Here is a 52,501-nt window from a genome sequence, read left to right on the forward strand (position 1 = left end):
ACCCTCTTCGGTTATGTGCCAGGGGAAGTCTTCGCCGTCGATGGTGATCGCGAATGCTGGAACGGTGACTGCGTTCGGGTCTCTCTGCGCACGGGTGAGCCAGTGCGCCTCGACGTTGATGTGTCCTGCGAACTCCGGCATCAGGTTGCCTCCGGTCGTAGGTTGGTTCCGTCCTGGGCCCGACTATGGGTGAACGTTGGGGCTGGTCCGGTCACGCTTGATGCCGTGCGCACGAACGGCATGCTTGGTGAGGATGCTCGGCCCTGTTCTGTGTTGGGGGTTGAGTCGGGTCCAGGAACGGAAGCAATGTGATTACGAGCGATCGTTGTTGCGGCGCTCCAGCATGTCGATCCGTCGCGCGTCAGCCACGTAAACATCGTCGAGTACGAAGCGCGCGATCGTGAGCGCGTCGTTCGCGTCCTCTTGGTTCGGGACCTGGTCGATGTCTCCGTGCGCCATGTCGTTACCCAGGATCCGGAGCGCATGCGCCATGTCTTTGGTGCCGCGTCGAATGTGTCCTTCGTCGTTCAGGTTGTTGATCTTCTGAACGAGGGAGCCTGTCGTGATGCCTTTGTCTTTCGCGGTGGCTTCGATGATGCTACGCACCAGAAGGAGAACAGCACGATGTGCGCCGACCGAATAGGCGTCAGATGCTTCTCGAAGGTACCCTCCGACCGATTCGGGCAGGAATTCGGTATCCACCGGCCGCAGCGGTGGAGGCGACCAACTCTCTATCGTCATCGCTTCCCCCTCGGTAACGGCTTGGGATCCCGCCAGGATTTCGCCGACTGTCAGTGACCGAGGCCGTGAAGCCGTCGCACCGTAGGCGGTGTTGAATCGTTGGCAGGCGTCGCACGTTGCGGCCACTTCGGCTCGATACGCATATCGGCCGGAAGCTTGACCGGAAATGCTTTTCCCAATTCGGGCCGTGCGAGCCGTGAAGTGCGTTTGATTTCCGCAGAATGCGCAGGTGCCAGCCAACATGCTGGCTATTATGCCCGCTTGGCATCGGCGAGTAGGTGCCGGGTGTGGGTCGACCCCCTGTGGTTGATGTCACACCCGGACGATGTTCAGGTTTGGTTGCCTGATGGAGGGTGGATCAGGTCTGTGACCCTGAAGTGGGTGCCGCCAGATACGCGAAATCGCCGCTTGTCCCAATGTGTGTGGGAGGCGGCGATTCGCTTGCGCAGCGCCAGTCTAACAGGCAATTCCGACATCGTGCATGTCACTCCTTCGGGTGTGTCCTGGCTGGGTTAGATGTGAGCTTGGCCCGGTAGAACACCATGAGGTCGTTGTGTCCGATGTGGATGCGGCCTCGGATGAGGATGTGGGGTAGGCCTTCACCGATCCACCGTTCGATGGTGCGTGGGTTGCGTTGGACGCGGGTGGCGGCTTCGGTGATTGTGTAGGAGGTTCGGTTCACTCGATCACCTGGCGGAGGATCTTCGCGTACTCCTGTTTCGGGATCTCGTGTTCGCATTCGGTGCACTTTACCTCGACGTCGCCGGGGTTCTCGGACCACCAGTCCGCCCGGATCGCGTACTCGCCGCAGACAGGGCATGGGCGTGGGTAGGTGGGCTTCTCCCGTCCTCGCTCGATCGGGTACTTCTTGCGGAGTTCCCAGAGGAGCGTGGTGACGTCGTCGCGGTAGTCGGCGAGGTAGGCCGGGTGTGTGCTGGTCTGCTCTTGGTGGATGAGCAGCCATGACGTGAGGAGCCCGGTGAGGAGGCCGGCGCCTTCTGCGGTGACGTTTGCGTGAAAGCCTTGCATGTCGCCTCTGCGGATGCGCTGTGCGGCGATGTGAGCGACGGGTGGGGCGATGTTGAGCCAGTCGGAGAAGTTCTCCACCCATTCACCCAGTCGGGCGTACACGTCGGATGCGTCGTCTTCTGCGGTGATCCGCATGGGCGCGTTCCACTCGGTGAGGGTTTCTCCTCGCTCGGGGTTGGAGAGTGCGATGGCTCTGACGTGGGTGAGGATCTCGGGTGCGTCCGTTAGGGCTCGGGTGAGGCGCCAGTGAGCGATGCGTTCTGCCCGCTGTTCCTCGGTCTCGAAGTCTCGGACGTCGATCATGTCGGTCATCGGATCTCCTTGGGTTCGTTCAGTCGGGTGGCTACACGATCGGCGATCTCGTCAATGACGATGTCGAGCTGCGCGATCTGGGCTGCCGTTTGCGGGGAGGACCACAGCGCTTGACCGGGTGGCATCGGCACATTGATGAGCGATTCCTCTAGGCGCCGCCGGCGTGCTTCGACTGCTGCCAGGAGCGGATCAGTGTCGGTCATCAGGGCTCCTGTCGGTAGGGGTTGGGCCGGTGGATGGGGTAGGTCGGGTCTTCGCGTTGCTTCATGTGCTCATGGGCGCAGGCGGTGAATCCGTCATCCCAGAGATCAGCGGGATCCTGTCCGTCAGGAATGATCTGTCCACCCATCTCAAGTTGCACGCCGCGGGCCATGTCGTTGATCAGGCTGCTGTCGATACGGACGTTCCACAGGGCGAGGGATTGGAGCCGTTTTGCGAGCATCGAGGCCCCGGTGGCTGCACCGTCTCGGAAGTCGTCTGATGCGATCCCGCTCACTGTCCTTCTCCTTCCGCGAGAGCACGGATCGCGACGAGAGCAGCCTCCCGGCCACACGAGTCATCGTGACCGCCCATGCCGAAAGCGTGGTAGCAGTCAGGGTCCGAGTCCTCAACCGCATCCACAGCTTCTCGGAGTGTTTCCTTCCGTGCCCACTCAGCGATCGGTTGTGCTGCTGCCTCAACTTGGGTCATCAGGGACGCCCTGAACGACGTAGCGAGGTCATCCCACGCCTTGTCAGGACCAGTCGACTCGATGTCCCAGAGCTGCTGCGCGGCCACCATCAGCACTTCGTCCGGGATGTTCACCGCTACCCCTCTCCTCGCACGGGCTGATACAGACGGTCGAGCTGTGTGACGGTCGTGCTGCCGATGCGGCCCGCCGAATCAGAAGCCTTCACACCACCGTCGGCGTCAACCCTCTCAAGCGTGATGATCGACCCGTTGTACTTCGATTCCAGACGTTGCCCCGCTTGGTACCCGCTCATGCCTGTTCCTCCTTGTGCTCGGCATTGGCATATGCAGTCGCCCCAGAACTCGTTGGGACCGTCGCACGGCGCGTGCTGGCCTCGCGAGCACGGACCACAGATGCGACCGCTCATGCCTGTTCCCCCTCAACCGGAGTCCACGGGCCAACAAGGCGGCGGACGGCCTCAACCTCGGTAGGGAATCGAGAGGAAATACTTCGGGCGCGGACCTCATCTGCCGGAGTTGCGTAGTTTCCCGGGGTGAGCCGACCGGGTTCGATATCTCGATATCCCCATTCGGTGTTCATGCTGTCGAGTTGTGCCCGCAGCCCGTCACGCTCAGCCCGAATCGCACCGATCTCGCGATGATCGGTCGCCTGCTGAATGATGCGCTCAAGGAACTCCGCCGCCTGATCGAGGCTCATCGTCGTTGACTGTGATAAGGCGAGAGCGTCCATCGCGAGCAGGTTCTCCGCGTTCCGCAGTTTCTCGTTCTCGACCGTCAGAGCCTCAACAGCATCCGCCAGGGCGAAGAGCACACGCCGCGCGTCCTCGCTCGAACCACCAACGACGCCGATGGTGCGCGCTTCCTTGATCAGCTTCGTGTAGTCGTCGCTCATGCGATGTCCACCTCCCATTCTGTCGAACCCTGTCGTCGCCGCACGATCACGGGTGCACCCCATGTGGACTTTCTTCCCGTGTGCTCTGCATCCTCAGCCGTCGTGAACGGAAGACCGAAGACGTACCACCAGATCGGGTTCGGGCCGGTCTCGGAGTCATAGAAGCCGTACTCCCACGGCTCGGTGGTGGTGTCGCTCATGTCTGGTTCTCCTTCGTGGGTTCGGGGTGTTCTGCGTGGTCGCATTTCGGGTTCGGGCAGCGACGGTTGTACCCGCATGGGAGGTCACCAAAACCGGGGACACCGCGCCGGCACTTCGCGCAGCAACGTTCACCACGCTCTGTGATGCGTTCCCTTGGGGTTGGTGCCCACTCAGCACGAGGAGATAGGTCGATGCGGCCCTTCATCATTCGCTCCCGTTCTCGTGGTCTGGTGTCCCGGAATTGTGCGATTGCGGGCCGCGTGAGCCGAGACACCACTCAGGGCACGGCACTCCGCGAGGGTGCGCCTCCATCCCGTACGGCACCTCGGGCGACTGACACCGGTTGAGGTAGCTGCCAGCGCCGCGGCGGTGTGCCCAGTGGCGCGGTCCGCCGTCCTTCCCGCCGAACTCCTCGATCTTCGCTCCGCAGTGCACGCACGTCAGGGGCAGCACGAGGTCGAGCTCTGCGAGCGTCAGCGGCGTTTTGCGCATTCTCGGGTCGTCCATCATGCCTCCGTCCCGGAATCGACCGACTCTGTGTTTCGGTGCTGCCAGCAGCGCTCGCCCGCGACTCGCACGCGACGGTTGCAGTGCCACATGTGACCCAGGTCCGACCTGCTGTACTTCCGGGCCGCGCTCATTCCGCCGTAATGACACGGCGCATCGCAGATCGTGCTCATGATGCAGACCCGGAATCGACCGATTGCGGCTTGACGTACCCTGCGCCGTCGCAGACGGGGCAGGTGGCGAAGTTGAATCGCGGGGACGTATTGGGTCCGCGGTCAGTTCGGATATAGCCGTGGTCGCACGCGCCGCAGTCCACGTTGCCCGGCGCGTGCCGTGGGCAGAACGTGCGACCGTCGGCCACGACCGTCCAGGCGTCATCCGCTCGCCCCGTCGGCTCCGAGAGCGCCTCGTCCAGCGTGCCCCGGTCCCAGTGGGTCATCTCCTCCCCGTCGGGCAATGTGACCGAGCACGGTTCGTGGTCGCACTCGGCGCGGTAGAACGTCTCACTCGTGATCATCGCTGTTCTCCTGTCTCAGAATCCGAAGTTGTTCGGTCCGCGTCTGCGAATGTGTCTGCCCCGTTCTCGAACTCGAGCACGGGTCATGTACTCGGCCGGGGACAGTTCAGGTGCCGGCGGACGGGTCGTGGTCTGGTCGAACATCAGATGGTCTCCTTGGCTGCGTACTGGTCCCGAAGTGTCTGGGGCATTCCCGGGCCCCGCCATGACCCGTCACGGAGGACCAGAAACACGCCAGATACCTTCACAGTTCGGGGATCGAGGCAGGTTACGGACCCGTCCTCGCTGATGCGCTGGTGACCATCGAAGGCGGTGACGCCCTCGAACGTTTCGTGGCACTTCGCGCAATGGCCTGTGCGGTTGCCGTGCTGTGTCCACGACTTCCCGCACTTCGGGTGAGTGACTGTCGCGCTCATGCGGCGTTCTCCTGATTCGGGTTGGTGTTGAAGTGGGCTCGGAGTGCGATGCGCACATGCTCCGGGGTGAGGTTGTTCTCAAAACGGCGATCCCATGAACGGATCTCGGCCAACATGAGGTCGAGTTCGTAGTCACGGATCACGGGTGGGATGCGGTAGTACGCAAACCGGTACGCGTCGTGGTCAGCGACCATGCGCCGCCACTCAGCCGACCCAGGACGCTCAGACGGGCCGGGGTGACCGAATCGTTCCTGCTCGAGTTGTTCGGGATCGAGAGAGGCGATGAACGCCTCCCACTCCTCCGTGGCGCCAGTGATCGGGTCAACCTGTTCCATCACGCCACCCCCAGGTCGCAGGTGTCGTACCAGTGCTGCACATCAGCAGGGGATTTCCGGCATGCGGTGGCCACGTACGCGTCCACGTCCTTCACGGGATGCTGAGACCGGTCCGCGATCACCTGCGCTAACTCGACCGCTGCGGACGCGGTGAGGGGGCCGTCGACAGTTCGGGCGAGGATCGGGTACAGCTTCCGAATGTCCTTCACGCCAGCGTTTCGGGCTTTCTGGATGACGATTTCGCTGACCTCGTCAAGTCCTCTCGTTCCCGCGTTAGGGTCTGGACTTGACTGTGTTTCGTAAGTCATGTCAGTCAAGTCATCTATCTCTGACTCTTGACTCTGACTCTGGTTTTTAGTGGGTTTCGGTTCGCTACCCGACCCGGTAACCGAGTCGGTAACCGACTGGGTTTCGGTTGGGTTTTTGCGGGGACGCCCACCACGCTTCCCATTCGCCGTGTTCGTCGCCTGCCGTGCCTCCCGTGCAGCCCTCGTCTCCTGGTGCTCGTCGTAGTTCCAGATCACGTACTCGTCACCCTCGATCGACAGCGACGGCCGCTCAGGATGGTTCGCCAGCAATTCGGCCAGCGCTTTCGGTCTCCACTGCACGTTCGCCAGAGCAACAGGAACACGCCCGTCGAGGTCTTCCATGCGGGAGTACCCGTTGATCTCCACGAACACACGGAACGCGGCATCCGACAGCGGCCGGATCTTCGGGTGCATCCAGAAGTTGATCGGGAACGTCATCCAGATCCGTTGATCCTTAGGCATCAGGTCTCCATCCTTTCGTTGTGTATCCGCCGGCCGCGGTGATCAGTTCGATCGCTTCCGCCGCCTTCATCGCGTGCGCCCTGCCTTCCGTGTCAGGGAGGAAGTAGCCGCCAAGGTTGCGGTCATAGAACGGCACCTGGTCTGCGGTCATGAGAATGTGGCGTCGCAGCTTCCAGCCGTTGTGAAGGGCGAGCTCCTGCAGGTCGGATTCGAACCGCCCGTTGCAGGGAATGCATGCCGTCAACCCGTCAGCCGGGGTCAGGGCGGGTGCTTTCTTCCCCCGCCCCCCATGCCCAGACGCGGACCGGTGCTGCCACGACAACGGCCACTGAGCACCACACGACACACACCGGTACCCGTCACGCTTATAGGTCTGCTCACGAACCTGCTTCGACGGGGCGGTCATGCGGCCACCTCCTCACGGAGAAGCGTCGAGACCGCCAGAGCAGCCTGCTGAGGCACCACACCATTCCCGAGGGCCTTCAACTGCTGTGCCCGCGTCAGACCAACCTCAGGGGCGGTGAGCCACCCCTCGGGTAGGCCCATCATCCATTCGACGAAGACGGGGTTGAGGCGATGGGCACCCTTCTTGCCATCCGGTCGCGTCGGAGACGGCGCACGACGCCCCAGGACTCGTTCCCACCGTTCGACGGCTGCGGCGTACGCACCCCACCGGGAAGCAGCCTCCGTTCGAGTTCCTGCACTCCATCCGCCGTCGTTGTCAGCGGTGTCGGCAGAAGGGTTAACGCCTCCGCGACCCCCGGTAGCAGCAACTCGTTCGAGCGTTTTCCCGATCTCGTCTTGTGGCCACCAGTCACGTCCGCTACCTGCGGTGTCGGCAATAGAACCGTCTGTAGATTCGGGCCACCCGTGCCATGCACGCCCGGTCCCGTACCCGCTGAGGTGTTCGGGGGCGGAAGCAGTGCCCCGACGAGGGTCGGATTCCCGCGGGTGAAAGTCGCTGACGACCGCTCCCCGTCCGATGCCATCGGCGTGGGCAGCACCACCTCGCCCTGCGGACGATTCGAGTCTGACCATTCGCCGCCCAGCCTGTACATCGTCTCGGTGCCCGATGCTCCACGGCTGGCCCGCGGGGTGGGCAATGACGAAGACGCGGAATCGTCCGTGGGGAGCGCCGGCGTCGGCAGCTCGCACGCCACACCAGCGCGCGTCATACCCGAGGTCGGCCAGGTCTCCGAGTACAGCTCCGAGAGCCCGGAGAGCAGGTCCAGTTGCGCCGTCTCCCACACCCCACGGGTCGGATTCCACTGGGCCAGCCGCCACGGCAGAAAGGAGTCCACGGACATTCTCAATAACCACCAGACCCGGCCGTAGGTGGCCGATCGCTCGTGCGAACTCGGACCACAGCCCGGAACGCGTTCCTTCTTTCAACCCACGGCGCAGGCCGGCAAGGGAGACGTCCTGGCAGGGGAACCCACCAGTGAGAACATCGACCGGTTCCACGGCCGCCCAGTGGACCTTCGTGATGTCGCCGTAGTTCGGTACGCCCGGGTACCAGTGCTCGAGGATCTTCGACGGTGCCGGATCGAACTCGACATGCCAGGCGACTTCACCGCTTATGACGGACTGCACACCCATGTCGAGCCCGCCGTATCCAGAGAACAGGGAGCCGATCTTCACGACGTCTCACCGCCTAGCAGGGCGATGAGGTCGCGGACGGTCATGGTGACGTACTGGTCGAGCGCCTGACCTTTCCCTCGACGTTTGTGGACGACAACACCAGCAATCGCGTCAGCGTTGCCCTTCTCCAGTTGCGCCTCATCACACCACTGCGACAGTTCGAGCCGGTTGTGGTTCTTGCATTCGATGACGACACGGCCGAAGGGTGAGCGGACACCGCGGATGTCGCCTTCGTCTTTCGCCCCGCGGAGTGGTGCACGGTCAATTCGGTCGTCATCAGGGAATGCGTTTTGGAGTGCCCGGGTGATGAGCGTTTCGAACGCTGTTCCGCGCCGCTTGTTCCGGTTCATGCTGCCGCCCCTGCCGCGAGTCGGAGTTTCCGCAGTTCGCGGGCGTTGAGCCCGCCCCATGTGCCCCAGGTTTCCCCGTTGTCGAGGGCGTACTGCAAGCATTGGGCCCGTACTTCGCAGGTGGTGCAGATCTTCTTCGCGTCAGTAGACCCACCGATCTCCGGGAAGAACAGGTCGCCGCCGATCTCTGCGCATCGCGCATCGGCCATCCATTCCTCGATCATGCGACATCCCTCCACGTGGAGTAGGCGAGGACTTTCTTGATTGAACTGAGGCTCACGCCGTACCGCTGCGCCAGGAGTGTCCTAGTGCCGAATCCGATGGGCTCGGAGCGGATCGCGCGTACGTCGTCCGGGGTGAGTTTGGCGCTGCGGTGGGCGACGCCATGAGACCGGTTGCCTCGGCCCTTCTCGACGCAGTCGAAGGTGTTCGCACGTTGCGTACCTGCGAACAGGTGGCTCGGATTCACGCACGGTGGGTTGTCGCATTTGTGGCAAGCGACTACACCGGGTTCGAGCACGACGCCAGAGAGCGCCAGGGACACGCGTGACGCGGTGAGGAACACCCCTTTCCGAAGGGTGAACTGACCGTACCCGGTCACCTTTCGGTGCGCCGTCCATTCCCAGCACTCGTCGGGGTCGCCGATGTTGACCTTGGACCAGAACCGATCCTTTAGCGGCTCGGGAGCGTTGCGCAGGTCCAGGCGGCGCGCAAACTCGTGCTTACGGACAGCAGTCATGAGGTTGCCCCCTTCGCGTCCATGAACGCTCCTCGGATGACGTCTAGGGTTTCCGCGTCCGCACCGGCGTTCTTCGCGGCGACTCCGAGGGCGGCGATCGCTTCTGGGTTTCCTTCGACCTGTTCGAGCTCGGTGATCCAGTCGCGTCCGGGTCCGATGGGTTGGACGACGAATGGGGCGCGTTTGCCGCGGGTGACGGTGAGGGCGATCTTTAGGGGGCCGTCGATGTGTGAGAGGTGGCTGATTTGGATGCCGCCGACTTCTTCCTTCCCGAACCGGATGGTTGGGTTGCGGAAGAGGGTGAGTTGCCGGCCGGCGTAGGTGTCGGAGTCGGTGCCCCAGGCTGCTACGAGGACGCGTCTCATAGACTTGGACGGCTTGTACGGGCGACCGTTGCCGAACTCTTCGGTGACGACGTGTACGGGCTGCTCAGCGTTCCCCTGACGCACTTCGGTGACGGTGACGGTGACTGGTCCGGCGATGAGGTCGTCCGCGTTGAGCTGGTCCGAGCGTGGGGCGATGCTCTCGGTGAGGTTCATTCGTCTCTCCCATCAAGGATCGCGATCGCCTTTTCCAGGCGGTCGACGTTGCGACTGTTGCGGGCGCGTGCGTCATAGGCCCGGCTAGATGCTCCCTGGGCAACCCGCAGCTGGTACTCGGCATCGTCGTAGACCTCCTGCGCGCCTGACAGCGCAGCCTTCGCCGACTCAAGTTCTCTCGACAGCGCCTCCCGAGCTGAGATGTATGCGGTCATGCGATTGCTCCTTCTTGGAACAGCAGCCACATCGGTGGCTGGATCGGGTCAGGGTGGGTCGGATACCCCGGCCACATGTTGGTTTCGAGGCATGCGGCGTACGTGTTGATGCCTTTCCGCATCGCCATCCGCCCGACCTCCGCGTACTCCTCAGAGAGGGTGTGAACACCGACCAGGTAAGGGGCCGTTTTCTCGACGACCACGAACTTCATACGGGCGGCGAACTCACCGGTCGCGACCCCGTACGTGTGCAGGTAGAACTCCTGGCGGACGTCGTACCGGAGCTCGGGCTTCGCGACGGTGCGTGAGAACCCTTCCTCGGACGCATCCCCAGCACTGGTTTTGAGGTCGACGCAGATGTCAGCGAGGTAGTCGAACCGGCACCGAATCTGCACACCCGTTTCTGGGTCGGTAGCGAATACGGATGCTTCCGCCTGCCCTTCTTGCTCGAACAGGGACCGGGCCAACGGGTGGGCGAGGACGGATTCGGCGATGGCGTTGATCTCGTCGTACTCGGCTTGCTTGACGGGGATCTTCCCCGCATCCCGGGCACCCTGGATGAACGCTTTCGCTTCCTTCGTGGATGCTGCACCGTTGATCGCGAGATACCCGGCAGGGATTGCTGTGACGGGTGCACCAACACCGAGGACTTTCCCGTGGACCGCGCTGCCGACGTCGTACGCCTTCTTCGCGGGTTCGGGGTTGTCGCGGTAGTGCTTGTACTTCGCCGGCGCCTGCAACAGCTTCACCAGACCGGTGCTGCTCAGTGCAGGGTGGGCGTGATACGACGACTCGTCGAGGTTCGGGATGATGCCCTGGAAGGTGTCAGTCAACGAAGTACACCCCCATGAACGCTCCTCGTGCGGCACGACCGACGGGGTTGCCGTCTTCGTCCATCCCGACTTCGCCGAGGTCGAAGGTGTGGTTGTCGCCACATGCGCAGGGGTTCTTTCGGAAGTAGCCCACGTGCGCCTCCCCGCCCCTGGAGTGGAGAGCAGTTGCGGGGTCGGATTCGACCCAGTGCCACCGGAGTTCCGACTGTGTTTCCGGGTGAGCGAGGATGTCGAGCAGCAGGTCGTCAAGGTCGGGCAGGTTGTGCTTGTCGATGCGGACCAGAGGCCCTGAGTATTCGATGGACCAGACGTTCAGCGCAGTGCTCATTCGTGGTCCTCCTGTTCGTGGTCGTCTTCGTCCCATTCATCACGGTCCATCCAGGGTTCGGCGGGGTCATGGTCAGGGTCAGGGCAGGTATGGTCGTCCCACTCGTTGACGGGGACGGATTCGTCGCACTCGAAACAGGTGGTCAGCTCGATCACTCGGTCACCTCCCGCGGCTGGATGATGAAGATCCGCTTGCTGAGGACGTCGTGCAGGTACTCCATGTCCTTGTCGCTGATGAACCTGGCGAGGGCGACGAACGTGCTGCCCTCCTGGATGCCGAGGTACGGGTTCTTGTGACCCGGGACATGGCAGGCGCGGAGTGTGACCCCTTCGCGGAGGTCGAGTTCGAAGCCAGCCATCAGCAGAGCTCGCTCTCATCGGGTGTCCACTGGTCTCGTCGTTCGTCTCCTGCTGCTTGCAGGTCATCCCCATGCGGGTCCGCGGCGATGAACGCGGGCTTCGTAGGACACGACGGGGCAGGTGTTCTCGGGGGAAGATCACGGTGAGAGAACTCAGGACCGTAGAGAATGTCCGCCAGGTTCCGGGTCAGGTCGTTCATGGACGGCTCCCGTCGTGCATCTGGAGCAGAGCTTCGCCGCGCTCGTACTGGACGAGGAACTGTCCGGGCTTTCCGCTGGTGTTTGGCTGCACGACTTTGAACTTCCCGGCCTCCCACTTGTCCCGGGCAATCCGCTTGGTGTCAGCGAGGAGGTCCATGCGGATTGCCCCAGCGGCGGCCACGGGCTCGAGGCTCTCGGCCTTGTCGAACAGCTCGTGCAGTGGAGGGAACCCACCCTTGATGAGAGGGAGCGTGTAGGTGATGCTCGCCGCGTCGGTGGCCACGGGCTCGCTGATGGTGATGGTCACCGTTCCCCTGGGGCAGTGGATCATGGTTCCCGTGAGCCCTGCGGAGATGGGTTCGAAGCGGAAGTCGATTCGAGCCCATGGCTGGAGCAGGTCTGAGATCCGCCGGCGGCCGAAGAATGCAGCGTTCTTGGTCAGCCACTTGAGCGCCGCCTGCGGGACAATGAATGTTCCCGACGGACTTCCCTTGTAGTCGCCGCGCACCCGGTGTACCCGGTATCGGTCGGTACCCATGAGGGTGATCCGCCCCTTGTCGAGGGTGAACAGTGCACCGGTGATGACGGGGGTGATGAAGTCGTTCGAGACGGCAGGTGCTACGGCCGTGACCAGGTCGAGAAGGTCGGCGAGCGGCATGGACAGATTCGCCTTGCTCAGGGCTTTCGTCGGCGCGCTCATCGGGCACCTGCCAGAACATCGACTGCCAACGTGAGGCCCGGCGTGGTCTCGGTTTCCCGGGTGATGCCGGTTCTCCTGTCGTTCAGGTCCGCGTTCAACACGGCACGCTGAGCATCCACGAACGGGTGTGCTTTCGCGGTGGAGGGGATGCCTGCGAGGGTGGTCTCTACCCGCTCCTTCGCCGCACGGACACGATCCAGGTTGGTCTTGAGCTTGTTCATCAGTGCTTGCCCTTCGTGATGGTGTTTCCGTCGATATCGACCTCGGCGAGCACCCGCACACGCTTCGCCTTCAGCTTCGGGACGCCACTGCCATTGCCGTCGATCACGGTGAGCTCGTCGAGCTTGACCGCGCAGCGCAGGAACCGGGACGCGGACTCGAAGTAGTAGCGGGCGTGGTGCGGGCGCGGGGACAGGTGCAGACCGTTGCCGCAGGCATCGCGCGGATCCCAGTCGGGGCAGGTGACAGTCTCGCCGATCGGGTAGGCGAATCCGCGCCCGGACTTCAGGTCGTCGTTGACGGCCTTGTAGACGATCACCTCACCGTCCTGGATCTCTGTGCCGTGGTAGCCGGCCCACTGGGTGACGTCGCAGCGGTCGATCTTGGTGACGTCGATGACGACCCCGCCCTCGACGGTCACCCAGGAGGAGTGGAGGTGGACGGCGACGTAGGTCGAGGCGCTGACCGTCGCCGAGCCGTAGGCGCTGACCGTCGCCGAGCCGTAGGCGCGGACCGTCGCCGAGTCGTAGGCGCTGACCGTCGCCGAGCCGTAGGCGCGGACCGTCGCCGAGTCGTAGGCGCTGACCGTCGCCGAGTCGTAGGCGCGGACCGTCGCCGAGTCGTAGGCGCTGACCGTCGCCGAGTCGTAGGCGCGGACCGTCGCCGAGCCGGAGGCGCTGACCGTCGCCGAGTCGTAGGCGCGGACCGTCGCCGAGTCGGAGGCGCTGACCGTCGCCGAGCCGTAGGCGCGGACCGTCGCCGAGTCGTAGGCGCTGACCGTCGCCGAGTCGTAGGCGCTGACCGTCGCCGAGTCGTAGGCGCGGACCGTCGCCGAGTCGTAGGCGCGGACCGTCGCCGAGTCGTAGGCGCTGACCGTCGCCGAGCCGTAGGCGCGGACCGTCGCCGAGCCGGAGGCGCGGACCGTCGCCGAGCCGTAGGCGCTCACGTCCTTGCCGTCCGTGCTCGTGACCATCAGCCACACGCCGCTCGGCGAGTCGATGATGATGTCCTGATACCCGGTCTTCGCGAGTGCTTTGTCGAGTTCCTGCTGCGTTTTGACAGTTATGCTCATTGGTCTTGTTCTCCTTCGATGAAGTTGTTCAGTTCGGTTGCTGTGATCCCCAGAAGGGCGCCACCACCAGCGATCAGGGAGCCGACCATCACGAGAGTCGGCAGGACGGCCAGAACGGCCAGGACGACGACGGCACAACCGCCGACGATGACGAGGATGAGGAACGCGTTCGCCCGGTTCATGAGCGGCCACCGAACGCGTAGATGATCCACATGGACACGGCGATAGCGGCCAGAACGAGGCCGGTGAGAGCGACGACTTTCGGCATCCAGTCAGGGCCGAACTTCTTGTACCCGTTCCTCACCATGGCGAGATCACCCAAATGAGCCCAACCCAGACAGCCGCACCAACCAGGCCGAGGGCGATAGACGCGAGCACGATTGCGCCAACCAGGGCACCCACAACCGCACCATTCACACGACCAGGGGCGTAGTCTCTCCGCACATCCGAGGAGGACGCCTCCCCGAGGATCGAACGGGCCAAGAGGAGGCCATGCTCATGACCCGGCTTCGAGGGGAACTCCTCCTCGGACCAGCCGGCGGTTTCAGCGATGTGCAGCAACTCCTTGAGAAGTGCGAGCTGCGCGTCGATGGTGCGATGCAAAGTCACGATCAGGTCGGCGTCAGGGATGAAGAAATCGATCGCGATTGACTCGCCTTCACCGCTCACGAGACCGGTCAGCCCGTAGTCTTCGCGGCGCTCCCACGGTCCTTGGCAGGCAGCGTCACGAAGCCCTTCGAGCTTCTCGATTGCTGCGGTGATCGTCTCCTGCGCGTTCAACACGTCACCTCCATGACTTCGGGTTCCTCCACCGGTTCAGGGGCCACAGGAACAACCGACGACCGCGCAACAGGCGGATGAATCGGAAGCGCGTGCCGGCTCATCGGTTGCCCGCCTCTGCTCGTCGGATCGCATCACGAGCTATCGCAATCGCGTCACCGTTGATAGGCATCGGAAGTTCGGCAGGCCGGGCCCGAGAGGAGTCCCGGCCTGCCGTGTCCTCTAGGGTTCGATCAGAAGAGCCAGCGGTCGCACCCGCAGACTCACGAACCCGAGAGGAACCCTTATGAGCAACGCCGTAGACGCAATCCAGGCCATAAAGGACGACACCGCTGCCAAGCTCACTGCCCTGGTCAATGAGGCAGACGGTCTTAGCGCTGAGGAAGTCGGAAGCCAGTACGGACTTATCCAGGGACACGGAGTCTGGGAAGCGCTTTTCGAACTCGCGCGACGCGTTGACCATGCCCCGGATGTAGCCGTTGACCTCGTTGGCAAGGAGATCGCGAAGAGGCTGGCTGGCGGGATCTGACGACGCGTGAGCGGTCGGGTCCATCTGGCCGCTCACGACGCCACCGCCTCATCCGAAACGAGAAAATTTCGCAGCCCCTCCGGTACCGACTCGATAAGCGCGGCCTCGTGAGCCGCCGTGAAGTCCGTCAGTGCTCGCTGATACTCATCCCAGTGAGCCGCGAGAACCTTTTCGGACGCTTCCTTCTCCGCGTGGTAGACGAGTGACTGCGGATTCGCCTTCCCCGTGGCATCGCCGATGTACTGCCGAAGCACCTCTCCCACGTGGCGGCCACAAAGTACTCGCGTTCGAACCTGGAGCCTCGACCTTCGAGAGCCGTAACCCGGCTCATCCCAGATAGTTCGAAAGACTGCGCTCGGTGCTCCACAGGGGTGCTTCTGCTGGCTTGAAGCGTTGCTACAGGTGAGGCCATCACCGGGGGTCCAGTCACGAATCGCCAGTTCGTACTCGCTTCCACGACCCATGACGCGCTGGTTTTCGATAGGGATCCAAGCGGCCATCACGACGTAACCGCCTCAGAGAGCGCTGCCTGCGCGTGTTCGACTGCCGCCAGTGCCGCTTGGATCTTCTGCCACCTATCCGGGTCAACACGGGGATCGATGTATGCGGGCTGAACTTCGAGTGCCTGCGCGAAGGCGACCAGTTCAGACACTGTGATGTCGTTCCGGCGGCCTGTCTCGAGGTTGGTAATGGTCGAACGCGTAATGCCGGAACGCTTGGCCAGGTCTTCGCCGCTCATCTTCTTTTCGCGGCGGATGGTTTGAAGTCGCTCGCCGAAGAGCCAGGACTTGGCGCTCATGCGGTCACCGCCTTCAACGCGCGGTCGATGTTGCGGTTCGCGCGAAGGCCGGCGCCTTCGAGGAACCGGATCAGATCAACCTCAGGCGTTCCGGGGCGAACCTTCGTTTGGTAGTGACGTTCCCCGGTTTCGCGGTCAACCGTCGGGTCCAGGTAGAAGTACGGTTTACCGATCCACGTCGGGTGCCGGTGCTCTTTGCCGTTCTTCAGACGGCCATGAGCGTCACGACCGCGTGTACCACGCTGGTCAATGAGCAGACGCTTCCGGTAGAGCAGGTCGTTGAAGTCCCGCTCGGATGTTTCGGAGAAGTACTGCTTGTGGAACTCCCGCACGGAGAGCCCCTCGGATCCCTCAATGATGTCGATCGTCGCCTCAGCCTGCACCGCGCGGACAGTCAGCGACTCGTTTTCGTCCAGCAGGATCCCGATGGACTCGTGCTGCTCCCGGATGATCTCCATCGGAGACTTCTGCACCGTCGTGTACGTGCCCGTCTTGCGAATCGACGGGAGCACGTCATGGGTGATCCAGCGACGGAACCTTGCCGCCTCGGGCTTGTCCGAGCGGATGACGAGCTCGTAGAGAGCGGACTCGTTGATGATGGTGACCGACTGCCGCCGACCGAGAGCATCGATGATGTCTGTCTGACAGACACCATCCTGATCAAGCCGCCCGGTGGCCTGTCGACCGTTCGAGATTCTCAACGCGTTCGTCACATCGGCTGCGACCCACCACGGCTCACCGTCGATGATCACGGTTCGGACGCTGACGTCCTCGAAATCGAAAGGTACGATGTCGTTGGAACTCATTTGGTTTTGATTCCTTTCTGATTCGCCTCGGTTGCCCCCGAGGCGTTTCTTTTTGCGCGCTTTCACGCGCCTGGAAGGAGGAGCTTGGCTTCGATCTGTGCACGTGCTTCCCGGACGGCGTCTGGCCCGTACTCCTGCTCAAGCTCGGCGAGCTCTGCCAGCTCTCGTCGGAGCTCGCTAGTCACCTCGAGGTCGTGTCCCTTCAAGCGCTCTCGCATCGGGTCGAACTTGATTCCGTCCCCGCGGACGTAGCCGGAGAGGGAGCCGTTCACCGTGGACGGCTGCTCCGGTTCATCTCGATTCGCACGCCTTGCGACTAGTTCGTGCCGGCGCTTCGCACGAACTTCTTCTTCGATGCGGGCGCGCTCCCGAGCCGATGCCTGCCGTTCCTTGATCGCCTGAGCGTCTCGCTTCTTCGCGCGATCGACGGTCATCTCCCCCGCTGCCTCGCGGATCTGGCGGATCAGACTTGCCGAGGCGTGCGGTGGAAGTGTCACCGAAACCTTGAGAGGCCGGTCTTCGTTCCAGCGCAGCCCTGCCCACCGCTCTTGATGAGTTCGCGAAATCCCCAGCAGGCGAAATCCGTACTCGTCCATCACCTTCCGCAGTTCCTTGTACGGCTTCTGCGAGATACCCATGTCCTTCTCCCTTCCTTTGTGCTGCCAGTGGCTGTGGCGTCACGGGAGTCGAACCCGAGCGAAGACCGTCACGCCGCGCAGATCACCGGGACATACCGGGCCTGCAATGCATTTCGATTCGTGGTCTTCGGGGTTTCCGGCGCCTCACCCGCTGTGCGGGCCCTTACTGTCCACCTCCCTGTTCGTCGGGGGCGTGTTCAGGTCACGAACCGTATGTAGTTGTGTGCGCACCCCTGTTTTTGGGTGCAGTGATCTACCCCGGGTGCGATCCGGGCTTGTCCGCTTGGCGTAGATCTGCAGTGTTAGGCGGAGCGGCGTACGCGTCGGAGTGACGCGTCAGTGAGGCCCCAGGGATTCCCTTGCACTGCGGTGGTGGTGTTCGCTTCTACGTAGGCTTCGATCGCCGGTCGCGGAAAGGTCCAGGTGCGGCCTTCCTTGATGCCTGCCAGTCGATGCGTACGCGCGAGTTCGGCAACTTTCGTTTCGGTGAGCTTCAGGTACGCAGCCGTCTGCTCGATCGTGTTGATGTCTTCCAGCTCGGTCATGCCGCAACAGCTCCGAGGTCGGCCGAGGCGAGAAGGATTGTCATGTCGATCCCGAGGAATCGCACGATCTTCTCGAGCTCAGCGGTGTCGAATGGGCGCTCATGCCGGAGGCGGGCGTAAACGGCGTTACGTCCGAGTCCGAGAGGAGCGACCAGGTCGTGCCCGGAGAGGTCCCGGCGTGCAAGCTCTGCTTTGACCGCATCCGTGATGCGAATGCTGAGGTCGTGGAGTTCGTTCGCCATAACCCAACTGTACCTAGTTGGGTACACGATTGCAACCTAGTTGAGTACAAAATTGCGTTGTTATGCCTAAATGGGTACTCTGTACCTGTGATGATGGTTAAGCGAGGAATGGGCGAGTCGAACACCTTCAGCCAGCGCATAGCTGACGAGATCGACCACGCGATCAACATGTCTGGCAGATCAGTAAGTGATGTGATCACCGAGGCTGGCATGTCACGCAACTACTACTACAAGCGCCTCCGCGGCGAGATGCCTTTCAACACCAATGACATCAGCGAGCTTTCCGACGTCGTGGGTGTGAACCCGCTGGACATCATGCGCGCGGCAGCGAGACCGCGCCTCAGTGTCGTAGGCGACACGCACAATGAGGATCTGTACAAGGACAAGATCGAGAACGATGTAGCCGCATCAGAGGACGATACGGCGCCGCGCGAAAGTGAGTAGCGCAAGAGGGGGTCACAATGACTATCGACGCATTCGACTGGCAGCAATACGACCAGCGCCGGCCGATACCAGGAAGCACCAGCTACATGTATGGCGTCGATAGTTACCTGGACGGAGTCTGCGCAATGGACTATGACCCTTGGGTGCATGCCGAAGACCTAGGCGTACCGGTGATCTTCCGGCCAGATCTGCCAACGCCGAAGATGGTTGCCTGTTACTCGCGTCGGAAGCAGGCGATCTTCGTAAGACCTAACCAGCACTTCATCGTCGAGCGCTGCGCGATCGCCCATGAAATCGTGCACTTTGAGAACGACGATGTCGGCACCACAAGGACCCAGGAGGATCGAGCGAATCGAATCGCTGCTCGGCGGCTCATTCGCGCATCGAGGATCGCCGAGCTCTACGGAATCACCGACGACCCAGACCGAATTGCGCTTCACCTTGAAGTGACCGAGCGTATGCTCCGCGTCTACTTCGAGAATCACCGCGACCGTCTTTAGGTGTTCCGCTTCACGTACGCACGAAGCTCCGGGAGGGACGGCAAGTCGACCCACAACCGGATGCTGGTGTCCGAGGTTGAAGCGCCCTTGACGACGAAGCCGTCGCAGTCCGTGAACTCATCCAGTAGTGGCGCCATCGATGCAGCTTTCGCGGCTGAGACGTAACCGACTTTGCGTTGTCGGCCGTAGATCGCGATTGCCGATGCGTCGTGACGGTTCCGCGGCTCCCTGATGAGCAGATACTCGGTCGCGCCATACATCTCTCTGCTGTTGCTAGTCAGGTAGGCGTAGCTCCCCCGAATCCTCAGGCGCTTCGCAGGGAGGTGAGTCAGGTCCCTCACCCGCAGTTGGCTGTAATCAACCGTCTCCACCTTGACCATGCCGAGATCCTAACGAAGGGGCCATTTTGTGTGGCACGCTGCCACACATTTGATCGATTGAGCCGGTTTCAAAGGGTCTGGATCAGCCCGGAAACCCCGGAATCATGCGGATGACACGCCCGGGTTGCTGGGTTCGAGTCCCACTGGGGGTACTCGCCTGATTGGCCTGTATCGCTTGTAAACACTGGGATCACATCAGGCCTGAGCTTGTCCCTTACCCCGTTTGCCCAGTTCTTGCCCAGGTCTGGTTTCGCAAAAGCGTCATGGAGGGCCTGGGGAAACGGCGTCCAGGTCGTCGTCGAACAGGTGCCCATAAACTTCGAGTGTCATCGCGGCTGAGACACGACCAAGTATGCGCTGGATCGCCTTCACATTCCCTCCGGCCGCGATAGCCAGTGATTCCGCTGTCCGTACAACTTTCGTTTACTCATGGGGAGCGGTTCGCGTCGGAGTTCGGTTGGGGACAGACAAGTCAGTACGATCGTGGCTCATGTGGGCGAAAATAGTCTGGTGGCTGCGTCACCAGATTGGCACCTCTCTGAGAGTGCTCACACCCACAGAAGGCGGGTATTGCAACCGTCTGGATCGTGTCCGATTCTGGAGCAGCCGTGGGGGTCACGGTCTTTAGTACATGGGGGTTCCTTTTGGAAACTAGAACTCGTCGCGCCGTCTTCACCGCTGTGGCAGCAGCGGTTTTCGGGGGGATCTCTTTTCTAGCGGTATCGCCCGCTTCAGCCGCCGGCCAGCCGACACCGTCCTCGGCTGGAGGCACCATCTCGATCTGCGCGGGGACTGACGTGAACTTGAACGATCCGACAACCGGTGCTCCGCTCTCTCTGGACGAACAGCAGGAGCTCATCGACCACTTCGCTTAGAAGTGCGCCCACCCTGCCGCAGCTGAGGCAGCGGACGGGTCAACCCAAGTATCTGGGCGCGGGGTGAGCCCGAACAAGGTCATCAACGGCGTTGGCGACGTGGCTGCTCATCTGACGATCACAGTGGGGAGCGTTGTGTGGTCGACCACTGCGAGCTCCCTAGCCTCGGGCTACAAGAAGCTTGACTGCACTTCGAGGCAGAACAATGGTCCGTGGTCGGCCTGTGGTTCCGCCGCGGGGAGCGGAACTTCGCTCTCGACCCGCACGAACTACATCTGCCCGCCGAAGGGACAAGAATTCGAAGTGGAGGCGTGGCTGCGTTACAACGGAGCCGATTACTGGGATGACGCATGGGGTATCACGAAGTAGTGTGAGCGCCATGTTCTACGGCACAATCACAACTCTGGCGGGGGACGAGACGCTCGAACTGCAATCGGTCGAGATCGTGGAAGATCGCATACTTCTCAGGCTGCGCGACTTTGCATCAGCTCCGGGCCCGCGCGGGACAAAGCAGCCCCTTGCAGTCGGCACCCAGTGGACACTGGCCGACCACAATGGGACGTCCGAAACACTGGCCGAACAGGCGGCGTCGGGAAGCGGACCGTTCGCCGGACAAGTCGATATAGCCTTTCGGATTGGACGTGCGCTAGCACCAGCAGAAGAGCTACAGCTTCGCAGCGCCGACAGAAGTATCCGGTTCAGCTTCTAGCGTCCCGAAGCACTCAGCCCCATCGCCTAGGTGAGTGCGATGGGGCTGATCTCTGCGGGAAAGAACTCGTCCTCACGGCCTATGAGATCGTCCGAATGTTTCGCGCCACCCGCGCACTGGACATCCGGCACGCCTCGCCACCCTTACCGCTGTCCACAATTGCGTTGGCTCGAAGTTGGTATCGATCCTTCGGGCACGTCACTAGCTCAGGCGGAATACGACGTCAGCAGCGGCGGAGTCGTTCTCGACGCCCTACTCGTGTACTGCCGCCAGCGCTCTTCCTTCTCGATGAGCGGCACCCTGTCAGCCCAGAGCACCCTCAGCTTCGAAGGAGGAACCCATTGGCGCCGGCCCTCGATTGGATCGCCTGTGTTTTCCCGGTAAGCCCGGAACTCGCCTACGTTCGTGGGGCAATCGAGCCAGGGGCGGCTGCCATCGCGCCGGGCGTTCTACCGATCGCGCTCAAACCGCCCGCCTCTGAGTAATTCAAGTATCACGCTGGTTAGTGGAGTGACGCGGAATTCCGCCAGGGCCGATAGTGCGCGAGGCGTTAATTGGGCGGGAGCTCAGGTTCGAGTCCCACTGGGGGTACTCGCCCGCTCCTCTCGCGCGGTCTGCCGTCACGCCGGAGTGTCGGGAAGATCCGACCCGGTGAACGGGTCAGGACGCCCCGGACCTCCCGCCAGCCTCGACGCGCGTCGGTGCAGCGTGCGGACGAACTCGGCGTCCTCGATCTCCGGGCCGGAGAACGCCAGCGGCTCGCTGACGAGCTGGCTCGCGGGGCCGAGGAGGAACTCGACGGAGCCGGTCCCGCCCTCGACCCCACGACCCGGGACGAGGACGGTGTCCGCGGTCTCGCTGCGTGCCAGCTGACGGGCGTACTCCAGCACCGCCGCGGCGATGTCGTCGCCGGTGTCGAGAGAACCGCCCGGATAGAGAATTCTGCGCATGTCCGCAGAGAACCACGATCCCGGCGCGGGATACAGGGGTTCGCCTCCGGCGAGTACGGTTGTACGGGAGGTGATGGCCAGTGGGCTATCTGGTCTACGACGGTACGACCCGGATCCAGTTGGACGACCGGGTTCTCGCGCATCTGGAGATCATCATGATCATCAAGTTCCGGCGGCGAGAGGGCTTCCCGTTGCGGTGGCGGGACAGCGCGAACGACGGCCAGGGACGGAACATGGTGTGGCTGGACCCGTCCATGCCGTTGCGGGTCCACCTCGACTCGCCGAAGGCCGCTCCGACGAACCGGGAGTGGATCGAGCAGATGGCCGAGGCCGCGTCCACCAACCACGGTCTCGAGCTGCTCGACGAGCAGGGCAACCCGGTGATCGGGACGCTCTCCCTCCACCCCTAGGAACTATCCGCCGGGGTTCTCCACGGGCGTCCCGTCCGGCTCGGTGCCCTCGTCGGGGTCGACCTCGGCAGGGTCGGGGACGTCGTCGTGTCGCGGATCAGCGGTCATCGGCTCCGCCTCCCGACGCCGTGTCCGCGCCATCGTCGGGCTGTTCCTCGCCCGTCCCGGAGCCGTCGGGGAGGTCATCGGGGTCCGGCCGTGCGGTGTCGTCGATCATGAGTGCTCCTTCCGTCGCGGCGTGTGACGTCGCGACCCGGCGACCGTACCCCCGGCCTCGTCGGAGCGCGAGGGAGCCGGGACATCCCGAGCTACGCCCGCTCCCCCGCCGTCGCGCGCGGGATCCGCCGGTCGGCCGCTGTGATGACGAGCAGCGCGACTCCGATCGCCGCCATGACCCAGGCCAGAGTGTGCAGACCGGCGTCGCTGGCGGCCTCGCCGAAGGTGATGCCGATCAGGCTGGAGGAGAAGATCGCGCCCATGTACGCGAAGGTGCGGTAGAGGCCGGAAGCGACGGCGATCTCGTCCGGCGGGGATTGGACGTAGAGGCTGGCCTGGTTGGCGAAGCCGGTGAGGCCGTTCGCGACCCCGAGGAGCGCGGCCATCAGGAGCAGCAGCCAGACGCTGGTGTGTGCGTCCATCAGGAGCAGCAGGGCGGCGGCGGCCGCGATGGCGAGGGCGCCGAGCAGGAGGGGGCTGCGCACCCAGCCGCGATTCGAGACGATGCGGGCGAGGACGATGCTCACCCCCGACAACGGGAGGAGGATGAGGCCCACCTGGGTGGCCGAGTAGCCGGCGGACTGCTCCATCCACTGGCTGACGCCGTAGAGCGTCGCGTAGCTGACGAGTGCCGACAGGGTCTGCCGCAGGTAGGTGCGCTGCAGCGGGCCGTTGCGGCCGAGCATGCGCACGTCGATCAGGGGACGGCTGGCTCGGCGCTCCCACAGCAGCAGCGCGGCGGCGAACGCGACGACCACCGGGATGAGCCACCAGATCGGCGTGGCGAGGGTCGAGAGGAAGACCAGGAGCGCGACGACGGTCGCGGCGAAGAGGCCGATCCCCGGGAGGTCGACCGACGCGAGCAGCGAGCGGACGCCGCCGCGTTCGCGCGGTGGGTCCTTCTCCACGCCGAGGAGGGTGAAGGTCAGGACGACGAGGGCGAGCGGCACGTTGACGAGGAAGAGCGCACGCCAGCCGAACGCGCCCGCCAGGATGCCGCCGAGCGGGAGGCCGATGACGGCGGTGATCTGGGCGGCGATCGAGAAGTTGCCGAGCACGCGCGAGGGCACACCGACACCGTGCTCGTCGGCCCGCCTGCGCACCATGGCCATGGCGGTGGGATACGCGGCCGAGCTCCCGATCCCGATCAGGGCACGGGAGACGAGCAGGAAGCCGAAGCCCGGAGCGGCGGCGCCGACGACGCCGGCGATGAGCAGGGTGACGATGCCGGAGACGAACACGCGCCGCGGCCCGAAGACGGTGGAGAGCTTGCCCATCGTGGGCTGCATGATCGCACTGCACAGGTACAACACGGAGATGAGACTGGCGGTCTTGCCGGGGCCGAGATGGAAGTCAAGGCCGATCGCGAGGAGCCCCGTCGCCAGCATGGAGCTGTTGATCGGGTTGAGGGTCGAGCCGAGCAGCAGCGGCGCGGTGAAGCGCCAGCCGAAGGGGCGGGTGGGTTTGGTGTCGGTGGTGATCGTGTCGGCTCCCGAGATCGTTCAATAGTATTAACTACTTCTTTAGGTATACTAAAGACTTATGGAGGCCGATGCAAGCGACCCGGACGACCTGCGGGAGCTCGACGAGGAGGTCACGCGGGCCGTGGCCCGGATCTACCGCCGTTTCCGTGCCGAACGGGCGGAGGGGGAGCTCGGTGACGCCGCACTCTCCGCCCTCGGGCACCTGCATCGGCACGGCCCGACCTCACTCGGCGCGCTCAGCGAGCACGAGAAGGTCACGCCGGCCTCGATGAGCCAGACCGTGAACCGCCTCACCTCGCTCGCCCTCGCGGCTCGCACACCCGATCCCGACGACGGGCGACGCGTGCTGCTCGCACTCACGGAAGAGGGCCACGCGCTGGCTGCCGCCTCACGCGAGCAGCGACACCGCTGGTTCCGCGAGCGGCTGGCCGGGCTCTCCACCGCCGATCGCGAGGTGCTCCGCCGGGCGGCGAGCATTCTCGGGGGCATCGCGGACGACTGAGCCGCGCGCCATCCCGTAGCGTGGAGGGATGGCCAGCACCCTCGCCTCCCCCGCGCACGCGGAGGTGGAGGTCCGTCGCAGCCGGTTCGTCGCGCTCGCCGTCCCGGTTGCGGGGCGTGACGAGGCGGCCGAGCGGGTGGCGGGACTGCGCGCCGAGCATCCGGGCGCCACGCACGTCTGCTGGGCGCTGCTGGCGGGCGGTCACTCGGGGATGTCCGACGACGGGGAGCCGTCGGGGACTGCGGGCCGGCCGATCCTGGAGGTGCTGCGGCATCACGATCTGGAGGGGGTGCTCGGCGTCGTCGTGCGCTACTTCGGCGGCGTGAAACTGGGCGCCGGAGGCCTGGTGCGCGCCTACACCGACGCGATCGCGACCGCGTTGCAGGGAGCGGAGATCGTCGAGCGCGTGCCGGAGACGACGCTCATCGTGACGGTGGACTACGCCGACGCGGAACGGGTGCGGCGATGGGCGGACGGCGAGGACTTCGCCGTGCCCGACACCGCGTACGAGGAGGCGGTGCGGCTCACGATCATGCTGCCCGCGCGGCGGGCGCAGGAGACGACGGCGACGATCCGCGACCTGACGGGCGGCCGCGCGCGCGTCGCCGTCGCCTGAGCCGCCCGCCCGCGCCGACACCGAAGGCCCGACCCCGCGCGAGCGGGACCGGGCCTTCGGGACGTACGGTGTCGCGTTACTTCGCGGCGACCTCGGCCGGCTCCTTGGCAGGAGCCTTCTTCGCCGGGGCCTCGGCGGGCTCGGCAGGGGCCGACTCGACAGCCGGCTTCGGGCGGGAGGCGAACTCCTCGAAGACGGCGCGCGGGGTCTGCAGAGCCTCGAGCGACACGATGTCGCGTCCGAGCCAGAAGTTGTTCCACCAGCCCCAGATGACGCGCCACTTGCGCTCCCAGCTCGGCATCGCCAGACCGTGGTAGCCGCGGTGCGCCAGCCAGCCGACGACGCCCTTCATCGCGAGCTTGCCGGACTGCAGCACGCCGATGCCGAGACCGAGGCCGGCGACGGCACCCAGGCTCTTGTGGAAGTACTGGCGCGGCAGCTCGCCGCGCATGCTGGCGACCAGGTTCTTCGCGAGCAGCTTGCCCTGGCGGACCGCGTGCTGGGCGTTCGGCACGCAGTAACCGCCGACGCCCGCCCCGGTGAGGTCGGGGACCGCCGAGACGTCACCGGCGCCCCAGGCGTCCTCGATGATCTCCTCGTCGGTGCCGACGCGGAGGTCCGCGCGCACGCGCAGACGGCCGCGCTCCTCGATCGGCAGGTCGGTGTGACGCACGATCGTCGGGTTGGCCATGACGCCGGCCGTCCAGACGATGAGGTCGGTCTCGAACGACTCGCCGGTCGAGAGCTGGATGACGCCGTCGACCGCGCTGGTGAGCTGCGTGTCGAGGTGGATCTCCGCACCGCGCTCGGCGAGGTTCTTGATGACCCAGTGGCTGGTGGGGAGGCTGACCTCCGGCATGATCCGGCCCATGGCCTCGATCAGGTGGAAGTGGGTGTCCTCGAACGACAGCTCGGGATACTTCTTCAGCAGCGCGCTGGCGAACGAGCGCAGCTCCGCGAAGATCTCGATGCCGGCGAAGCCTCCGCCGACGACCGTCACGGTGAGGAGGCGGTCGCGCTCCGGACCGGCGGGCAGCGTCGCGGCCTTGTCGAAGTTCGTGAGCATCTTGTCGCGGATGTACACGGCCTCTTCGATGGTCTTCAGACCGACGGCCTGGTCGGCGACGCCCGGGATCGGGAACGTGCGCGACACGGCCCCGGCCGTGACCACCACGATGTCGTACGCGAACTCGTACGCCTCGCCCACCGGCGGCTGGATCGTCGCGGTCTTCGTGGCGTGGTCGACATACGTGACCTTGGCCGTGATGACGTTCGTGCTCTTCAGGTGGCGACGGTGTGCGACCACCGCGTGACGCGGCTCGATGGAGCCCGCCGCGACCTCCGGGAGGAACGGCTGGTACGTCATGTAAGGCAGCGGGTCAACGATGGTGACCTCGGCCTCACCCTTGCGCAGCTGCTTCTCGAGCTTCCACGCCGTGTAGAAACCGGCGTAACCTCCGCCGACGATCAGGATTTTGGGCACAGTGATGCGTCTCCTCAACACGAAACAATGGGTGTTAATCTACCCCCTGAGCGCCGTTCGCCTGAAATGCAGCCACGCGCCCACTCCGCCGAGGGCGGCGAGGGCCACGAAACCCGCGATCAGTGCGAACGGAATCCAGAAGGTGGTGAGGACGCTCCATTGCGGCCAGAAGAACCGCGTCCATGATACCGCGCGTTCGGGGGCGAGCTTCTCGGGGGCACGGATCGCCTGCGGTTCGCCGGTCGGGGCGGGAGTCGTCGGCATCTCCGCCCGGCGGTGCACGCGGATCCACTCGGTTAGGTCACCCATCGGGTTGGCGGTCACGTGCGGCACCGAGGCGGTGACGGCGGCGGCCGCGTCGAGCAGGCCGTACCCGTAGATCGGGCTCGGGACGCTGCCGCCCCCGGCCGGACGCGCCGTCTTGATGATCCTCTCGATCACGTCGGCCGCTTTCAGCTCGGGATGCGCGGCGCGCACGAGCGCGACCGCCCCCGAGACCAACGGCGCGGCCCCGCTCGTCCCCTCCCATTGGACGTAGCCGCCGCCCGGGTTCGCCCCGACGAGCTGCTCGCTGGGCGCGGACACGCCGATCGTGATGCCCTGTGACGACGCGTCGAAGCTGGCCTGCCCCTGCCGGTCGACGCCGGCGACGGTGAGGACGCCCGGGATCGTCGCGGGAGCACCGACCTCCGTCGTGCCGCTCCCCCGGTTGCCGGCCGCGGCGACGATCACGACGTCGTGCTGGAACGCGTACTGGAAGGCGTCGTCCCAGCTGGTCGGCCAGTCGAGGGTGTTGCGGGTGAGGGACATGTTGATGACGGTCGCCCCGTTGTCCACGGCCCAGCGCACGGCCTGCGCGATCTGCTCGTCGCTGCCGACCGGGCCCATCGCCTTCCCGAGCGCGACGGACGCGGGGAGGATCGTGGCCTCCGGCGCGGCCCCGAGCACACCGCTGCCCTCTCCTGTGCCGCGCCCGGCGAGGAGGGAGGCGACCCAGGTGCCGTGATTCGCCGCGTCGCCGTCGCCCAGCGGCTTCTGCCCGTTCGGCGCGCCCACCTCGGAGACGTCGGTCCCCGCCCCGAGGGCGCCCGCCAGGTCGGGGACGCTGCCGTCGACGCCCGTGTCGATCACGGCCACCTTGACGCCCGCCCCGCGGGTCGTCTGCCAGGCGGTCGTGAAACCGTAGTCCGCGAGCCAGTACTCGAGGTCGCGCACCTGGTCGGCGTGCGCGGCGGTGGGAGCGACGAGCGTCAACGCCAGCGCAGCGGCGACGGCCGTCACCGCGCGGCGTGCCGGCCTGCTGCCGCGCTGCGCCCGCACCCGGTGCCCACCGGCTTCCCCCTGGCCCGCCCTCATTCCGTGACGTCGACCTGACACTCGCAGACATCCGGTGACCACGCGCCCCGCGCCAATGCCAGGTCGCCGATCGGATTCACGCCCGGACCGGCCGCCAACGCGTGGGCCGCGAGCGCGTGCAGGCACTTCACACGGGTGGGCATCCCACCGGACGAGATCCCGCGGATCTCCTCCACGACGGCGATCGACTCACGATCGGCCAGGAACTGCTCGTGTGCGGCCGCGTACTGCGCACGGACCCCCTCGTCCTCCGCCAGGAGGTCGTTGTACTCGTTCATCACCTGGGTCGCCTCGAGCGTCGACATCGCGGCCGTGGCGGCCGGGTGGGTCAGGTAGTAGAAGGTCGGGAACGGCGTCCCGTCGGCGAGCCGCGGTGCGGTGGAGACCACGGTGGGGCGGCCGCACACGCAGCGCGCCGCGATTCCGACGACGTCGCGCGCCGGCCGGCCGAGCTGGCGGCTCACGACGGCGATGTCCTCGTCGGTCACGTGTTCGAACGGCGGTCTGGTCATGGTGCGGTGCTCACTTGCTCGGAGTGGATTCGGGAGTCGGCGTGCCGGTCTGACCGGTCAGCTGCTGGGGTGTCGCCTCTGTCAGGCCCGCTCCCATGAACGAGCCGAACAGCGACCCCACCCAGTCGGTGCGGGTCTTCTGAAGCTTCGAGCTCACCGGATCGTCGGTCTGCACCGCCGCGGGCGGCCGGTCGTCGATGACGAGATAGCTGGTCTCACCGGGCATCACGTAGTACAGCCGATCGCGCGCCTGCGCACGGATGTAGCTCGGGTCGTTCCAGCGGGCACGCTGCGCCTTCGCGGCGTCGACCTGCGACGTCAGCTTGTCGACGACGGCCTGCTGGTCGGCGATCTGCTGCCGCTGCTGCACGAGCGCCTGCAGCGTCGGAGCGAGGATGACGACGGCGAGGACGAGGATCCCCATCATCACCAGCGAGAACGCCGAGAAGTGGATGCCGCGCAGCCAGCGGCCGGTGCCGCTCGGTGCCGACAGCGTCGGGGCGACCGTGCGCGTGGCGGGCTTCGTCTTCGCAGCCAACGGGGACGCCGTGCTCGAGCCCCGCGTGGCCGAGGGCTTCGGCTTCGCGGGCGCAGCCTTCGCGGGCGCCCCGGGAGTGCGGTTGGTGGAGGCTGTGTCGCCGTTCCCGGTGCGCCTGGGCGGCGTGTTCGGGAGCGTTGGCCGCTTCGGCATGACACCTCCCGGGTGGACGGACGAGCACGGACGGGGACCGGCGGCCCCGCCATTCATCGTAGGCGATCGTCGCGGCCGGACCCCGGCGCGCCCCTCCGCACGCCGACGCTGTGAGCAACTCCTCAGCGAGCCCTCACGGCAGCACGAGGGCCAGGAGGCGTGCGAGACCCACGGCGACGAGGACCCCACCGCCGACGGTGAAGACGAGCCCCACGGCCCGCGCGTCACGCGACCTGAAGCGTCCACGCTCCCCCTCGTCCGCGAAGAACGCCGCGGCCCGCGCCGGCCGCAGCAGCAGGTACCCGCCGAGCGCGCAGAACAGTGCCGCCAGCGCAAGGAACAGCACGAGCGGGACCAGGTCCGTCTCCGCATCCACGACGCCATCCTGCCATCGGGCCGCATGCCGCGGGGCGCGAGACGCACGGAGACGCACGACGGGCCCCGGCGCGATGCCGGGGCCCGTCGGGAGTGCACTCAGTGCGCGGGAGTGCGTTACGCGGTGAAGCGCGGGAAGGCGCTGCGGCCGGCGTAGACGGCGGCGTCGCCCAGCTCCTCCTCGATGCGGAGCAGCTGGTTGTACTTCGCGACGCGCTCGGAGCGGGCCGGGGCACCGGTCTTGATCTGGCCGGCGTCGGTGGCGACGGCGAGGTCGGCGATGGTGGTGTCCTCGGTCTCGCCGGAGCGGTGCGAGAGCACGGCGGTCATGCCGGAGCGCTGCGCGAGGGAGACGGCGTCGAGCGTCTCGGTCAGGGTGCCGATCTGGTTGACCTTGACGAGGATGCTGTTGGCGGCCTTCGCGGCGATGCCCTGAGCGAGGCGCTTCGGGTTGGTGACGAACAGGTCGTCGCCGACGAGCTGCAGCTTCGAGCCGATCTCGGCGTTCAGGTGCGCCCAGCCCTCCCAGTCGTCCTCGGCCAGCGGGTCCTCGATGGAGACCAGCGGGTAGGCGGCGGCCAGCTCGGCGTAGTAGGCCGACATCTGGGCGGCGGTGCGCTCCTGGCCCTCGAACCGGTAGACGCCGTTCTCGAAGAACTCGGTGGAGGCCACGTCGAGGCCCAGGGCGATGTCGGTGCCCACGGTGAAGCCGGCCTTCTCGATCGCCTCCGAGATCAGGTCGAGCGCGGCACGGTTGTGCTCCAGCTCCGGGGCGAAGCCGCCCTCGTCGCCGAGACCGGTGTTGAGGCCCTTCGACTTCAGCAGCGACTTGAGCGAGTGGTAGGTCTCGACGCCCCAGCGGAGTGCCTCGGAGAAGGTCTCTGCGCCGATGGGCAGGACCATGAACTCCTGGATGTCGACACCGGTGTCGGCGTGCGCGCCGCCGTTGATGATGTTCATCATCGGCACCGGGAGCACGTGCGCGTTCGGGCCGCCGACGTAGCGGAACAGCGGCAGATCGGCGGAGTCCGCGGCGGCCTTGGCGACGGCCAGGCTGACGCCGAGGATGGCGTTGGCGCCGAGGCGCTTCTTGTTGTCGGTGCCGTCGAGCTCGATCATGGCCTCGTCGACGAGGCGCTGGTCGCTGGCCTCGAATCCCTCGATGGCCGGGCCGATCTCGTCGAGGACCGCGTCGACGGCCTTCTGCACGCCCTTGCCGAGGTAGCGGTCGGCGTCGCCGTCGCGAAGCTCGTAGGCCTCGAAGGCGCCGGTGGACGCACCGGACGGGACGGCGGCACGGCTGACGGTGCCGTCCTCCAGGAGCACCTCGACCTCGACGGTCGGGTTGCCGCGCGAATCCAGGATCTCGCGAGCGCCTACAGCTTCGATCTGAGCCACAACAGTCTCCTCAGTGGTAGTTCGTGGGTTTCACCGGCAAGTCTAGTGAAGCCGCGTGGACGGCCCGTGCCCACGGCGGGATGCTTGCGATGAATGGCGGGAGCGCCGACGTCTGCGCGTCGACGGTCCCGTCGCGACCGGGTCAGTGGAGGGCGGAGTCCGCGGGCCCGAGAGTCCAGGACTCGAAGCGCACCGCCAGGTCCGCGCGGCTGGGCGCGCACACCATCGGCCCTGCCTCGACCACGGCGTCCGGGTCCAGATAGGCGAGGCGCACGAGCCGGAACGGCTCCTCGCCGGAGCGGGCGCGCACCGTGAGGGCGTCGCCCGCCCGGCTGATCCGCACGGTGATGCGGCGTCCCGACCACTCGGGAACGGGAGCGACCGACCAGTCCGAGAAGCGGTGCGTCACGACCGCTCCGAGCTGCAGGGCGCCGTCCGCGAACTCGACGCCCGCCTTCGTCCATTCCTCGTCGGAGACGCGCACGAAGACACCGGCCTGATCGAACTCGGCGGAGAAGTCGCCGGTGAAGGCGACCTCCATGGCCGATCCCGGCTCCAGCGGCGCGACGAGAGCGTGCTCGGTGTCGTGGACGAAGCCGTAGGCCGTACTGCGCCAGGCGTCGCTCGACTCCTTCGCGGTGACGACGAGGGCGGTCCCCTCCTCGACGGCGGCCGTCGGCGCGGTGGTCCAGCGCCCCTCGCTCCAGGCGACCGTGCGCGCGGGAGCGGTGCCTCCCCCGGTCATCCGAGCACCTTGATCTCGAGCGCGCCGGCATCGGCGGTGTCCGGGTTCACGAAGGCGAACGACCGGTAGCCGGAGGCGGCGGCGCGGTCGAGCACCCCCTTGAGGTTCTTCGCGCGGCGATCGAGTCGAACCCGTCGGCCCTCGGCCACGAGCGTCGACTTGATGGCGACCAGCCGGTCGAGCGGCACGGCCGGGTCGTAGACGAGCACGAGCGACTCCGCCCCCTCGTCATCGGGCAGCTCGATCAGATCGACGACCCGCTCGAAACCGATGGAGAACCCGCACGCGGGCACGTCGGTGCCGAGGAAGCGCCCGATCATCCCGTCGTAGCGGCCGCCCCCGCCGACCGAGCTGCCGGAGCCCGGGTGGGCGATCTCGAAGATCGTGCCGGTGTAGTAGCCCATGCCCCGGACGAGGGTCGGGTCGAAGCGCAGCGTGACACCGTCCGGGAGCGTGTCGAGCGCGTGGGCCAGCGCTTCCAGCGCCGCGACCGCGTCGGTGTCGACGCCCGCGGGAAGGATGCCCGTGATCGCCTCGACGGTGAGCTCCACTCCCCCGTCCGCCAGGTGCGGCTCGAGATCGGCGAGGATGCCGCCGAGCACCGCCGCGGCGTCCGCGCCCTCCTCGCTGAGCTCGGACACCACGCCCGCCGAACCGATCTTGTCGAGCTTGTCGACCGAGATCAGCACCTGCGGCCAGCGCGACTCGGCGAAACCGCAGTACTCGAGCAGACCGTTCAGGATGCGGCGGTCGTTGATGCGGATCGTGCAGTCGGTCAGCCCGAGCGCGTCGAGCGTCGCGGCGGTCGCCGTGATCAGCTCCACCTCGGCCAGCTGCGAGCCCTCGCCGATGATGTCGATGTCGCACTGCACGAACTGGCGGTAGCGCCCCTTCTGCGGGCGCTCCGCACGCCACACCGGCGCGATCTGGATGGAGCGGAACACCGGCGGCAACTCGCCACGGTGCGTGGCGTAGAAGCGGGCGAGCGGGACGGTCAGGTCGAAGCGCAGGCCGAGGTCGCACAGGGCGAGCGGGTCGCCCGATTCGAGGGCCGCGCGCAGGTCGTCGGCGTCCAGCCCGCGCTTCATCACGCCGAACGCGAGCTTCTCGTTGTCGCCGCCGAGGCCCGAGTGGAGACGGGCGGCGTCCTCGACGACCGGCGTCTCGATCTCGTCGAAGCCGTGAGCCGCGAAACTGCGCCGGATCACGCCCAGAGCGTGCTCCCTGCGTGCCTTCTCGGCGGGGAGGAAGTCGCGCATGCCGCGGGGCGGTGTGATCGGTGAGGCCATGCGACGATTCTTCCACGACGGCGGGCGGGACACCTCCCGGGGGGATGGCCGCGCGCGCACCGCGGACGTAGACTCGCTGCGTTGCCACCCTGATGCCGTTCCCCGACCGGAGCGGTTCGGTGGTGTCCCGAATGGACCTGGCATGAGTCGCATCCGTCCGACCACGGTCGCGATGCTCGCTGCCAGACACGACGGGGCCGGCAACGCGTCCCGGGACGCCGGAGCAGACCCAGGCCAGGAGTGGCGCAGCGCGCCCTCACCCGAGTGGCAGCCGGCGCAGGGCTGGACGCGCTGCCGGCGTCGCCCCGGAGCGGGCCGCCGGCTCAGACCCGGTGGTGCCGCCCCAGAGGGACGACGAGCGGCGTCGCCGTGACCGGATCGCTCGCGATGACCGACTCGACGCCGAACACGTCGCGCACGAGGTCCGCGGTGACGACCTCGCCCGGATCGCCGGCCGCGACGATCGCGCCGTCCCGCATGGCCACCAGGTGGTCCGCGTAGCGTGCGGCGAGGTTGAGGTCGTGCAGCACCATCACGACGGTCGCCCCGCGCGCGGCGTTGAGGTCGAGCAGGAGGTCGAGCACGTCGATCTGGTGGCTGATGTCGAGGAAGGTGGTCGGCTCGTCGAGCAGCAGGATGTCGGTCTGCTGCGCGAGGGCCATGGCGATCCAGACGCGCTGGCGCTGGCCTCCCGAGAGCTCGTCGACGCTGCGCTCCGCGAGCTCGGCGATGCCCGTGGCCGTCATCGCCTCGGTCACCGCGGCGTCGTCCTCCGCCGTCCAGCGGCGGAACCAGCCCTGGTGCGGGTAGCGACCCCGGGAGACGAGATCGGCGACGGTGATCCCGTCGGGTGCGACGGGTGGCTGCGGCAGCAGGCCGAGGCGCGTCGCCACCTGCTTGGTCGGCAGCGAGTGGATGTCCGCACCGTCGAGCAGTACGGCACCGGAAGCGGGGGCGAGCAGACGCGAGAGGCCGCGCAGGAGGGTCGATTTGCCGCACGCGTTCGGCCCGACGATCGCGGTCACGCGGCCGGGCGGGACGGTGAGGTCGAGGCCCTCGACGACGACCCGGCCCTCGTACGAGAGGGTCAGGTCGCGCGCGGCGAGCTCGTGATCAGCGGTCATGTCAGCCTCCCCGGCCGATTCGGTTGGTCCTGGTGAGGAGCCAGAGCAGATACGGGGCGCCCACGATGCCCGTGACGACGCCCACGGGGAACACCACGTCGGGCACGGCGAACTGCGCCGCGATGTCCGACAGGACGACCACCAGGGCGCCGACGAGCGCCGATGACACGAGGGCGAGCGAGCCGCGGCCGACGAGGCGGCGTGCGATCGGGGCGGCGAGGAACGCGACGAAGCTGATCGGTCCGGCGACCGAGACGGCGACGGCGGCGAGCGCGACCGCCACGGCCACGACGAGGAGCCGGGTGCGCTCGGCGCGCACGCCGATCCCGGCCGCCGTGTCGTCGCCCAGGCCCAGTGCCGCGAGCGGCCGGCCGAGCAGCAGCGCGCACGGGAGCAGCACCGCGGCGCCCACGGCGAGCACGGCCAGGGAGACCCCGTCGACGGTGTTCAGGCTCCCGGTGATCCAGACGAGCGCGCTCTGCACGTCGGAGATGTCGGCCTTCGTCAGCACGTACGACACGACGCCGGATGCGATGGCGGCGAACCCGATCCCGACGAGCACGAAGCGGTAGCCGCTCACGCCGCGGCGCCACGCGAGGGCATAGATGAGCACCGCGGCGAGCAGCGTTCCGACCAGCACCGCTCCGGAGAGCGCGAGTCCGGTGAGACCGAACCAGACCAGCGCGACCGAGCCGACGGCGCTCGCGCTCGCGGTGACGCCGATGATGTCCGGGCTGGCGAGCGGGTTGCGCGCGACCGACTGGATGAGCGCGCCGGACACGCCGAGACACGCCCCGACGAGGGCGGCCGCCAGCAGGCGCGGGAGGCGGAGCTCCAGGATCACGAACGAGGTCAGGCGATCGGCGCGACCCACCAGGGCCGCGAGCACGTCCTCGGGGGCGACCCCCGCATCCCCCAGCGTGAGCGAGACGGCGCCCACGACGACGAGCAGCGCGGCGAGCACGACGGCGACGCGGGTGGCGCGACCGGCGCGGCGGCGACGGTCGACGGTGACGGCGCTCACAGGCTGACCAGCTTGCGGCGCCGCACGAGGGCGATGAAGAGGGGCGCTCCGACGAACGCCATGACGACGCCGACCTGCAGTTCGCCGGGCATGGCGACGACGCGTCCGATCACGTCGCAGGCCAGCAGCAGGGTCGGCGCGACCACGGCCGAGAAGGCGAGGATCCAGCGGTAGTCGCCGCCGACCGCCCAGCGGGCGATGTGCGGCACCACGAGGCCGACGAAGGCGATCGGGCCGACGGCGGCGGTGGCGGAGCCGCAGAGCAGGACGATCGCGACCGCGCTGACCGCCCGCGCGACGCCGACACGCTGGCCGAGACCACGGGCGACGTCGTCCCCGAGCGCGAGACCGTTGAGCACGCGCCCGAGCGCGAGCGCGATCACGGCGCCGAGGAGGAGGGTGGGCAGCACCTGCCAGAGCACGTCGACGGTGCGGCCGGCGAGCGCGCCGACCTGCCAGAACCGCATCGCGTCGAGGGAGACCCGGCTGGTCAGGAGGACGGCCGTGATGAGCGAGCCGAGGGCGGCGGAGACCGCGGCGCCCGCGATCGCGAGCTTGATCGGGGTGGCGCCCTCGCGTCCCGCCGACGAGACCGCGTAGACGAGGGCGGAAGCGAGCGCCGCCCCCGCGAAGGCGAACCACACGTACCCGGAGACGCTCGTGACCCCGAGGTAGGCGATCGCGACGACGACCGCCAAGGATGCCCCGAAGTTGACGCCCAGGATGCCCGGGTCGGCGAGCGGGTTGCGCGAGAGGCCCTGCATCACCGTTCCCGAGAGGCCGAGGGCAAGCCCCGCCGCCAGCCCGAGCAGGGTGCGCGGCAGCCGGCTCCCGACCACCACGAGGTGCTCCGGGTCACCCGGCCGGTAGTGGAAGAGCGCGTCGAGGACGTCGGCGGGGGCGATCGTGCGTGCGCCCACCATGAGGCTGAGCACGCTCACCGCCACGAGCGCGACCACGGCGACGACGAAGCCCACGAGCAGACGCCGACGGCGCCGGCCGTGCGAGGAGATCCCCTCGGCACGGCCGACGCTGGGAGCGATGACGCTCGCGGGCATCGACGGCTACTTGACCTTCTCGGCGGCGGCCGCCAGCTGCGGCACGTACTTGTCGAGCATCCACGGGATGGCGAGCACACTGGGCGCACTCGTGGCCGCGACGAACGACTCGCCGACGATCGGCGCGAAGCGGCCCTCCTTGATGGCGGGCATCGCGGCGACGAGCGGGTCGGCCGTGAACGCATCCACGGAGGACTGCTTGTCGAAGTACATCACCAGCAGGTCCGTGTCGATCTTCGAGAGGTTCTCGTAGCTGAGCTGGAAGTAGAAACTGCCGTCATCCTTGCTCGTGTCGAGCTCGGCGATGCTCGCCGAGTTCTTGAGCCCCAGATCGTTCAGCAGCTGCACGCGCGGATCTTCGGCCCGGTAGACGTTCAGCACGCCCGGCTGGTTGGCCGCGGCGTAGAAGAACGTCTTGTCCTTCAGCACAGGGTACTTCGCGGCGAGGGTCGCGATGTCGTCCTTGGTCTTCGTGAGCAGCGCATCCGCCTCGCCCGACAGGCCGAGCGCCTTGCCGACGATGGCCGTCTGGTCCTGCCAGCTGGTCGCCCACGGCTTGTCCGGGTAGGCGACGACGGGAGCGATCTTGCTGAGGGTGTCGAACTCCGCCTGCGTGAGGCCGGAGTATGGCGCGAGGATGACGTCGGGCTTCGCCTTCACGAACGCCTCGAACGGCACCTCCCCCGTGTCGGAGGAGATGATCTGCGGGGTCGCGCCCTTGAGCTTCTTGATCGTGTCGGCGTCCCAGGGCAGCACGCCGTCCTTGTCGCCACCGTAGGTGAACGCCGGCATGGCGACGGGCACGATGCCGAGCGCGAGCACGATGTCCTGCGCGCCCCAGCCCCAGGTCGCGACGCGCTTGGGCTTGGAGTCGATCGTCGTCTTTCCCAGCGCACTGTCGATCGTGACCGGGAACGCACCCGTGTCACTGCTGGAGGTGCTCTCGGCTCCGGCTCCGCCGGCGCTGCAGCCGGTGAGGACGAGTGCGGCCGAGGCGACGACCGCCGAGGCGATCAGGGCGAGACGCGACCGGCGACGGCCGCGGCGTGCGGTTTCGAGCATGGCTCTCCTGGTTCGGGAAGGGCGGGTGACGTGTCGATCGACACATTAGGGGAGCCTAACCTAAGCAAGGCGACCCTGCACAACTCCCAGGAAGACGCTCAGACTCCGTCCGCCTCGTGTTCCCGGATCTCTCCCTGGAGGTCCCGCAGCGTGGAGCGCAGCGCCCGCTCCGCATCCAGGCCCTGCGACTTCGCCGACGCGACGATCGCCAGCAGCAGCGCGCCCAGCTCGTCCTCGTTCTCCACCGCGACTCCTCCGCCCTCGGCCAGATCGAGGAGTCCGACCTTCTGCGCGCGGCCCAGCAGTTTGTCCGCCAGCGCCAGCGACGGCATCGCCTGCGGGATGCCGTCCAGCACGCTCGTCCGGCCCGGCTTCTCCTGCTTCTTCAGGTCGTCCCAGAAGCCGACGACATCGTCCGCGGTCTCGGCCGTGCGGCCTCCCCCGAAGACATGCGGGTGCCGACCGATCATCTTCGCGGTCATCTGTGCAGCGACATCCTGGATGTCGAAGTCCTCCCCCGGCGTGTGCGCCGCGATGTCCGCGTGGAACAACACCTGGTAGAGCACGTCGCCGAGCTCCTCGAGCAAGTCGTCGCGGGTGCCGCTCTCGATCGCCTCCACCAGCTCGTACGTCTCCTCGACGAGGTACTGCACGAGGGACTCGTGCGTTTGGTCGGCGTCCCACGGGCAGCCGCCGGGCGCCCGGAGTCGCGCCGTCACCGCGACGAGCTCATCGAGTTTGCTGGGGGCCGGGTCGGTCATCGTGCTCCTCCTCAGGACGGCTCCATCCTCTCACCGCCGTCGCCCGCTACTCTGGCCGCATGGCCAGTCGCATCGCCCGCGTCACCGTGTCCGTCGACGATCTCGCGGCCTCCCTCGCGCTGTACCGCGACGTCCTCGGGCTCGCCGAGTTGTACACGGCCGACGACGTCGCGATGCTGACGACGGACCCGGGCGACCGGACGGGCGCCGAGACTCAGGTGCTGCTGCACCGCCGCACCCCGACACCCGGCGACGCGGGCGTCGCGATCAGCTTCGGCGTCCCGGATGTCGATGCGGCGACCACGGCCGCCGTCGCCGCCGGCGCCGTGCTCGTGGACGCACCGGCCGATCAGCCGTGGCGGGAGCGGCAGGCCGTGCTCCGGGACCGCGACGGCCACCTCCTCTGCCTGGTGTCGCCCCTCGGGTAGACTCCCACCTGGTGTGCCGGGAAGTCTGGTCGGCGGGTGACGCGTGCGCGTCGCTCCCGTGATCGACCCCACCCGCACACGGTGCGAGAAGGGCTGCACTCCCGATGAGCATCATCCGTTCCGAACGCACTGCCGCCGGCCTCCTCCTCGGCGCCGCGGCGCTCGGCCTGCTGCTGGCGAACACCGTCGCCGGGCCCGCCCTGCTCGACGTGCAGCACGCCGAACTCGACCTCGGCATCGCCTCGATGAGCGTGGGGCACTGGATCAGCGACGGACTGCTCGCGGTCTTCTTCTTCATCGTCGCCATCGAGCTGAAGCACGAGCTCGTCGCGGGTGAGCTCAACTCGTTCGCCAAGGCCATCCATCCGGCGATCGCCGCCGTGGCCGGCGTCGCGGTGCCGGCGCTCGTCTATCTGGCCATCACGGCCGGCACCGGTCAAGGGGCCGGCTGGCCCATCCCGACCGCGACCGACATCGCCTTCGCTCTCGGGGTGCTCGCCGTGTTCGGACGCGGGCTCCCCAACCGGCTGCGGGTCTTCCTGCTCGCGCTCGCGGTGCTGGACGACCTCATCGCCATCCTGATCATCGCCGTCTTCTTCACGACCGACCCCGACCTCCTCGACCTGGCGCTGGCGGCCGTCGCCGTCGTCGCCTTCGGGCTGCTGAGCCGCATGCTGCGCGGGAGGCTGCGCTGGCCGATCGGCGTGCTCATGGTGCTCGTGGGGGTGCTCGCGTGGTGGCTCGTCCACGAGTCCGGCGTGCACGCCACCATCGCCGGAGTCGCCCTCGGGCTCGTCATGGCGCGGACCCCGGCGCGCCGCACGGCCCACGCGCTCGAACCGTGGTCGAACGGGCTCATCCTGCCGCTGTTCGCCTTCTCGGCGGCGCTCGTCGTCATCCCCGCCGTCGCGCCGTCGGAGCTCTCGCCCGCGTTCTGGGGCATCCTCGTCGCCCTCCCCGTCGGCAAGCTCGTCGGCATCACGCTCGGCGGCTGGCTGGGGTCGTTCACCCGCAGCACCGAGGAACGCGCACGTATCCCGCTGTTCGGCCTGGTCGCCGTGGGAGCGCTCGGCGGAATCGGCTTCACCGTGTCGCTGCTCATGAACGAGCTGGCGTTCGCGGGCGACGAAACCGTGCGGGCCGAAGGCACACTGGCCGTTCTCCTTGGTTCGGCGGTGGCGATCGTGGTGTCCGGCGTGTTGGTCTCCCTGCTCGCCCGACGCTACCGCCGCCTCCACCCGCACCCCTGATCCCGCGCCCCTGATCCCGCGCCCCGTCTCCCTGACGCCCACCACCCCACCTACCGCACCTACCCCACCCCACCCCGGTAATTCCGGAGATGTTCCAGGAACCGGCCGATTCCTCCGTCCGCACGGGGAAAAGATCGGCGCGGCGGCTCGAATCGCCGGAGGTACGGCGATCCGGACGGGCGTGGCACCGTTCCTCCGGAGTTCTCCCGAGACGCGCCGCTCATTTCGCCGCAACTCCGGCGATACGTGGCGCGACGGCGTACATCTCCGGATTTACCGGGGTGGGGTAGGTGGGGTGGGGTGGGGTGGGGTGGGGTGGGGTGGGGTAGGTGGGCGGGTACGGGGGGGCGGGACCGGGTCAGGCGGGTTCGGGGGCGGGCTCGGGGAGGGGGAAGAGGGCGCCGAGGAGGGTGGAGACCCACTCGATGAGGGCGGAGTCGTCGAGGGGCTCGCCGTTGACACGCGGGAGAGGGACGGTCGCGACCTTGGGGGCCGCGTGGTACTTCGACCCGGGGTACATGCGCTGCAGCCGCACCTGCAGGGAGTCCGGCAGCAACGCGGGGGCGAGTCGCAGGTTGGAGCCCATGGCGACGACCTCGCCGAGGCCCGCCTTCTGCGCGTGCCGGCGCAGGCGCGAGACGGCGACGAGATTGAGCACCGGGACGGGCGGCTCGCCGTAGCGGTCGGAGAGCTCCTCGACGACGAGATCGATCTGGCCGTCCTTCGACGTCGGCGCGCTCGCGGCCGACAGCTTCTGATAGGCCTCGAGACGCAGGCGCTCGCTGTCGACGTACTCCTCGGGGATGTGGGCGTCGACGGGCAGCTCCAGCCGCAACTCGGTCTGCCCCTCCGCGACCTCGCCGCGGAACGTCGACACGGCCTCGCCGATCATGCGCAGGTAGAGGTCGAAGCCCACACCGGCGATGTGGCCGGACTGCTCACCGCCGAGCAGGTTGCCCGCTCCGCGGATCTCGAGGTCCTTGAGCGCGACCTGCATGCCGCTGCCGAGGTCGTTGTTCGCGGCGATGGTGGAGAGGCGGTCGTGTGCGGTCTCGCTGAGCGGCTTGTTCTCGTCCCAGAGGAAGTACGCGTACGCGCGCTCCCGCCCGCGGCCGACACGACCGCGCAGCTGGTGCAGCTGGCTGAGCCCGTACTTGTCGGCGCGGTCGATGATGATGGTGTTGGCGTTCGCGATGTCGAGCCCCGTCTCGATGATGGTCGTCGACACCAGCACGTCGAACTTGCGCTCCCAGAAGTCGACGACGACCTGCTCGAGCGCGTGCTCGTTCATCTTGCCGTGGGCGACGCCGATGCGCGCCTCCGGAACGAGTTCGGCGATCTTCGCCGCCGCGGCCGAGATCGAGCCGACCCGGTTGTGCACGAAGAACACCTGGCCCTCCCGCAGCAGCTCGCGCCGGATGGCCGCGGCGACCTGTTTCTCGGAGTACGGGCCGACGAAGGTCAGGATCGGGTGGCGGTCCTCGGGAGGCGTCGCGAGCGTCGACATCTCGCGGATCCCGGTCACCGCCATCTCGAGTGTGCGAGGAATGGGCGTCGCGCTCATCGCCAGGATGTCGACGTTGGTCTTCAGCTTCTTCAGCTGGTCCTTGTGCTCGACGCCGAAGCGCTGCTCCTCGTCGATGATGACGAGGCCCAGGTCTTTGAAGGTGACCCCGTCGGCGAGGATGCGGTGCGTCCCGATGACGATGTCGACGGTGCCGTCGGCCAAGCCGGCGAGGGTCTCCCGAGCCTCCTTGTCGGTCTGGAAGCGGCTCAGCTGGCGCAGATGCACCGGGAAGCCGGCGAAGCGCTCGAGGAACGTCTCCGCGTGCTGCTTCACCAGCAGCGTGGTCGGGACGAGCATGGCGACCTGCTTGCCGTCCTGGATGGCCTTGAACGCCGCACGCACGGCGATCTCGGTCTTGCCGAAGCCGACGTCGCCCGAGATGAGTCGGTCCATCGGGATGGGCCGCTCCATGTCGGCCTTCACCTCGTCGATGGTCTGCAACTGGTCGTGCGTCTCGGCGAACGGGAACGCCTCCTCCAGCTCGTGCTGCCAGGGCGTGTCCGGCCCGAACGCGTGGCCCTTGGAGGCCATGCGGGCGGAGTAGAGCTTGACGAGCTCCACCGCGATGTCGCGCACGGCCTTGCGGGCGCGGCCCTTCGCGGCCGCCCAGTCGCTGCCGCCCATCTTGCTGAGCTGCGGGGCCTCGCCGCCGACGTAGCGGCTGAGGAGGTCGAGCTGGTCGGTCGGCACGTAGAGCTTGTCGCCGGGGTAGCCGCGCTTGGACGGGGCGTACTCGAGCACCAGGTACTCGCGCTTGGATTTGACCGCGTTGCGGCCGCCGCTGGAGACCTCGCGCTGGGTCAGCTCGACGAACTTGCCGATGCCGTGCGTCTCGTGCACGACGAAGTCGCCGGGCTTCAGCTGCATCGGGTCGACGACGTTCTTGCGGCGCGCGGCGAGCTTCTTGACCTGCCGCGAGTCGTAGCCGATCGTGCGGCCGTAGAACTCGCTCTCGCCCACGACGGCGAGCTTGATCTCGGGCACCTCGAAGCCGTGCTCCACGTTGGCCTTGAGCAGGTAGGCGACGCCGGGCTCCGCATCGACGGGGAACTGGTCGACCGGGCGCGCGGGCAGCTCGGCTTCGCCCAGCACCTGCGCGGCGCGCTCGACGAGGCCGTTGCCCTCGGCGACGACGGCGACCCGCCAGCCCTCGCGCAGCCGCGCCGCGACGTGGCCGACCGCGCCCGAGACGTTGCCCTGGAAGCTGGGCACGGCGTCGGCGGCGATGCGGACCTGGAGGTGCTCCTCGAGTTCGCGGTGCTCCGGCAGCACGTCATCCGTCTGGAAGCCGCTCATGGTCCACCACGGATGGTCGGGTGCGGGAGCTCCCGGCCGGCTGAACTTCACCGAGTCGTGGAGGGTCTGGAGCGTGAGGAAGTCACCGGCGGCGAGGTCGATCGGCGCTGCGGCGCCCACCGTGGCTGCACTCCACGCGGCCGACAGGAACTCACGGTTCGTCTCGGCGAGGCTGACGGCGCGGGAGGCGACGCGCTCCGGCGAGAAGACGGCGACGGCGGCCCCGTCGGGCAGGTAGTGCGTGAGCGGCACCAGGCGGTCGACCAGCGCCGGGGCCAGCGACTCCATGCCCTCCACCGGGATGCCCTCGCCGATCTTGGCGAGCATGCCGGAGAGGCTGGGGAACTCGTGCTCCATCTCTCGCGCCCGCTGGCGCACCGACTCGCTGAGCAGCAGCTCGCGGCTCGGCGGCAGGGCCACCGACGGGATGGGCTCGGGCAGCGACCGCTGGTCGGCCACCGAGAAGGCGCGGATCTGCTCCACCTCGTCGCCGAAGAAGTCGACCCGGTACGGGTGGTTGGCGGTGGGCGGGAAGACATCGAGGATGCCGCCGCGCACGGCGAACTCGCCGCGCCGGGTCACCATGTCGACCCGCGCGTAGGCGAGGTCGACCAGCTGCGCGGCGAGGCCGGCGAGGTCGAACCCGCGACCGCCGGCCGTCAGGTCGACGGTGGCGTAGTCGGTGAGGTTGTCGGCGAGGGGCTGCAGGGCCGCGCGCACCGACGCGACGAGCACGAAGGGCGTGCGACGCTCCCCCGCTCCCCAATCGACGAGCCGCCGGAGGGCGGTGAGCCGCTTGCCGACGATCTCGGCGCTCGGGCTCAACCGCTCGTGCGGGAGCGTCTCCCAGGCGGGGAACTCGACGATCTCGGCATCGGGGAGCACGCACGGCAGGGCGGCCCTGACCGCCTCCGACTCGCGGCCGGTCGCCGTGACGACCAGGACGGCCTGGGACGAATCCTGCTCCGCGCGGCGTCGGATGAGTCCGGCGAGCAGCGGTGCACGCAGCCCCTCCGTGAGCGAGAAGTCGGCGTCGCGCGAAGCATACGTGAGCGCGTCAGCGAACGTGGAGGCGCGCTGAAGCGCCGTGATCAAGCCCTGGAGTATCACTCGCCAGAGTCTACGCGGCGCCCCCGACAGCCCGATGGGTGAACGGCACGAGACCTCCGTCGGCGTCGAGCGTCCGCCAGAGCACGGGGCCGGGAGTCGCCGCGGACGCGCAGAATCCCTCCCCGCGGCGGGAAGCGAGAGCGAACGGGCCGTATCCTGCCGCGAGTCGGCGGTCGTCCGCGAGCACGATGAGACCCGCGAATCCGTCGAGCCGGGCCGCTCCCGCCTTCGCGAGAGCCTCCTTCGCCGTCCAGCTCAGCAGGAAGGCGGCGCCGGGATCGGCGCTCACGGCGAGGATGCGTCGCTCGGCGGGCGAGAGGGCGGCGTCGGGCATCCCGTCGCTCGCCGGCGTCCCGCCCTCCACATCGACGCCGAGCCGACCCCGTGCGGCTCCGGCCGCGACGGTTCCGTTCGCGTGCGACCAGGAGAGGTGGAGGCCGGCCGTGGTGGGCTGCGGGCGCCCGTGGGCTCCACCGCAGCTGTCGCACCGCTGCACGAGCTCCTCGGCCGCGATCGAGTCGCCCGTCAGCGCGCGATGAGCCGCCGCCGCGAGCAGGCGGGCGGCGGTGAAGTCGTCGCGGTCCGCGGCCCGGCGCAACCGGTCGCGCCGGGCCGCCGCATCCGCTGCGAGCGGCTCGTCCGGCAGCGCCTCGAGCACGCGGGCGGTCGAGGCCACCAGGACGAGGGCCGAGCCGGACGGGATCACGGCGTCGCTCCGGGGTGCGTTCCGCATCGGTCCGTGCTCAGATCCACCCGTCGAGGGCGCGCATGAAGCCGTCGTGGTCGTCCCGGTTGATCACATGGCCGGAACCCGGCACCACGCGCACGTCGAAACCGGCGTCGCGCAGACGCTGGGCGGCCTCCGGCTTCACCAGACGGGAGTTGTCGGCGAGCATCACGAGCGACGGCACCATCATGATCGTCGGGGCGCGCATCACACTCGGAGCGAGCACCGTCGGGATCGCCGCACGGTCGAAGGCGCGGAACGACTCGACCTCGATCGCGACGTCGGCCGGGTCCCAGCGCGGGTTGCGCCGGGCGATGCGCGCGGCGGACTGGCGTGCGAGCGTCTTGAGGAACGCCGGCGCGAGGAGCAGCTGGAGCCGATTGGCCACCGGGCACGAGAACGCCGGGTCCACGTAGACGACGCGCTCGGGGCGGAGCCGCTCGACGGCCAGGCTCACCGTCAGCCCGCCCAGCGAATGGCCCATCACGAGCTCCGGCTCGGCGGGCACGGTGTCGACGATGTCCTGCGCCATCAGCTCGGCCGAGTACTCCTCGGTGCGCGGACTGTGACCGTGCCCCCGCAGGTCGACGGCGACGACGTGGTAGCCGCGGTCGGCGAGCACGGGGCCGACGCGGCGCCAGGTGCGGGAATCCGACATCACACCGTGGACCAGGATCGCGTAACGATCGCCCCGGCCCCACTCGCGTGTGAACAGCTCCATGGCCGACACGGTACGACGGCGCGCTGTGCGACGACTGTGCGGGCACCGGGCGGGACCTGTGCTCGCGTCCGTCGCGGCGTAGCCCTGCACATTCGGCACGAATGTCGGGAAAGCGTCAGGTTTTCCGCACATTCGGCACGAATGTCGGCTCAACGCGGTGCGTCAGCGGGCGGTGTGGAAGCGGTTCTGGGCGGCCGTGAGGCCGTCGGACGCGATCTGCTCGACGGCGTCGGCGGCGTCGGAGACGAGGATCGGGAGGTTCTTGCGCTCATCGGCGCTGAACGCCTTGAGCACGTGGTCCGCGGCGGCCTGGGAGCCGGGCGGACGCCCGACACCGACGCGCACGCGGGTGAAATCGCCGGTGCCGGTCGCGGCGATCACGTCGCGGACGCCGTTATGTCCGCCGTGACCGCCGCCGGACTTCAGGCGCAGGGTGTCGAACGGGATATCGAGCTCGTCATGCACCACGATCAGGCGCGACGGGTCGAGGGAGTAGAAGCGCAGAAGCTGCGCGACCGGCCCTCCGGACACGTTCATGAACGTGTTCGGCTTCGCGAGCACGAACCGCGGGCCGCCGGGCGTCAGGCGCCCCTCTGCCACGGTCGCGTTCGTCTTGTGGGTCTTGAAGGTGAGACGGCCGCGCGAGGCGAGCTCGTCGAGCACCATCTGCCCCACGTTGTGACGGGTGGCGGCGTAGCCGGGCCCGGGGTTGCCGAGCCCGACTACGAGCCAGGGTCCGTCCGTCGGACGGGAGGATTCCATCGGGAGGGATTACTCCGCGGCCTCTGCGGAGGCCTCGGTCTCCGCGGCGGCCTCGGCGGCCCCCTCCTCGTCCTCGGCGCGCGCGGCGGCCGGGACGACGATGTTCAGGATGAGGAGGTCCTCGTCCTCGGCGAGCACGGCGCCGGTCGGCAGCGCGAAGTCCTTCGCGTGGTACTGGGTGCCCTCCTCGGCGTCGGTCACGTCGATGACGATGCGCTCGGGGATGTGGGTCGCCTCGACCTCGAGCTTGATGGTCGGGATGTCCAGCACCGCGATGGTGCCGGAGAACGGCTCGCCCTCGACGTGCACGGGGACCTCGACCTGGACCTTCTCGCCGCGGCGCACGACGATGAGGTCGAGGTGCTCGATGATCTGGAGCACCGGGTCCTTCTGCACGTCCTTGACGAGGACGAGCTGGCTCGCGCCGGCGATGTCGAGGTCGAGGACCGCGTTCGCCTTGCGGAGCAGCAGGCCGACCTGGTGGGCCGGGAGGGTGACGTGCTGGGGGTCGGTGCCGTGGCCGTAGATGACCGCGGGGATCTTGCCCGCGGCGCGGATCTTGCGGGCGGCGCCCTTGCCGAAGCTGTCGCGGACCTCTGCGACGACCTTGTTGGACTCGTCAGCCATGATGTTCTCCTTGCCGGCCGGAGGCCGGGGATCGGGCGAGCGGTGCTCGCAGTGTGGGATTGTCGACTCGAGCGCATCGAGGTGCGCGAGGAAAGACTGCGTAGCCTGCTCCACCGCGTCGATCACGGAGGCCTGCGGAGATCCGCTGGACTCCCTCGCCGAAGTTCAGTGACCGAGTCTACCGGAAATCCGCGCGGGCGCGTTCCGCGATCGTCGCGGCCAGCGCCTCCGGGGTCTCGTCGACGTGCAGCCGCAGCCCGGACTCGTCCTCCTGCAGCGGTTGCAGGGTCGCCAGCTGCGACGCGAGGAGCGAGGGAGGCATGAAGTGCCCGGGCCGCACCATGCGGGCGGCCAGCTCCTCCTCGGTCCCGTCGAGCTCGGCGAAGAGCGTCGCCGGTGCGTGGGAGCGGATGCGATCCCGGTAGACGCGCTTCAACGCCGAGCAGGCGAGCACGAGTCCGTCGGCGGCCGCGTCCGCGAGTGTCCGGCCGACCGCGTCCAGCCACGGTTCGCGATCGGCGTCCGTCAGCGGGATGCCGGAGGCCATCTTGGCGACGTTGGCGGCGGGATGGAGCGCGTCGCCGTCCACGAAGACCACGCCCAGCTCGGCGGCGACGAGGGCGCCGACCGTGCTCTTGCCCGAGCCGGAGACGCCCATGACCACCACCAGCGGACCCACGCTCGCCCCTTCCGTTCGCGATGCCTCCAGTATGGCGTCGCGCGGCGGGATGCCCTGCACCGCCGTCATCGGCCGTCGCCCTCGGGATCGTCCGCCGCGCCGAACCGCAGGAGCACCTTGCCCGAGACGGACGCGTCGCGGGCGATCCCGAACGCGTGCAGCGCCTCCTCCGCAGGGAACTCGTGCGTGACGACCGCGGAGACGTCGAGGGAACCGTCGGCGAGCGCCGCGATCACCTCGTCGAGCTCGTCCACGAACCGGAACGACCCCACGAGCTCCAGCTCGCGCGAGATCGCGCGGGCGATCGGGACGGGCTGGTCCCCGGGAGGGAGCAGTCCGACGAGCACCACACGCCCGCCTCGGGTCGCTCCCGCGATCGCCGCGGCGAGGCCGGGGACGGTGCCGGACGACTCGATCACGACGTCGGCGTCGAGGGCCGCCACGGCCTCCGCGTCGCGCGCGTCGATGGTGCGTGTCGCACCCGCGGCGGTCGCGATCGATCGGGGCAGCTCGTGCAGGTCGGTGGCGACGATCTCCGCGGCGCCGGCCCGACGCAGCACGGCGACGGCGAGAGCACCGATGGGTCCGCTGCCGATCACGAGCGCCCGCGCTCCGCGCACCTCCCCCGCCCGGCGCACGGCGTGCCACGCGACGGCGGCCGGCTCGGCGAGCGCGGCGGTCCGCAGCGGGAGCCCGCTCGGCAGCGCGCGGAGCATCCGTGTCGGCAGCACGACCCGGTCGGCGAAGGCGCCCGCGGTGTGCGGGATGCGCGCCGCGCTGCCGAGATAGGTCGCACCGGGCGCCAGGTTCGAGCGGTCCTCCGGGTAGCGCGAGCCGTCACCCGGGAGGGGCGTCGCGGGGTGCACGGCGACCGCCGTCCCGGCGGCCGGGCCGGATCCGTCCGCCGCGGCGTCCGCCACGATGCCCACCACCTCGTGGCCGAGCACCATCGGCGCGCGGAGGACCGACTCCCCCGCCGCGCCGTGGGTCCAGTAGTGCAGGTCGGAACCGCAGACGCCGCCGTAGGCGACGGCGACGATCGCCTCGTCGGGGGCCGGATCGGCGAGCGGCAGGTGGTCGACGCGCAGGTCGCCTGCGCCGTGGGCGACGACGGCCCGCGTCGTGTCCACGGTCACACCACCACCGTCATGCCGCCGTCGACGAAGACGACCTGGCCGTTGACGTAGTCGGACGCGGCCGACGAGAGCCACACGGTCGGGCCGACCAGGTCGGCGACGCGCCCCCAGCGGCCGGCCGGCGTGCGACCGACGATCCAGTCGTTGAACGCCGCGTCGTCGACCAGGCTCTGAGTCATCTCCGTGTGGATGTACCCGGGCGCGATCGCGTTCGCCTGCACCCCGCTGGCCGCCCACTCCGCCGTCATCGCACGGGTCAAGTTGCGCAGACCGCCCTTCGCCGCCGTGTAGGGACCGATGGTCGGGCGCGCGAGGTCGGCCTGCACCGAGGCGATGTTGACGATCTTGCCGTGGCCGCGGCCGACCATCCCGCGCGCGACGGTGCGGCCGACGAGGAAGGCGCTCGTCAGGTCGGTGCTGAGCACCCGATCCCAGTCCTCGCGGCTGACGTCGAGCAGCGGCTCCCGGTGCTGGACACCCGCGTTGTTGACCAGGATCTCCACCGGTCCGACCTCAGCCTCGATGCGGTCGACCGCGGCCACCACCGCGCTCTCGTCGGTGATGTCGAACGGGAGGGCGTGGATGCGGTCGCCGTACTCGGAGGCGAGCGCGTCCCTCGTCACCGCGAGGCGGTCGGGGTCGAGTCCGTTGAGCACGATCGTCGCCCCCGCGGCGGCGAGCCCGTCGGCCAGCGCCCGGCCGATGCCGCGGCTCGATCCGGTCACGAGTGCCACGCGTCCCGTGAGATCGAAGGGGTTGGCTGTCATTCTGATCCTCTCCTGTGTCGCCCGGCCGCGACGACCGGGTTCGCGAGTTCGCCGAGTCCGTCGATGTGGATGCGTGCGGTGTCGCCGGCTGCGACGGGCACCCCCGTTCCGGGGCAGCCCGTCAGCACGACGTCGCCGGGACCGAGTTCGAGCACGCCGGTCAGGTGGACCAGCAGCTCGACGACTCCTCGCGCGAGCCCGTCCACCGAACCGGTCGCGACCCGGTCGCCGGCCTCGGCGCGGATGCCGAGGCCGGCGGGATCCAGGTCGGTCTCGATCCACGGGCCGAGGGGCGTGAAGCCGTCGCCGTTCTTCGCCTGGGTCAGCAGGGAGTCGCGGGCGATCTGCTCGACCGCTGTCACGTCGTTGCCGATCGTGAAGCCGAGCACGTGCGCCGCCACCTCGTCCGCGTGGAGGTGACGCGCGCGGCGGCGGGACGACGACCGCGAGCTCTCCCTCCGCGACCACGGAGCCGACCGCCGGGTCGAGCCCGATCGGCTCCCCGGGTCCGACGACGGTGCGGGCCGATTTGGCGAACGCCTGCGGTGGGAGCAGCGCGTCCGCGGGGCCGGAATTGTGCGCCATCCCGAGCACGATCCGCGGTTCGACAGGTGCCGCGAGCGGCGCATCGGCGGCGAATCGCTCCCCGGTGCGACGCGGCGCGTCGGCGAACAGGTCGTCGATGACGTGCCACTCGCCGTCCGACCACACCACGGGGATGAGACTGCGGCCGGTGCGGACGCGGGCGAGCCGCATCAGTGGGCGCGCGACGCCGCGAGCGTGCGCTGGTGCTCCCGGCGCGACACGGTCGGCGACGGGCGGCTCGTCACGTCGACATACGAGTCGTCGATGGCGTCGGTGAGGAGGTTGAGGTCGCGGGCCCGCGTCTCGGGCGTGACGAACGTCGCCCAGAGGGTGATGGCCGTCAGGGCGAGGACGTAGATCGCGAGCGGCCACCAGGAGTTCCCGAACGCGCCGAGCAGCACGGCGCCGATGAGCGGGGCGATGCCTCCCGCGAGCACGGCGCTGAACTCGCGCGAGATCGCGACGCCGATGTACCGGCGGCGGTTGCCGAACAGCTCGGGGAGGGTGGCGCACTGCGCGCCCAGCATCACGTTCACGCCGACGCCGTAGGTGATCGCGAGCACGGGGATGATCAGCCAGACCGACCCCATCGACATCAGCCACCAGGCGGGGACGGCGAGCACGAGTTGGATGAGCGCGCCGATGCGGTAGACGCACATCCGCCCGAACCGGTCGCTGAGGGAGCCGGCGAACGGGATGACGATGATGCCGAGGGCGGCGCCGATGGCGATCGCCAGGGGGCCCATCCACGGCTCGGCACCGACCACGGTGGTCACGAAGGTCACCGCGAGCGTCTGGTAGAGCGCGGACCCGCCGTTCTCCGCCATCCGCAGGCCGATGCCCCGGATGATGGTGCGCCACGACTGTGTGAACGCCTCGCCGAGCGGGTTCTTCGCGACCTGCTCCTGCGCCTCGAGGGTGATGAAGGCCGGCGACTCGCGCAGGCGGAGCCGGATGAAGATGGCGACGATGATGAGCAGCACCGACGCGAGGAACGGGATGCGCCACAGCCAGTCGTGCACGATCTGCCGGTCCACGAGGCCGAGCAGGAAGAAGACGACCGAGGCCAGGATGGTGCCGATCATGATGCCGACGAACGGCAGCGACGCGAAGTATCCCCGCCGGCGGACGGGAGCGTACTCGGCCATGAGCGTGGTCGCGCCGGCCTGCTCCGCCCCGGCGCCGAAGCCCTGGAGAACGCGCAGGACCACGAGGAGGATCGGCGCCCAGACGCCGATCTGCTCCCCGGTCGGCAGCACGCCGATGAGCGTGCTCGCGCCTCCCATGAGCGCGATCGTGACGATCAGGACGGCCTTGCGGCCGATCTTGTCCCCCAGCGCTCCGAAGAACAGGCCGCCGAATGGCCGGGCGAAGAAGCCGACCGCGTAGGTGGCGAACGCGGCGGCGACGGCCGCGCCCGGCCCGAGGGCCGGGAAGAACAGCTGGCCGAACACGAGGGCGGAGGCCAGTCCGTAGAGGGCGAAGTCGTAGTACTCCAGCGCGCTTCCGACGCTGGAGGCCAGAGTGGCGCGGCGCAGGTTCGCCGCGTAGTCGGGGTCGTTCGAGCCGCGCAGTTCGCTCGCAGAGCGGTCAGTGCTCATCGGGGTGTCCTCCTGCACAGGACCCCCTCGGCGTCGTCGCGTGACGTCGTCGCGTGACATCGTCGTCGGGGGTCGGCTTGCACGGGCGTCGTCGCCCGCTGCGGTCGACCATAACACTATGCTGAACACGGTTCAACCCACTGAACACTTTTCGTCCGGTGACAGCACCGCTCCGGCACGTCAGGCGACGATGTGCCCGGTCAGCGCCTCCGTCGCGAGATTCATCGGGTTGGACATCCGGCGGCCGACGATGTGGAGCTCCGTGAGCAGCGCGGCCAGCACGTCGTCGGTGAAGGCCGACTCCAGCAGGGAGGCCCCCAGCGCCAGCGAGACCTCGCCGCTCGACTGCGGCGGGACGACGATCGCGAACCCGGCGAGCCCGGGATAGACCTCGCCGTGGTCGAGGCTGTAGCCGCGCTCCCTCGTCGCGTCGATCTTGGCGATCAGCCCGTCGAGGGAGGTCGTGGACTGGTCGGTGAATCCGGGCCGGGTCTCGTCGTCGGCGAAGCGACGCGCGATCTCGTCGTTGCTCAGCTCCGCGAGCAGGGCGTTGCCGACCGCCGTGATCGAGGCGGGGTAGCGGGAGCCGATACCGGCCGAGAGGCGGAACGGCGCGCGGCCCACGTGCGCGCCGACGTAGATGACGTGCGTGCCGTCGAGCACCGCGAGCTGGGTGCGCTCATGGCGCAGGAGCTCGGAGTCGGCGCAGGCCCGATAGAACTCGAGCACCGGGTCGAATGCACGGAGATAGGCGCCGCCCAGCTCCACGACCTTGCGACCCAGCACGTAGCCGGTGTCGTTGCGGCGGACGAGGCCGCCCTCCTCCAGCGCGGAGACCACATTGAGCGTCGACGACTTGGCTGCGCCGAGCCCGCGCGCCAGCTCGCTCAGAGTCAGCGGCTCACCGAGGGCGTCGCCGAGCAGATCGAGCACCCGCACGGCCCGCGCGACCGCGGGAGCCTTCTCTGCGGCATCGGACATGTCGGCTCCTCATCGGTCGTCGCCGCGTCAGTAGAAGTCGACGGTGTCGACCCGGTTGCGCAGCGGGCGCCCGTCCAGCAGGCGCGTGGCGTTGTCTGCGAACAATTCTGCGATGCGGCGCTCCTCCCCGGTCGTCAACGCGGCCGTGTGCGGGCTGATCAGCACGCGCGGGTGCGCCCAGAGCGGGCTCTCCTGCGGCAGCGGCTCGACCGCCGTGACGTCGAGGGCGGCGAAGCCGACGCGGCCCGCCTCGAGGGCGGCGAGCAGCGCGCCCTCGTCGATCACGGTGCCGCGGCCGACGTTCACCACCGTCAGCCCGGGCTTCGCCGCCTCGAAGAACGCCGCGCCCAGCATCC

At 67.9% G+C, this 52,501-nt stretch carries 73 protein-coding genes and 1 pseudogene (2 of these 74 cut by a window edge); 11 read left to right on the forward strand and 63 right to left on the reverse strand.

Going from position 1 to position 52,501, the window contains the following annotated elements; genetic code table 11:
• From IT072_RS13855 to IT072_RS21420, 27 genes are all read right to left on the reverse strand, one after another.
• Positions 1-141: the 5' portion of a hypothetical protein gene (locus IT072_RS13855; protein ID WP_223357443.1), read on the reverse strand. The gene continues 111 nt to the left of window position 1, outside the view; 141 of the gene's 252 nt are visible here — the first part of the coding sequence; the start codon lies at positions 139-141; the stop codon falls past the left edge of the window.
• Positions 142-312: 171 nt separating this feature from the next.
• Entirely contained in the window at positions 313-984 is a 672-nt protein-coding gene (locus tag IT072_RS13860; protein ID WP_223357444.1) for a DUF4145 domain-containing protein, read from the reverse strand.
• A gap of 435 nt (positions 985-1,419) precedes the next feature.
• Entirely contained in the window at positions 1,420-2,082 is a 663-nt protein-coding gene (locus IT072_RS13865; RefSeq protein ID WP_223357445.1) for a hypothetical protein, read from the reverse strand.
• Positions 2,079-2,285 carry a hypothetical protein gene (locus tag IT072_RS13870; RefSeq protein WP_223357446.1) on the reverse strand — a complete coding sequence of 69 codons (207 nt, stop codon included), beginning with the start codon at positions 2,283-2,285 and terminating at the stop codon, positions 2,079-2,081. Before IT072_RS13870 ends, IT072_RS13865 begins: the two co-directional genes overlap by 4 nt.
• Positions 2,285-2,578, reverse strand: a complete 294-nt coding sequence (locus IT072_RS13875; protein WP_223357447.1) for a hypothetical protein — start codon at positions 2,576-2,578, stop codon at positions 2,285-2,287. Before IT072_RS13875 ends, IT072_RS13870 begins: the two co-directional genes overlap by 1 nt.
• Entirely contained in the window at positions 2,575-2,886 is a 312-nt protein-coding gene (locus tag IT072_RS13880; RefSeq protein WP_223357448.1) for a hypothetical protein, read from the reverse strand. Before IT072_RS13880 ends, IT072_RS13875 begins: the two co-directional genes overlap by 4 nt.
• A gap of 2 nt (positions 2,887-2,888) precedes the next feature.
• Positions 2,889-3,065: a hypothetical protein gene (locus tag IT072_RS13885; protein ID WP_223357449.1), complete on the reverse strand. Its 177-nt coding sequence runs from the start codon at positions 3,063-3,065 to the stop codon at positions 2,889-2,891.
• A 110-nt stretch (positions 3,066-3,175) separates the two neighbouring features.
• Positions 3,176-3,664, reverse strand: coding sequence for a hypothetical protein (locus IT072_RS13890; RefSeq protein ID WP_223357450.1), 489 nt, complete (start codon positions 3,662-3,664; stop codon positions 3,176-3,178).
• Complete coding sequence (locus IT072_RS13895) at positions 3,661-3,864, reverse strand: hypothetical protein (RefSeq protein ID WP_223357451.1); 204 nt, start codon at positions 3,862-3,864, stop codon at positions 3,661-3,663. The genes IT072_RS13890 and IT072_RS13895 overlap by 4 nt, the downstream gene beginning before the upstream one ends.
• A 677-nt stretch (positions 3,865-4,541) precedes the next feature.
• Positions 4,542-4,889: a hypothetical protein gene (locus IT072_RS13900; protein ID WP_223357452.1), complete on the reverse strand. Its 348-nt coding sequence runs from the start codon at positions 4,887-4,889 to the stop codon at positions 4,542-4,544.
• Positions 4,890-5,032: 143 nt separating this feature from the next.
• Positions 5,033-5,305, reverse strand: coding sequence for an FDXHR family putative zinc-binding protein (locus tag IT072_RS21410; RefSeq protein WP_442786764.1), 273 nt, complete (start codon positions 5,303-5,305; stop codon positions 5,033-5,035).
• On the reverse strand, positions 5,302-5,640 hold the full coding sequence (locus IT072_RS13905; RefSeq protein WP_223357453.1) for a hypothetical protein: 339 nt from the start codon (positions 5,638-5,640) through the stop codon (positions 5,302-5,304). The genes IT072_RS21410 and IT072_RS13905 overlap by 4 nt, the downstream gene beginning before the upstream one ends.
• Complete coding sequence (locus tag IT072_RS13910) at positions 5,640-6,410, reverse strand: hypothetical protein (RefSeq protein ID WP_223357454.1); 771 nt, start codon at positions 6,408-6,410, stop codon at positions 5,640-5,642. The genes IT072_RS13905 and IT072_RS13910 overlap by 1 nt, the downstream gene beginning before the upstream one ends.
• Complete coding sequence (locus IT072_RS13915; RefSeq protein ID WP_223357455.1) at positions 6,403-6,816, reverse strand: hypothetical protein; 414 nt, start codon at positions 6,814-6,816, stop codon at positions 6,403-6,405. The genes IT072_RS13910 and IT072_RS13915 overlap by 8 nt, the downstream gene beginning before the upstream one ends.
• Complete coding sequence (locus IT072_RS21415) at positions 6,813-8,051, reverse strand: DNA cytosine methyltransferase (protein ID WP_223357456.1); 1,239 nt, start codon at positions 8,049-8,051, stop codon at positions 6,813-6,815. The genes IT072_RS13915 and IT072_RS21415 overlap by 4 nt, the downstream gene beginning before the upstream one ends.
• The gene (locus IT072_RS13925) at positions 8,048-8,401 is read right to left on the reverse strand and encodes a hypothetical protein (protein ID WP_223357457.1); all 354 of its coding nucleotides are present in this window, start codon (positions 8,399-8,401) and stop codon (positions 8,048-8,050) included. The genes IT072_RS21415 and IT072_RS13925 overlap by 4 nt, the downstream gene beginning before the upstream one ends.
• The gene (locus IT072_RS13930) at positions 8,398-8,625 is read right to left on the reverse strand and encodes a WhiB family transcriptional regulator (protein ID WP_223357458.1); all 228 of its coding nucleotides are present in this window, start codon (positions 8,623-8,625) and stop codon (positions 8,398-8,400) included. Before IT072_RS13930 ends, IT072_RS13925 begins: the two co-directional genes overlap by 4 nt.
• The gene (locus IT072_RS13935) at positions 8,622-9,140 is read right to left on the reverse strand and encodes an HNH endonuclease (RefSeq protein WP_223357459.1); all 519 of its coding nucleotides are present in this window, start codon (positions 9,138-9,140) and stop codon (positions 8,622-8,624) included. Before IT072_RS13935 ends, IT072_RS13930 begins: the two co-directional genes overlap by 4 nt.
• The gene (locus tag IT072_RS13940; RefSeq protein ID WP_223357460.1) at positions 9,137-9,679 is read right to left on the reverse strand and encodes a hypothetical protein; all 543 of its coding nucleotides are present in this window, start codon (positions 9,677-9,679) and stop codon (positions 9,137-9,139) included. The genes IT072_RS13935 and IT072_RS13940 overlap by 4 nt, the downstream gene beginning before the upstream one ends.
• Positions 9,676-9,894, reverse strand: coding sequence for a hypothetical protein (locus tag IT072_RS13945; protein WP_223357461.1), 219 nt, complete (start codon positions 9,892-9,894; stop codon positions 9,676-9,678). The genes IT072_RS13940 and IT072_RS13945 overlap by 4 nt, the downstream gene beginning before the upstream one ends.
• A complete protein-coding gene (locus IT072_RS13950; protein WP_223357462.1) occupies positions 9,891-10,727 on the reverse strand; it encodes a PD-(D/E)XK nuclease-like domain-containing protein in 837 nt (278 codons plus the stop codon). Before IT072_RS13950 ends, IT072_RS13945 begins: the two co-directional genes overlap by 4 nt.
• Entirely contained in the window at positions 10,720-11,055 is a 336-nt protein-coding gene (locus tag IT072_RS13955; RefSeq protein ID WP_223357463.1) for a hypothetical protein, read from the reverse strand. Before IT072_RS13955 ends, IT072_RS13950 begins: the two co-directional genes overlap by 8 nt.
• Positions 11,052-11,210, reverse strand: a complete 159-nt coding sequence (locus IT072_RS13960) for a hypothetical protein (RefSeq protein ID WP_223357464.1) — start codon at positions 11,208-11,210, stop codon at positions 11,052-11,054. The genes IT072_RS13955 and IT072_RS13960 overlap by 4 nt, the downstream gene beginning before the upstream one ends.
• Positions 11,207-11,413: a hypothetical protein gene (locus tag IT072_RS13965; RefSeq protein ID WP_223357465.1), complete on the reverse strand. Its 207-nt coding sequence runs from the start codon at positions 11,411-11,413 to the stop codon at positions 11,207-11,209. The genes IT072_RS13960 and IT072_RS13965 overlap by 4 nt, the downstream gene beginning before the upstream one ends.
• A gap of 196 nt (positions 11,414-11,609) precedes the next feature.
• Complete coding sequence (locus IT072_RS13970) at positions 11,610-12,314, reverse strand: hypothetical protein (RefSeq protein ID WP_223357466.1); 705 nt, start codon at positions 12,312-12,314, stop codon at positions 11,610-11,612.
• Positions 12,311-12,535 carry a hypothetical protein gene (locus IT072_RS13975; RefSeq protein ID WP_223357467.1) on the reverse strand — a complete coding sequence of 75 codons (225 nt, stop codon included), beginning with the start codon at positions 12,533-12,535 and terminating at the stop codon, positions 12,311-12,313. Before IT072_RS13975 ends, IT072_RS13970 begins: the two co-directional genes overlap by 4 nt.
• Positions 12,535-12,954 (reverse strand): DUF7666 domain-containing protein, encoded by a 420-nt coding sequence (locus IT072_RS21420; RefSeq protein ID WP_442786809.1) that lies wholly within the window; start codon positions 12,952-12,954, stop codon positions 12,535-12,537. The genes IT072_RS13975 and IT072_RS21420 overlap by 1 nt, the downstream gene beginning before the upstream one ends.
• A 15-nt stretch (positions 12,955-12,969) precedes the next feature.
• On the opposite strand from IT072_RS21420, the pseudogene IT072_RS21425 reads away from it, so the two are divergent.
• Positions 12,970-13,413: pseudogene (locus IT072_RS21425) on the forward strand (bacteriophage T4 gp5 trimerisation domain-containing protein); the annotation flags it as partial.
• Positions 13,414-13,601: 188 nt separating this feature from the next.
• On the opposite strand, the gene IT072_RS13985 reads toward IT072_RS21425, so the two are convergent.
• Entirely contained in the window at positions 13,602-13,787 is a 186-nt protein-coding gene (locus tag IT072_RS13985) for a hypothetical protein (RefSeq protein ID WP_223357469.1), read from the reverse strand.
• Positions 13,788-13,905: 118 nt separating this feature from the next.
• Positions 13,906-14,388 (reverse strand): hypothetical protein, encoded by a 483-nt coding sequence (locus IT072_RS13990; protein ID WP_223357470.1) that lies wholly within the window; start codon positions 14,386-14,388, stop codon positions 13,906-13,908.
• Between the two features lie 283 nt (positions 14,389-14,671).
• Between IT072_RS13990 and IT072_RS13995 the strand changes: the two genes are divergently transcribed.
• A complete protein-coding gene (locus tag IT072_RS13995; protein WP_223357471.1) occupies positions 14,672-14,914 on the forward strand; it encodes a hypothetical protein in 243 nt (80 codons plus the stop codon).
• Between the two features lie 32 nt (positions 14,915-14,946).
• On the opposite strand, the gene IT072_RS14000 is transcribed toward IT072_RS13995, so the two are convergent.
• From IT072_RS14000 to IT072_RS14025, 6 genes are all read right to left on the reverse strand, one after another.
• Positions 14,947-15,177, reverse strand: coding sequence for a hypothetical protein (locus IT072_RS14000; RefSeq protein ID WP_223357472.1), 231 nt, complete (start codon positions 15,175-15,177; stop codon positions 14,947-14,949).
• Positions 15,178-15,413: 236 nt separating this feature from the next.
• Positions 15,414-15,713, reverse strand: coding sequence for a helix-turn-helix domain-containing protein (locus IT072_RS14005; protein WP_223357473.1), 300 nt, complete (start codon positions 15,711-15,713; stop codon positions 15,414-15,416).
• A complete protein-coding gene (locus IT072_RS14010; protein WP_223357474.1) occupies positions 15,710-16,519 on the reverse strand; it encodes a BRO-N domain-containing protein in 810 nt (269 codons plus the stop codon). The genes IT072_RS14005 and IT072_RS14010 overlap by 4 nt, the downstream gene beginning before the upstream one ends.
• A 62-nt stretch (positions 16,520-16,581) precedes the next feature.
• Positions 16,582-17,157 (reverse strand): hypothetical protein, encoded by a 576-nt coding sequence (locus IT072_RS14015; protein WP_223357475.1) that lies wholly within the window; start codon positions 17,155-17,157, stop codon positions 16,582-16,584.
• A 302-nt stretch (positions 17,158-17,459) separates the two neighbouring features.
• Entirely contained in the window at positions 17,460-17,702 is a 243-nt protein-coding gene (locus IT072_RS14020; RefSeq protein ID WP_223357476.1) for a helix-turn-helix domain-containing protein, read from the reverse strand.
• Positions 17,699-17,944, reverse strand: a complete 246-nt coding sequence (locus IT072_RS14025; protein ID WP_223357477.1) for a hypothetical protein — start codon at positions 17,942-17,944, stop codon at positions 17,699-17,701. Before IT072_RS14025 ends, IT072_RS14020 begins: the two co-directional genes overlap by 4 nt.
• A gap of 87 nt (positions 17,945-18,031) precedes the next feature.
• Between IT072_RS14025 and IT072_RS14030 the strand changes: the two genes are divergently transcribed.
• Together IT072_RS14030 and IT072_RS14035 are read left to right on the forward strand one after the other, a co-directional pair.
• Positions 18,032-18,388 carry a hypothetical protein gene (locus IT072_RS14030; RefSeq protein WP_223357478.1) on the forward strand — a complete coding sequence of 119 codons (357 nt, stop codon included), beginning with the start codon at positions 18,032-18,034 and terminating at the stop codon, positions 18,386-18,388.
• A 17-nt stretch (positions 18,389-18,405) separates the two neighbouring features.
• Entirely contained in the window at positions 18,406-18,888 is a 483-nt protein-coding gene (locus IT072_RS14035; RefSeq protein WP_223357479.1) for an ImmA/IrrE family metallo-endopeptidase, read from the forward strand.
• On the opposite strand, the gene IT072_RS14040 is transcribed toward IT072_RS14035, so the two are convergent.
• A complete protein-coding gene (locus IT072_RS14040; RefSeq protein ID WP_223357480.1) occupies positions 18,885-19,268 on the reverse strand; it encodes an HIRAN domain-containing protein in 384 nt (127 codons plus the stop codon). The genes IT072_RS14035 and IT072_RS14040 overlap by 4 nt on opposite strands.
• 1,254 nt (positions 19,269-20,522) lie before the next feature.
• On the opposite strand from IT072_RS14040, the gene IT072_RS14050 reads away from it, so the two are divergent.
• Entirely contained in the window at positions 20,523-20,852 is a 330-nt protein-coding gene (locus IT072_RS14050; protein WP_223357481.1) for a hypothetical protein, read from the forward strand.
• Positions 20,853-21,472: 620 nt separating this feature from the next.
• Here IT072_RS14050 and IT072_RS14055 read toward each other — a convergent pair.
• Positions 21,473-21,802 carry a hypothetical protein gene (locus tag IT072_RS14055; RefSeq protein WP_223357482.1) on the reverse strand — a complete coding sequence of 110 codons (330 nt, stop codon included), beginning with the start codon at positions 21,800-21,802 and terminating at the stop codon, positions 21,473-21,475.
• 80 nt (positions 21,803-21,882) lie between these two features.
• Between IT072_RS14055 and IT072_RS14060 the strand changes: the two genes are divergently transcribed.
• Positions 21,883-22,212: a DUF7882 family protein gene (locus IT072_RS14060; protein ID WP_223357483.1), complete on the forward strand. Its 330-nt coding sequence runs from the start codon at positions 21,883-21,885 to the stop codon at positions 22,210-22,212.
• A gap of 308 nt (positions 22,213-22,520) precedes the next feature.
• On the opposite strand, the gene IT072_RS14065 is transcribed toward IT072_RS14060, so the two are convergent.
• Positions 22,521-23,816: an MFS transporter gene (locus IT072_RS14065; protein ID WP_263282049.1), complete on the reverse strand. Its 1,296-nt coding sequence runs from the start codon at positions 23,814-23,816 to the stop codon at positions 22,521-22,523.
• Here IT072_RS14065 and IT072_RS21290 point away from each other — a divergent pair.
• Genes IT072_RS21290 through IT072_RS14075 form a run of 3 tightly spaced genes read left to right on the forward strand, consistent with a single transcriptional unit; the run spans position 23,815 to position 25,030 of the window.
• A complete protein-coding gene (locus IT072_RS21290) occupies positions 23,815-23,937 on the forward strand; it encodes a hypothetical protein (protein ID WP_263282050.1) in 123 nt (40 codons plus the stop codon). The genes IT072_RS14065 and IT072_RS21290 overlap by 2 nt on opposite strands.
• A 33-nt stretch (positions 23,938-23,970) precedes the next feature.
• Complete coding sequence (locus IT072_RS14070; RefSeq protein WP_223357484.1) at positions 23,971-24,414, forward strand: MarR family winged helix-turn-helix transcriptional regulator; 444 nt, start codon at positions 23,971-23,973, stop codon at positions 24,412-24,414.
• Positions 24,415-24,442: 28 nt separating this feature from the next.
• Positions 24,443-25,030 (forward strand): IMPACT family protein, encoded by a 588-nt coding sequence (locus IT072_RS14075; protein WP_223357485.1) that lies wholly within the window; start codon positions 24,443-24,445, stop codon positions 25,028-25,030.
• Between the two features lie 76 nt (positions 25,031-25,106).
• On the opposite strand, the gene IT072_RS14080 is transcribed toward IT072_RS14075, so the two are convergent.
• From IT072_RS14080 to IT072_RS14140, 13 genes are all read right to left on the reverse strand, one after another.
• The gene (locus tag IT072_RS14080; protein ID WP_223357486.1) at positions 25,107-26,513 is read right to left on the reverse strand and encodes an NAD(P)/FAD-dependent oxidoreductase; all 1,407 of its coding nucleotides are present in this window, start codon (positions 26,511-26,513) and stop codon (positions 25,107-25,109) included.
• A gap of 39 nt (positions 26,514-26,552) precedes the next feature.
• A complete protein-coding gene (locus IT072_RS14085) occupies positions 26,553-27,869 on the reverse strand; it encodes a S8 family serine peptidase (RefSeq protein WP_223357487.1) in 1,317 nt (438 codons plus the stop codon).
• A complete protein-coding gene (locus IT072_RS14090) occupies positions 27,866-28,381 on the reverse strand; it encodes a DUF501 domain-containing protein (RefSeq protein ID WP_223357488.1) in 516 nt (171 codons plus the stop codon). The genes IT072_RS14085 and IT072_RS14090 overlap by 4 nt, the downstream gene beginning before the upstream one ends.
• 10 nt (positions 28,382-28,391) lie before the next feature.
• The gene (locus IT072_RS14095; protein ID WP_223357489.1) at positions 28,392-29,072 is read right to left on the reverse strand and encodes an FtsB family cell division protein; all 681 of its coding nucleotides are present in this window, start codon (positions 29,070-29,072) and stop codon (positions 28,392-28,394) included.
• A 133-nt stretch (positions 29,073-29,205) separates the two neighbouring features.
• Positions 29,206-29,448 (reverse strand): hypothetical protein, encoded by a 243-nt coding sequence (locus tag IT072_RS14100; RefSeq protein ID WP_223357490.1) that lies wholly within the window; start codon positions 29,446-29,448, stop codon positions 29,206-29,208.
• Positions 29,449-29,564: 116 nt separating this feature from the next.
• Complete coding sequence (gene eno / locus IT072_RS14105; protein ID WP_223357491.1) at positions 29,565-30,845, reverse strand: phosphopyruvate hydratase; 1,281 nt, start codon at positions 30,843-30,845, stop codon at positions 29,565-29,567.
• A gap of 142 nt (positions 30,846-30,987) precedes the next feature.
• Positions 30,988-31,590 carry a DUF1349 domain-containing protein gene (locus tag IT072_RS14110; protein WP_223357492.1) on the reverse strand — a complete coding sequence of 201 codons (603 nt, stop codon included), beginning with the start codon at positions 31,588-31,590 and terminating at the stop codon, positions 30,988-30,990.
• Positions 31,587-32,879 (reverse strand): histidine--tRNA ligase, encoded by a 1,293-nt coding sequence (gene hisS / locus IT072_RS14115; RefSeq protein ID WP_223357493.1) that lies wholly within the window; start codon positions 32,877-32,879, stop codon positions 31,587-31,589. Before hisS ends, IT072_RS14110 begins: the two co-directional genes overlap by 4 nt.
• A gap of 323 nt (positions 32,880-33,202) precedes the next feature.
• The gene (locus IT072_RS14120; protein WP_223357494.1) at positions 33,203-34,003 is read right to left on the reverse strand and encodes an ABC transporter ATP-binding protein; all 801 of its coding nucleotides are present in this window, start codon (positions 34,001-34,003) and stop codon (positions 33,203-33,205) included.
• Position 34,004: 1 nt separating this feature from the next.
• A complete protein-coding gene (locus tag IT072_RS14125; protein ID WP_223357495.1) occupies positions 34,005-35,027 on the reverse strand; it encodes a FecCD family ABC transporter permease in 1,023 nt (340 codons plus the stop codon).
• Positions 35,024-36,085 carry a FecCD family ABC transporter permease gene (locus IT072_RS14130; protein WP_223357496.1) on the reverse strand — a complete coding sequence of 354 codons (1,062 nt, stop codon included), beginning with the start codon at positions 36,083-36,085 and terminating at the stop codon, positions 35,024-35,026. Before IT072_RS14130 ends, IT072_RS14125 begins: the two co-directional genes overlap by 4 nt.
• A 6-nt stretch (positions 36,086-36,091) precedes the next feature.
• Complete coding sequence (locus IT072_RS14135) at positions 36,092-37,147, reverse strand: iron-siderophore ABC transporter substrate-binding protein (protein WP_223357497.1); 1,056 nt, start codon at positions 37,145-37,147, stop codon at positions 36,092-36,094.
• A gap of 98 nt (positions 37,148-37,245) precedes the next feature.
• Complete coding sequence (locus tag IT072_RS14140) at positions 37,246-37,908, reverse strand: MazG family protein (RefSeq protein ID WP_223357498.1); 663 nt, start codon at positions 37,906-37,908, stop codon at positions 37,246-37,248.
• A gap of 59 nt (positions 37,909-37,967) precedes the next feature.
• On the opposite strand from IT072_RS14140, the gene IT072_RS14145 reads away from it, so the two are divergent.
• Positions 37,968-38,336: a VOC family protein gene (locus IT072_RS14145; protein ID WP_223357499.1), complete on the forward strand. Its 369-nt coding sequence runs from the start codon at positions 37,968-37,970 to the stop codon at positions 38,334-38,336.
• A gap of 104 nt (positions 38,337-38,440) precedes the next feature.
• The gene (nhaA, locus tag IT072_RS14150) at positions 38,441-39,586 is read left to right on the forward strand and encodes a Na+/H+ antiporter NhaA (RefSeq protein WP_223357500.1); all 1,146 of its coding nucleotides are present in this window, start codon (positions 38,441-38,443) and stop codon (positions 39,584-39,586) included.
• Positions 39,587-39,944: 358 nt separating this feature from the next.
• On the opposite strand, the gene mfd is transcribed toward nhaA, so the two are convergent.
• The 12 genes from mfd to IT072_RS14210 all read right to left on the reverse strand — a co-directional run.
• On the reverse strand, positions 39,945-43,559 hold the full coding sequence (gene mfd, locus IT072_RS14155; RefSeq protein ID WP_223357501.1) for a transcription-repair coupling factor: 3,615 nt from the start codon (positions 43,557-43,559) through the stop codon (positions 39,945-39,947).
• Between the two features lie 10 nt (positions 43,560-43,569).
• Complete coding sequence (locus IT072_RS14160; RefSeq protein WP_223357502.1) at positions 43,570-44,292, reverse strand: 4'-phosphopantetheinyl transferase family protein; 723 nt, start codon at positions 44,290-44,292, stop codon at positions 43,570-43,572.
• Positions 44,293-44,302: 10 nt separating this feature from the next.
• Complete coding sequence (locus IT072_RS14165) at positions 44,303-45,007, reverse strand: alpha/beta fold hydrolase (RefSeq protein ID WP_223357503.1); 705 nt, start codon at positions 45,005-45,007, stop codon at positions 44,303-44,305.
• A gap of 162 nt (positions 45,008-45,169) precedes the next feature.
• Positions 45,170-45,769, reverse strand: a complete 600-nt coding sequence (gene pth, locus IT072_RS14170) for an aminoacyl-tRNA hydrolase (protein WP_223357504.1) — start codon at positions 45,767-45,769, stop codon at positions 45,170-45,172.
• Between the two features lie 9 nt (positions 45,770-45,778).
• Complete coding sequence (locus tag IT072_RS14175; RefSeq protein ID WP_223357505.1) at positions 45,779-46,396, reverse strand: 50S ribosomal protein L25/general stress protein Ctc; 618 nt, start codon at positions 46,394-46,396, stop codon at positions 45,779-45,781.
• 178 nt (positions 46,397-46,574) lie between these two features.
• Positions 46,575-47,075, reverse strand: coding sequence for a gluconokinase (locus tag IT072_RS14180; RefSeq protein ID WP_327058914.1), 501 nt, complete (start codon positions 47,073-47,075; stop codon positions 46,575-46,577).
• A gap of 65 nt (positions 47,076-47,140) precedes the next feature.
• Positions 47,141-48,211: an L-idonate 5-dehydrogenase gene (locus tag IT072_RS14185; RefSeq protein WP_223357506.1), complete on the reverse strand. Its 1,071-nt coding sequence runs from the start codon at positions 48,209-48,211 to the stop codon at positions 47,141-47,143.
• Positions 48,208-48,978 carry an SDR family oxidoreductase gene (locus tag IT072_RS14190; protein ID WP_223357507.1) on the reverse strand — a complete coding sequence of 257 codons (771 nt, stop codon included), beginning with the start codon at positions 48,976-48,978 and terminating at the stop codon, positions 48,208-48,210. Before IT072_RS14190 ends, IT072_RS14185 begins: the two co-directional genes overlap by 4 nt.
• A complete protein-coding gene (locus tag IT072_RS14195; protein ID WP_223357508.1) occupies positions 48,975-49,607 on the reverse strand; it encodes a fumarylacetoacetate hydrolase family protein in 633 nt (210 codons plus the stop codon). Before IT072_RS14195 ends, IT072_RS14190 begins: the two co-directional genes overlap by 4 nt.
• A 126-nt stretch (positions 49,608-49,733) precedes the next feature.
• A complete protein-coding gene (locus IT072_RS14200) occupies positions 49,734-51,164 on the reverse strand; it encodes an MFS transporter (protein ID WP_223357509.1) in 1,431 nt (476 codons plus the stop codon).
• Positions 51,165-51,344: 180 nt separating this feature from the next.
• The gene (locus IT072_RS14205; RefSeq protein ID WP_223357510.1) at positions 51,345-52,145 is read right to left on the reverse strand and encodes an IclR family transcriptional regulator; all 801 of its coding nucleotides are present in this window, start codon (positions 52,143-52,145) and stop codon (positions 51,345-51,347) included.
• 27 nt (positions 52,146-52,172) lie between these two features.
• Positions 52,173-52,501 carry the end of a D-2-hydroxyacid dehydrogenase gene (locus IT072_RS14210; protein WP_223357511.1) on the reverse strand. It continues 724 nt past the right edge of the window, so the window shows 329 of its 1,053 coding nt (coding positions 725-1,053); its start codon lies off the right edge, out of view — the gene reads right to left on this strand; its stop codon occupies positions 52,173-52,175.

It is taken from the genome of Leifsonia sp. ZF2019 (genome assembly GCF_019924635.1).
Classification (GTDB): Bacteria; Actinomycetota; Actinomycetes; order Actinomycetales; family Microbacteriaceae; genus Leifsonia.

Bases quoted from the DNA above. Each gene is read 5' to 3' on its own strand.
- IT072_RS13930 (WP_223357458.1), bottom strand. From the start codon at position 8,625: ATGATCGAGGAATGGATGGCCGATGCGCGATGCGCAGAGATCGGCGGC.
- IT072_RS13955 (WP_223357463.1), bottom strand. From the start codon at position 11,055: ATGAGCACTGCGCTGAACGTCTGGTCCATCGAATACTCAGGGCCTCTG.
- IT072_RS13900 (WP_223357452.1), bottom strand. From the start codon at position 4,889: ATGATCACGAGTGAGACGTTCTACCGCGCCGAGTGCGACCACGAACCG.
- IT072_RS14010 (WP_223357474.1), bottom strand. From the start codon at position 16,519: ATGAGTTCCAACGACATCGTACCTTTCGATTTCGAGGACGTCAGCGTC.
- IT072_RS14070 (WP_223357484.1), top strand. From the start codon at position 23,971: ATGGAGGCCGATGCAAGCGACCCGGACGACCTGCGGGAGCTCGACGAG.
- IT072_RS14200 (WP_223357509.1), bottom strand. From the start codon at position 51,164: ATGAGCACTGACCGCTCTGCGAGCGAACTGCGCGGCTCGAACGACCCC.
- IT072_RS13975 (WP_223357467.1), bottom strand. From the start codon at position 12,535: ATGAACAAGCTCAAGACCAACCTGGATCGTGTCCGTGCGGCGAAGGAG.
- IT072_RS14035 (WP_223357479.1), top strand. From the start codon at position 18,406: ATGACTATCGACGCATTCGACTGGCAGCAATACGACCAGCGCCGGCCG.
- IT072_RS14055 (WP_223357482.1), bottom strand. From the start codon at position 21,802: ATGCGCAGAATTCTCTATCCGGGCGGTTCTCTCGACACCGGCGACGAC.
- IT072_RS13925 (WP_223357457.1), bottom strand. From the start codon at position 8,401: ATGAACCGGAACAAGCGGCGCGGAACAGCGTTCGAAACGCTCATCACC.
- IT072_RS13995 (WP_223357471.1), top strand. From the start codon at position 14,672: ATGAGCAACGCCGTAGACGCAATCCAGGCCATAAAGGACGACACCGCT.
- IT072_RS14075 (WP_223357485.1), top strand. From the start codon at position 24,443: ATGGCCAGCACCCTCGCCTCCCCCGCGCACGCGGAGGTGGAGGTCCGT.
- IT072_RS14140 (WP_223357498.1), bottom strand. From the start codon at position 37,908: ATGACCGACCCGGCCCCCAGCAAACTCGATGAGCTCGTCGCGGTGACG.
- IT072_RS14110 (WP_223357492.1), bottom strand. From the start codon at position 31,590: ATGACCGGGGGAGGCACCGCTCCCGCGCGCACGGTCGCCTGGAGCGAG.
- IT072_RS13965 (WP_223357465.1), bottom strand. From the start codon at position 11,413: ATGGCTGGCTTCGAACTCGACCTCCGCGAAGGGGTCACACTCCGCGCC.
- IT072_RS13985 (WP_223357469.1), bottom strand. From the start codon at position 13,787: ATGAACCGGGCGAACGCGTTCCTCATCCTCGTCATCGTCGGCGGTTGT.
- nhaA (WP_223357500.1), top strand. From the start codon at position 38,441: ATGAGCATCATCCGTTCCGAACGCACTGCCGCCGGCCTCCTCCTCGGC.
- IT072_RS14085 (WP_223357487.1), bottom strand. From the start codon at position 27,869: ATGAGGGCGGGCCAGGGGGAAGCCGGTGGGCACCGGGTGCGGGCGCAG.
- IT072_RS14095 (WP_223357489.1), bottom strand. From the start codon at position 29,072: ATGCCGAAGCGGCCAACGCTCCCGAACACGCCGCCCAGGCGCACCGGG.
- IT072_RS13970 (WP_223357466.1), bottom strand. From the start codon at position 12,314: ATGAGCGCGCCGACGAAAGCCCTGAGCAAGGCGAATCTGTCCATGCCG.
- IT072_RS21410 (WP_442786764.1), bottom strand. From the start codon at position 5,305: ATGAGCGCGACAGTCACTCACCCGAAGTGCGGGAAGTCGTGGACACAG.
- IT072_RS14175 (WP_223357505.1), bottom strand. From the start codon at position 46,396: ATGGCTGACGAGTCCAACAAGGTCGTCGCAGAGGTCCGCGACAGCTTC.
- pth (WP_223357504.1), bottom strand. From the start codon at position 45,769: ATGGAATCCTCCCGTCCGACGGACGGACCCTGGCTCGTAGTCGGGCTC.
- IT072_RS13865 (WP_223357445.1), bottom strand. From the start codon at position 2,082: ATGACCGACATGATCGACGTCCGAGACTTCGAGACCGAGGAACAGCGG.
- IT072_RS14190 (WP_223357507.1), bottom strand. From the start codon at position 48,978: ATGACAGCCAACCCCTTCGATCTCACGGGACGCGTGGCACTCGTGACC.
- IT072_RS14005 (WP_223357473.1), bottom strand. From the start codon at position 15,713: ATGAGCGCCAAGTCCTGGCTCTTCGGCGAGCGACTTCAAACCATCCGC.
- IT072_RS14160 (WP_223357502.1), bottom strand. From the start codon at position 44,292: ATGCGGAACGCACCCCGGAGCGACGCCGTGATCCCGTCCGGCTCGGCC.
- IT072_RS14165 (WP_223357503.1), bottom strand. From the start codon at position 45,007: ATGGAGCTGTTCACACGCGAGTGGGGCCGGGGCGATCGTTACGCGATC.
- IT072_RS13915 (WP_223357455.1), bottom strand. From the start codon at position 6,816: ATGACCGCCCCGTCGAAGCAGGTTCGTGAGCAGACCTATAAGCGTGAC.
- IT072_RS14195 (WP_223357508.1), bottom strand. From the start codon at position 49,607: ATGCGCCGCTCGCGGCACCTGTCGAACCGCGGATCGTGCTCGGGATGG.
- IT072_RS14145 (WP_223357499.1), top strand. From the start codon at position 37,968: ATGGCCAGTCGCATCGCCCGCGTCACCGTGTCCGTCGACGATCTCGCG.
- IT072_RS14065 (WP_263282049.1), bottom strand. From the start codon at position 23,816: ATGCTGGCGACGGGGCTCCTCGCGATCGGCCTTGACTTCCATCTCGGC.
- IT072_RS14050 (WP_223357481.1), top strand. From the start codon at position 20,523: ATGTTCTACGGCACAATCACAACTCTGGCGGGGGACGAGACGCTCGAA.
- IT072_RS14040 (WP_223357480.1), bottom strand. From the start codon at position 19,268: ATGGTCAAGGTGGAGACGGTTGATTACAGCCAACTGCGGGTGAGGGAC.
- IT072_RS13895 (WP_223357451.1), bottom strand. From the start codon at position 3,864: ATGAGCGACACCACCACCGAGCCGTGGGAGTACGGCTTCTATGACTCC.
- IT072_RS13890 (WP_223357450.1), bottom strand. From the start codon at position 3,664: ATGAGCGACGACTACACGAAGCTGATCAAGGAAGCGCGCACCATCGGC.
- IT072_RS13945 (WP_223357461.1), bottom strand. From the start codon at position 9,894: ATGACCGCATACATCTCAGCTCGGGAGGCGCTGTCGAGAGAACTTGAG.
- hisS (WP_223357493.1), bottom strand. From the start codon at position 32,879: ATGGCCTCACCGATCACACCGCCCCGCGGCATGCGCGACTTCCTCCCC.
- IT072_RS14090 (WP_223357488.1), bottom strand. From the start codon at position 28,381: ATGACCAGACCGCCGTTCGAACACGTGACCGACGAGGACATCGCCGTC.
- IT072_RS14120 (WP_223357494.1), bottom strand. From the start codon at position 34,003: ATGACCGCTGATCACGAGCTCGCCGCGCGCGACCTGACCCTCTCGTAC.
- IT072_RS14130 (WP_223357496.1), bottom strand. From the start codon at position 36,085: ATGCCCGCGAGCGTCATCGCTCCCAGCGTCGGCCGTGCCGAGGGGATC.
- IT072_RS13910 (WP_223357454.1), bottom strand. From the start codon at position 6,410: ATGCCTAAGGATCAACGGATCTGGATGACGTTCCCGATCAACTTCTGG.
- IT072_RS14015 (WP_223357475.1), bottom strand. From the start codon at position 17,157: ATGGGTATCTCGCAGAAGCCGTACAAGGAACTGCGGAAGGTGATGGAC.
- IT072_RS14135 (WP_223357497.1), bottom strand. From the start codon at position 37,147: ATGCTCGAAACCGCACGCCGCGGCCGTCGCCGGTCGCGTCTCGCCCTG.
- IT072_RS13935 (WP_223357459.1), bottom strand. From the start codon at position 9,140: ATGACTGCTGTCCGTAAGCACGAGTTTGCGCGCCGCCTGGACCTGCGC.
- IT072_RS14020 (WP_223357476.1), bottom strand. From the start codon at position 17,702: ATGACCGAGCTGGAAGACATCAACACGATCGAGCAGACGGCTGCGTAC.
- IT072_RS13860 (WP_223357444.1), bottom strand. From the start codon at position 984: ATGTTGGCTGGCACCTGCGCATTCTGCGGAAATCAAACGCACTTCACG.
- IT072_RS14025 (WP_223357477.1), bottom strand. From the start codon at position 17,944: ATGGCGAACGAACTCCACGACCTCAGCATTCGCATCACGGATGCGGTC.
- IT072_RS14205 (WP_223357510.1), bottom strand. From the start codon at position 52,145: ATGTCCGATGCCGCAGAGAAGGCTCCCGCGGTCGCGCGGGCCGTGCGG.
- IT072_RS13870 (WP_223357446.1), bottom strand. From the start codon at position 2,285: ATGACCGACACTGATCCGCTCCTGGCAGCAGTCGAAGCACGCCGGCGG.
- IT072_RS13905 (WP_223357453.1), bottom strand. From the start codon at position 5,640: ATGGAACAGGTTGACCCGATCACTGGCGCCACGGAGGAGTGGGAGGCG.
- IT072_RS13940 (WP_223357460.1), bottom strand. From the start codon at position 9,679: ATGAACCTCACCGAGAGCATCGCCCCACGCTCGGACCAGCTCAACGCG.
- IT072_RS13885 (WP_223357449.1), bottom strand. From the start codon at position 3,065: ATGAGCGGGTACCAAGCGGGGCAACGTCTGGAATCGAAGTACAACGGG.
- IT072_RS21290 (WP_263282050.1), top strand. From the start codon at position 23,815: ATGGAGCTGTTGATCGGGTTGAGGGTCGAGCCGAGCAGCAGCGGCGCG.